The following is a 57,494-nucleotide window of genomic DNA, read 5'->3' on the forward strand; positions in this document are numbered from 1 at the left end:
GCGGAGCGGTGCCCGGCAACCCACCACTCCCGTGCTCCGGCCGCACCGTCCTCTGCCACCAACGCGGCTGCGGTCACCACGAGGCCGTCGAGAATCACCGGGGTGCGCCGATGCGCGGCCTGCGCGAGGAATCCGGCCAACGCCGCGATGTCGGCACCACCCGCGACCCGAAGCAGATCGGTGGGGTTCTTGGCGACCGGACGCGCTCGGCGCATGGCGTCCCGGATTGCCGCGGTCTTCCTGATCCATCCTGCGTCGTCGATTCCGGTGCCGCGCCCGACGGCGGCGACCGGTTCGGTATCGGTGAGCGTGGCGATCAATACGGTTGCGGGAGTTGTGTTTCCGATGCCCATGTCGCCTGCGATGAGGAGATCGGCACCACCGTCGACCTCCTCGTCGGCAATGGCGGCTCCGGCAGCGACGGCTGCTCGAACCTCGTCCTCGCTCAACGCGTCCTCACGGTCGATAGATCCGCTGGAACGTCGAACCTTGAACGCGGACACCGAAGGGTCGGTCTCGGCGTCCACCGCGATATCGACTACGCGCACCGTGGCACCGGCGAGGTCTGCGAGCACGTTGACCGCTGCACCGCCACCGCGAATGTTCTCGACCATCTGGGCTGTCACCTCGGACGGGTACGCAGAGACTCCATGCGCCGCGATCCCGTGATCGCCGGCGAAGACGATGACGCGCACTCGCCCGAGCGAGCGTGGCGGGCAGCTGTCCTGGCACGCGGCGATCCATTCACCGAGCTTCTCCAGTCGCCCGAGGCTGCCGGCGGGCTTGGTGAGCTCACGTTGACGATCCTCGGCGGCCGACCGAGCCGAGTCGGACGGAGCGGTCACCGGACGAAACGGCGATGACTCCGAATCTTCTGCCGAAAAAGTTGTCACACTTCGCCTTTCGCGGTGATGAATTCCGCCGGTGGTTCCTTGAGGGTCAGCGCGAGTCCCGCGACGACCAGCAGAACCCTGTCACACACGGCGGCGAGTCGAGAGTTGAGCAGCCCGAGCTCGTCTCGGAAGAGGCGTCCGGAACGAGACCCGGGAACCACGGATAGACCTACCTCGGGACTGACCAGAACAAGGGTGGACGTGCAGTCCGCAACCGCCTCGACCAGATCGTCGACGGCCGGTGTGATCGTGCCCCGGGGTTGCTCCCACGCACGAGCGTCGTCGAGCATCCCCGTCAGCCACGTTCCGAGGTCGTCGACCAAGGTGGTGCCGTCCCAGGGCTCCGAGATCGATGCGGCCAACGAGGTCACCGTCTCGACGGTGGACCAATGCTGCGGTCTCGACGCCCGATGGAGATCGATGCGACGCTGCCAATCCTCGTCGGTGTGGTCGCGCCTACCGGTAGCGAGATAGCGAACCGGCTCGGTGACGGCACACGACTCGGCGTGCGCGGACTTACCGGATCGGGCACCACCGAGTACGAGGGTTCGAGTCGGTCGACCCACCGACGTCAGACAGCCGCGCCGGCGCTGACTCGCGGCTTGGGTGCGCGCATCTTGCGAATCTGGGACGCGCGGACGAAGGCGTACCACCCGATCTTGAAGCCGCCGTCCGTGGTCTCGGGGAATCGGACTCGGATCTTGTTGTTGATCATCTTGCCGAGGTAGATGCCCTCGCCGACCATGAACAGCATCATCACGAACATGCCGAGAGTGACGTACTGCTGCACAGCGGGCTGAAGGAACAGCGCGAAGATCAAGATCAGTGCGAGCGGCATGAACAGCCCGACGAGATTGCGACGCGCATCGACGATGTCGCGAACGTACGCGCGAACCGGTCCCTTGTCGCGGGGGAGTAGGTACTTGTCGTCACCGGCCAGCATGCGAGCGCGGCGTTCGGCTGCGGCGGCGCGGCGTTCGTTGGACGCGGCCTTGCGGTCTTCCTTGCTGCCCTTGTTCGCCTTGCGGCGCTCGCGCGCCTCTTTGCTCGTCAGGGGAGCCGGAGCAACCGGACCGCGACGACGAGCCTCGGCGTCACGGCGCTTGGGTGTCGGCCGGCCCTTGCCGAGGGACACCGGAGATGCGGCCTCGTTCCCGGACGCAGTCGACTCGGATTCGTTCGAGTTCTGTTCGTCCGAATTGTCGGAGTTTCCACGGCGTAGCAGCTTCACGCATCCAGAGTATGGGATGACGCATCGATATCGAACACCGGCCAGGTCAGCTCGCGGATCAACAGATGCCGTTCGCCTGCTGCGGCCCTAGACTTTCGACGATGCGAGTGATGATTGCGCCGGATTCCTTCGGAGACACCCTGACCGCCGCGGACGCGGCCCACGCCATCGCGAGGGGATGGGCGTCGGTTCGACAGCAGGACGAACTCGAGCTCGCACCTCAATCAGACGGCGGGCCCGGATTCGTCGAGGTGCTGGCCTCACGCATCGGCACGGTGCAGATCGCCGACGTCGACGGACCGCTCGGCACCCCGGTTCGGGCGCGGTGGCTGCTCGACGGCACAGCGGCGTACATCGAATCTGCGCAGGCCTGTGGACTCCATTTGCTCGACGGTCCGCCGAGCCCACTGTCTGCATCGAAAGCCAGCAGTTACGGCGTCGGTCAACTGATCGATGCAGCGATCGGCAGCGGGGCCAGAACGATCTTCGTCGGGCTGGGCGGCAGCAGTTGCACGGACGGCGGTCGTGCACTTGTCCGAGCGCTGGGCGGACTTGGATCGGCGGTCGCTCGATTGTCGGGAATCGACCTCGTCGCAGCATCGGACGTCGAGAATCCACTGTTGGGCGAGTGGGGTGCGGCCCGGGTGTTCGGCCCGCAGAAGGGTGCTGACGCCGAGACGATCGACCGACTGGAGGAGCTGAACACCGACTGGGCCGCCGTCCTGTCTGCAGCGGGCCACGATGTGGCGAACCGGCCGGGCGCAGGAGCAGCCGGCGGTCTCGGTGCCGCCCTGTTCGCACTCGGCGGCACACAGCAGCCCGGGGCCGTCGTGGTGGCCGAGCGAACCGGACAGCAGAAACTGCTCCAGACCGTCGATCTGGTGTTGACCGGTGAGGGGAAGTTCGATTCACAGTCGCTGCGCGGCAAGCTGGTAACCAGAATCGCGGCCGCCAGTGGCGCGACCGGTGTGGACACGATCGTGCTCGCGGGGCAGGTCACGTTGACCGAGGACGAACTGGCGTCGGCCGGTATCGAGGCCGCACACTCGATCAGCGAGTTCGCGGGATCGGTGGAGTTGGCGATGTCCGATGCAGCCAACCAGCTCGAACTGCTCGCCGCACGTATCGCGGGCGAGGTTGAGGACTCGGACGTGAATCCGAGGCGGCGGGCGTGAGGAATAGAGGCACCGAGAGTACGGTTGAGTAGTTCACGGGTTTTGTACGACTGATAGGGAGAGCCCATGACCGTTTCAAGCGAGACCACAACGACCGAAACCACGGCGCACAAGGTCACCATGACCGAGACCGCGTCGGCCAAGGCCAAGGCGTTGCTGGATCAAGAAGGCCGCGACGACCTGGCGCTGCGCATCGCGGTGCAGCCGGGTGGTTGTGCAGGATTGCGTTACCAGCTCTTCTTCGACGATCGAAGCCTCGACGGCGACCTCGCGGTCGACTTCAACGGCGTCACCCTCGCGGTGGACCGGATGAGCGCCCCCTACGTGGAGGGTGCATCCATCGACTTCGTGGACACGATCGAGAAGCAAGGCTTCACGATCGACAACCCGAACGCCACGGGTTCGTGCGCGTGCGGCGACTCGTTCAACTGAGCTGACTCGTTTTCGACTGTGACCGATACACGCATGCGTGTATCGGTCACAGTTGTGTCTGCCTGTCAGCAAACCAGCACCTCCATTCGAAAGGCTCTCCTTCGTGACACTCGCGGTATCAGGCTCGATAGCGACCGACCATCTGATGCGATTCTCCGGACGGTTCGCCGAGCAGATCGTCGCCGACCAGATCTCGAACATCTCGTTGAGCTTTCTGGTCGACGACCTGGTCATCCGCAAAGGAGGAGTAGGCGGCAACATCGCCTACGCGCTCGGAGTCCTCGGCGGCTCACCGCTGCTCGTGGGTGCTGTGGGGCCGGACTTCGCCGAATACCGCGGCTGGCTCGAAGAGCACGGCGTGGACTGCAGTGGCGTAAGCATCTCCGCAACCGCCCATACCGCGCGTTTCGTCTGCACCACGGACGAGGACATGGCGCAGATCGCGTCGTTCTACCCCGGTGCGATGAGCGAGGCCCGTGATATTTCCATCGAGGCACTCGCGGCGCAGCACGAGATGGACCTGGTTCTGATCGGTGCCAACGACCCCGACGCCATGACGGCACACACGGCTCAGTGCCGCGCTGCCGGCATCCCGTTCGCGGCCGACCCGTCGCAGCAGCTCGCCCGGCTCGACTCCGCGCAGGCAACCGACTTGATCGACGGTGCCGCGTACCTGTTCACCAACGAGTACGAATGGGCGCTCCTCAAGCAGAAGACCGGAATGTCCGACGCGGATATCGCCGCGAAGGTGGATCTTCGCGTCACCACCCTGGGCAAGCGTGGGGTAGACATCGTCGCCAAGGGCGGCGAACACACTCACATCGGTGTCGTACCCGAGACGAGCAAGGTCGACCCGACCGGAGTCGGCGACGGCTTCCGAGCAGGCTTCCTCACCGCGCACATGGCCGGAGCCAGCATCGAACGTGCGGCGCAACTCGGCTCGCTCGTCGCCGTTCTGGTTCTCGAAACCACGGGCACACAGGAGTGGAGCCTGAACCGAGACGACGCGATCAAGCGTCTGAGCGCGGCGTACGGTACCGAGGCGGGCGAGGAGATTGGCGCGCTGCTGCCGGCATGAGGCTCGGTCTTCCTCGGCGGGATCAATGCGGCTTTGTTGCAATCTGAGCGACTGAAAGCCACATTGATCCCGTGGGGAGACGGGTGTACCAGTCAGATGTTGACCGGATATTCCGGTTCGGCGATCTGCGGCACGATGCGCTTCTCGACGAAGATCCCATGCCAGACCATGAAGATCAGCAGCGTCCAAAGACGTCGGCTGTGGTCGGATTTTCCGGCTCGATGGTCGTTGAGCATCGCGACTACGGCGGGCTTGTTCAGCAGGTGATCGGTCTGCGAATCGGCGATCTGCTGGTGCGCCCAGTCGAAGAGTTCCGTGCCGCGAAGCCAATGGCGCAGTGGCACAGGGAACCCCAGCTTGGCGCGATGCAGCACGTGACCGGGAACGATTCCCTCGAGCGCCTGACGCAGAGCGTACTTGGTGGTGTTCTTGGTGATTTTCTGCTCGAGCGGTAGCTTCTCGGCGACCCTGTAGACCTCGGAGTCCAGGAATGGGACTCGCAGTTCGAGCGAATTTGCCATGGTGATCTTGTCGGCTTTGACCAGGATGTCGCCGCGCAACCACGTGAACAGGTCCAGATGCTGCATGCGAGCCACCGGATCCCATCCCTGCGACTGCGCGTAGATCGGCGCAGTGACGTCCTGGTGGGTCCATTCCGGTCGGAATTCGCGAAGTACGGACCGCAGTTGCGCGTCGTTGAAGCTACGAGCGTTTCCGTAGTACCGCTCCTCGAGAGTCATCGATCCACGGTTCAGCAGGCTCTTTCCGCGGGTTCCTTCCGGGATCCGCTCGCTCAGCGATCCGGCAGCGCGTCTGAGGAATGCAGGAAGCGACTCGAACGGCTTCAGTGACAGTGGCTCGCGGTAGATGGTGTATCCGCCGAACAACTCGTCCGCGCCCTCGCCGGAGAGCACGACCTTCACGTGTTTGCGCGCCTCTTTTGCGACGAAGTACAGAGGTACTAGGGCTGGATCCGCCACCGGGTCGTCCAGGTACCAGACGATCTCTGGGATCGATGCCGCGAACTCCTCCGGCCCGACGACCTTCACGATGTGGCGGGCACCGATGGCGGCCGCCGACTCCGCGGCGACGTCGACCTCGGAGTAGCCCTCACGCTCGAAACCGGTGGTGAAGGTGATCAGATCAGGATTGTGGCGGATTGCCAGCGCCGCGATGGCCGTCGAATCGATACCTCCGGACAGGAAGGACCCGACTGTCACGTCGGCTCGCATGTGCTTGGCTACCGAATCTTCGAGTGCCTCGGCGATCTCCTGGTAGCGAGCCTTCTCGCTCCCGGGCGTGAAGGGTCGGACCGGAAACGTCGGCGTGAAGTATCGGGTGACCTTCGGCGCGGTACCGGGGGAGAGGGTGGCGTAGCAGCCGGATTCGAGTCGTCGGATCCCCGCGTGGAGGGTCTCGGGCTCGGGTACGTACTGCAGCACGGTGTAGTGCTCGATGGCCCGCTGATCGAGATCGTCGGCGACCCCGACCAGATCCATCAACTCGAGCACGCTCTTCTTCTCGCTACCGAATGCCGTGCCTCCGGGGCCGGTGGCCAGGAACAACGGTTTGATGCCGAAGGGATCGCGTGCGATGAACATCTGGCGGGTCTCGGTGTCCCAGACCGCGAACGCGAACATGCCCCGCAGCCGCTGCACTGCGGCAGGTCCCCAGTAGTGGAATGCGGCGACGATCGATTCGCTGTCACCCTCCGTGGCGAACTCCGCACCATGATCGCGCGCCAACTCCGCGCGCAACTCGAGGTAGTTGTAGATCTCGCCGTTGAAGACGAGCGCGTACCGGTTCGGCGACTCGGGCGGCCCCCATCGCATCGGCTGATGCGAGTGTTCGATGTCGATGAACGACAACCGGTTGAAGCCGTAGACGACGTCGTCGTCGTGCCAGGTGCCGCCGGGCTCGTCCGGGCCTCGGTGGCGCATGCAGTGGGTGGCCGAGCTCACCAGCTCGACTCCGGCGGCGGTCGTTCCGTGGGACGTGAGTACTCCGAGCAGTCCACACACAGCGTCTGCTACCTCTTCTCGCAGTTGGGGACAATGCAGCGGTCCGAGTCTCCGCGAGCGGCGTCAGCGGGACGGCAGATCAGGAACCGAGTATGCCGCAGACACGCACGAGCGTAGGTGACGACCCAAGGATGGCTATCCGTCGGCTTTGGTCTACGCTGCGTAGTACTCGGGCATCTCCATGTGGAAGCCCTTATTCTTCAGTGGTGGGCAATCAGGAAGGCGTGAACGTGGCGCATAGTCGGATCCTTCGGCGAGCGGGGCTGACAGCATTTCTCGGTGTAGCCGCGTTGATGCTGTCGGGCTGTTCCATCAGCAGCGACAACGTACTCAATTTCGGTTTCGCCTCTGGCGTCACTCCTCAGGGGCGACGCATCGGTGACCTGTGGACATGGTCGGTCATCGCCGCCTTGGTCATGGGCATCGTCGTGTGGGTCCTGATCTTCTGGGTGGTGCTCTTCCACCGTAAGAAGAAGAGCTCACCGGAGTTCCCCCGCCAGACGGCGTACAACGTTCCGCTCGAGCTGTTCTACACGGCCGTGCCGTTCGTCATCATCGCCGTCCTGTTCTACTTCACCGTCGTGGTGCAGAACTACGTCGACGAGAAGCAGGCCGACCCCGACGTGCAGGTCGACGTCACTGCATACCAATGGAACTGGAAGTTCGGTTACCGAACCATCGACCTCAAGGACGGTGCTGCCAAGTACGAGGGCACCGACGAAGAGGAGCAGGCGGCTGCCGAAGCCGCCGCTACCCCCGGCGAAGGTGCCGAGGGAAGCGAGGACGGCGAGTTCGTTCCCGGACCGATCAACGGTGCATCCACCCAGGACCTGTCGTACCTGCACTACAACAAGATCGAAACGGTCGGATCCAGCGACGAGATTCCGGTTCTGGTTCTGCCGACCGGCAAGCGCATCGAATTCGTGCTCGCGTCCTCGGACGTCATCCACGGTTTCTGGGTACCGGAGTTCCTGTTCAAGCGTGACGTTCTCCCGAACCCCGAGGAGAACCACTCCGACAACGTGTTCCAGATCAGCGAGATCGAACGTGAAGGATCGTTCGTCGGTCGGTGCACCGAAATGTGTGGCACCTTCCACTCGATGATGAACTTCGAGGTTCGCGCAGTGTCCCCGGACAAGTTCGAGCAGTACATCGAGCTGCGCAAGCCGGTGTCCGAGGGCGGCGAAGCGCTCACCAACGCGCAGGCACTCGAGGCCATCGGTGAGAGCCCGCTCGCAACGAGTACCTCGCCGTTCGAGACCGATCGCACCGTCCGTACCGCCACTGTCGCCGAAGGCAACTGACCAAGGAAGCATGCTGATATGAAAATCGAAGCCAAGATCTTCGAGATCCTCACGGTCTTCTTTCTCCTGGTCGGCATCGTGTACGCGTTGTTCACGGGCCTGAGCCGCACCGGAGTGGAGTGGGCCGGCGTCACCGCGATCTTCCTGTCGGTAGGCCTGACGTTGATCGTCGGGACGTACTTCCGGTTCGTCGCCCGACGCCTCGACACCCGCCCCGAAGACTTCGACGATGCCGAGGTCAGCGACGGCGCAGGAGACCTGGGCTTCTTCAGCCCCGGCAGCTTCTGGCCGATCGTGCTCGCCGGTGCCGCTTCCATCACGGCTCTCGGATTCGCTTTCTTCCAGCCGTGGCTGATCGCTGTGGGCGTCGTGTGCGTCATCGCGTCGGCCGCTGGATTGGTGTTCGAGTACCACGTCGGAGCCGAGCGTCACTGACTGAATACATCAGGAAAGGGCCCCGATCGTTCGCGAGAACGATCGGGGCCCTTTTTCTGTACCGAGATGAGTTCTAGAGCCTCGGCGACGGCACGTGGAGCAATGACGGCACAGAACGGTGCTTCACGTGCGACGAGGAGTGGGCGTCGGCGACGTCAGGAGGCGTCGGCGTCGGAGTGTCTCGCGATCGAGTCCGAGGTCGAGTCGGCCAGGGAGTCCAACGAGATGCTCAGCGCCTCGCACAGGGCCGCGACAGTGAAGAACGCGGGCGTCGGTATACGTCCGGTCTCGATCTTTCTGAGCGTCTCGACCGAGATACCGGCAGCGTCGGCCACATCGGCCATGGTGCGGGTGTCTCGGTAACGACGCAGTGTTGCGCCGAGTCTGGCTCCGCGAGCGAGTTCGCCAGGGGTGAGTGGGATGCGGACCATGTGCCGATAGTAATACCGGTGAGTCGCTCTGTTGCGGCCCGGTGGTATCACTCGCACGAAGATGTCGGCCGAGTATCCGAGCTCGGTGTGGGGGCCGCGAACCGAGACCGGGGGAGGGGAGGGGACCGACAGCCCTGTCCGCCGATGCGACGATCAGCCGTATCCAGGGCAGCAGACGCACAGAAGGGCGGCACCGGTGACGGTGCCGCCCTTCTGTTGTGCTGCGTCAGATATCAGTGATCGCTGTCGCTGTCCTGACGACCCGACGTGATCGCCGCGTCTTGGTGGCCGTTGCCATTTGCGTGGCCGTTGCCGTTCGAATGCCCGTTGCCATTAGAGTGGCCGTTGCCGTTCGAGTGGCCGTTGGACCCGTTGCCGAGAATTCCCGCCTGGTAGTTGCGGAGCATCGCGAGCTGCTCGTGTTCGCCCTTGTGCAGTGCATCTTCGAGAGCCTTGCTCTGAGCAACTGGGTCCGGGGTGAACAACGATCCCGAGCCGGGCTTACCGGCGGAACCGAGCTTGTTCATCTTCTTGGGTACCGGTGCGCCCTGGTAGTCGAGCGGAATCGGATGTCCGTGATCGTCGACCGGTCCGAGCGGCTGGTGGATTTCCACGTACTGGCCGTGCGGGAGACGCTTGATGATTCCGGTTTCGATGCCGTGCTCGAGTACCGCCCGGTCGCTGCGCTGTAGACCGATGCAGAACCGGTAGGCAACGAAGTAGGCGATCGGAGGCAGGATCAGTACACCGATACGACCGATCCAGGTCATGGCGTTCAGCGAGATGTCGAACTTGTACGCGATCAGGTCGTTGACGCAGGAGAGCGTCAGGACGACGTAGAACGCGATGGACATCGCGCCGATGGCCGTACGGACCGGCACGTCGCGGGGACGCTGCAGCAGGTTGTGGTGTGCAGTGTCGCCGGTGAGGCGCTTCTCGATCCACGGGTAGGCGATCATGACCGTGAATACCAGACCCATGATCACTGCGACCCAGAACACTGCCGGGATGGTGTAGCGACCGGCGATGTAGATGTCCCAAGCCGGCCAGAGTCGAGCCAGTCCGTCGGTCCACATCATGTAGAAGTCGGGCTGCGAACCTGCCGACACCTGCGACGGGTTGTACGGACCCAGGTTCCAGATCGGGTTGACCTGAAGCAGACCACCCATCGCTGCCAGAACACCGAACGTCACGGCGAAGAATGCACCGGACTTGACCGCGAAGACCGGGAGAATACGAACGCCGACGACGTTCTTCTCGGTACGTCCCGGTCCGGGGAACTGCGTGTGCTTCTGGTACCAGACCAGCGCCAGGTGGGCTGCAATCAACGCCAGGATGATCGCGGGAAGCAGCAGCACGTGGGCTACGTACAGGCGAGGAATGATGATGGTGCCCGGGAAGTCGCCGTCGAAGATCAGCCAGTGCATCCACGTACCGACGATCGGGATGCTCATCGTGATGCCGGAGAAGGCGGCGCGAAGACCGGTGCCCGAGAGCAGGTCGTCGGGAAGGGAGTATCCGAAGAAGCCCTCGAACATCGCCAGGATCAGCAGCAGGCAGCCGATGACCCAGTTGGCCTCGCGGGGGCGACGGAACGCACCCGTGAAGAAGATGCGAGCCATGTGCACGATGATCGATGCGGCGAACATCAGTGCCGCCCAGTGGTGGATCTGTCGCATGAACAGACCACCGCGGACCTCGAACGAGATGTCGAGGGCAGTGGCGTACGCACGGGACATCGTCACACCGTTGAGCGGGGTGTACGCGCCCTGGTACACGACCTCGCTGAGCGACGGATCGAAGAACAGGGTGAGGAAGACGCCGGAGATCAGCAGGATCACGAAGCTGTACAGCGCGATCTCACCGAGCAGGAACGACCAGTGGGTGGGAAAAACCTTGTTGATCTGACGGCGCAATCCCGGTGCCAGGTGGTAACGACTGTCTACGTCGTCGGCCTGCTTGGCTGCGAGAGTTTGCAGTGAAGGACTCATGAATCACGCTCCGGTCGACGTTCCCAGAAGGCGGGACCCAGTGCTTCGTGGAAATCGGCTTGTGCCACTAGGTATCCCTCCTCGTTGACTGTGATGGGAAGCTGGGGCAGCGCGCGCGCGGCCGGTCCGAAGATCGGCTTGGCGTACTCGAGCGCGTTGAACTGCGACTGATGGCAAGGGCAGAGAATGCGGTTTGTCTGCTGCTCGAACAACGATGTCGGGCAACCCAAGTGCGTGCAGATCTTGGAGTAGGCGTAGTAGTCGCCGTAGTTGTAGCTCTCCTGGCCCTTGCGCTTGACGACAGTGCTCGCGGCGTCGGGGCGTAAGCGGATGAGCATGACGGCGTTGCGAATTCCGCGCAGAGACACGAGAAGTTCGTGCTCGCTCTCGCGGTCCGATTCGCGGAACGGGAATACAGTCTCCATGGCACCAGCGTCCAAGTCCTCGGGCCGAACGAGAACGACATCTTCCGGTCGCCCGGTGTCTCGTCGGAGGTAGATGGTCTCTCCATCGTAGCGAGGAGTCCAGCCTGATACCCACAACGGAGAATCATCGCCCTTGGCCCAGGGGTTCTTGATCAAGCCTCCGAGCGGGAGCAACGCCATGACGCCCAGTGCGCCACCGCCGAAGAACAGTGAACGCTTGATGACCTTGCGACGACCGATGGTCGACGTGTCGAGAGAGTCACCCAGTTCGGCCACCAACGTCTTGCGGTCCGTCTCCGACGAACTTCCGTCGTGGCGGTCCTGAATGGAGACCTCTTCGGGAATGAACTTCTTGGTGAACTGCACGGCACCCACGCCGACGGCGAGGATTGCCAGACCCATCGTGCCGCCGATCAACGGCGTGTACAGCGAGTAGAGGTGGTAGTTCTCGTCACCGATTCCGGCGTACTGCCAGGGCCAGAACAGGTAGACACCGATGAACGCGACGGCCGAAAGGCCGGCGATGGCGAACCAGATCGCCACGCTGCGCTCGGCGCGCTTTTCCGCCCGGGTGCCCTCGACGGCCCAGCGGTTTCTGCGGAAAGCGACGTCGACACCATCGAGGTTGGTACCGAGCTCGACCAGCTGGTCGCGGCTCAGTGAAGCCAATTCCTCGTCGGTGTACTTCTTGTCGGCATCCACACCACTGGTGTTTGCCGCGTCCTTGCGGCCGGAATCGCCGTCGCTCATGACCTAGCTCCGATCCACAATGTTGCGCCGACGACTGCGGCGATTCCGACAACCCAGAGGGCAACCATCTCGGTACCGGGACCGAAGCCCGCTAGACCCCAACCGCCCGCGGCCTTGGTCTCTTGAGCTGACTTGACGTACGCGATGATGTCCGACTTCTCCTCGATCGTCAGCTGACGATCGGAGAACTTGGGCATGTTCTGCGGACCGGTGACCATTGCGGTGTAGATCTCTTGCTCGTTCGCAGGTCCGAGGTCGGGCGCGAACTTGCCGGAGGACAGGGCGCCGCCCTGACCGGTGAAGTTGTGGCAGGACGCGCAGTTCAACCTGAACAGTTCGCTGCCGCGCGCAATGTCGTCGCCGCGCAGAGACTCCTGTGCGATCTCACCGTTCTCGTCGCGGATGACCGTGGGTCCGCCGCCGTTGGCGTTGATGTAGGCACCGAGGGCGTCGATCTGCTTGTCGTTGAACTTCGGCGGCTTGCGCAGGGCCTGTGCCTCGTTACGCACGGCCGGCATGCGGCCACTGGACACCTGGAAGTAGACGGCCGCTTCGCCGACGCCGATGAGGCTGGGTCCGCGGTCCTGAACGCCCTGCAGGTTGGCGCCGTGGCACGTCACGCAGGACGTGTCGTACAGCTGCTTGCCTTCGCGAATGAGCGCAGCCGAGTCGGTGTCGGCGGTAGCGACCTGCGGAGTCGGGGTCAAGGCCGAAGCGAGGAAACCCGCGCTCAGAAGGCCCATCATCAGAACGAGAGCACCTGTGATGCGTCGGCGCGTCTTACGCTGCCGTCGCGTCTTGGCGGCGGCCTTGTCGACGGATGCTGCTGGGGGAGATGTACTCATCTTCTATCCCTTGTCGTGTCGGGACGGACCGAACGTCGGGGGCTGAATCCGTTCGTTCGTTATCTTTGGCGTGCTGACTGTCACTAGCGGATGAAGTAGATCGTCGCGAAGAGGGCAATCCAGACGATGTCGACGAAGTGCCAGTAATACGAGACGACGATGGCGGCGGTGGCCTGCGCGGGAGTGAACTTGCTGACCAGAGTTCGGGTGATCAGGAAGACGAACGCGATGAGTCCGCCGATCACGTGCAGTCCGTGGAAGCCGGTCGTGATGTAGAAGACCGATCCGTACACGCTGCTCGACAACGTCGTGCCCTCGTGCACCAGGTGGTAGTACTCGTACGCCTGGCCGGACACGAAGAACGCGCCCATGGCCAGCGTGATGATGTACCACCGTCGAAGGCCGAAGACGTCCCCGCGCTCAGCGGCGAACACGCCCAGCTGGCACGTGAACGACGACGCGATCAGCACGGCCGTCACCGGTACGGCCAGAGTGAGGTTCAACTCGGTCGGTTCCGGCGGCCAGTTTCCGTTCGCCTGGGCTCGCGCGACGAAGTACATCGCAAACAGCCCGGCGAAGAACATGAGTTCACTCGACAGCCACACGATCGTGCCGACGCTGACCATATTGGGACGGTTCAGCGAGTGCACGCGTTGGGTGATTGCCGATCCTTGAGTCCCTACAGCGCTCGTCACAGAAAGAAGTATGACCCGTCGTAGTACGGAAGGCATATCCGGGTCCGCTCTGGGCGCGTCGCAACACAACGAATCCAAGAGCGCCCTTGTTCCCGTGCTGGTCGGAAGCCCTGTACGGGCCGGTAGGGTCCAGTCGTGCAAGGCTGGCCTCATGGCAAAGAGCACCGAAGGTGGGTGGTTTCGGCGGCTGTTCTCGCGGTCGACCGCAGAACGTCTGGACCCCACGCGCGAGGATCTGGTGATAGTGGCGAGTTGCTTCGACGACGCACAGGCGTGTTCGGCTGTGCTGGACGACGCAGCCCGAAATCCACCGGTGTGGACGGCGGCGTCGGATGTGTTGCTTCGGCATCATCTGCTCCTGCCGGCACACGAAGTAGAGGACGCGGCCGCGGTCGCCGCCCAGGACGACTACGAAGTGGGGCCCGCGGCCGAAGTGTCGGACATCGGTGGATACCGCCCACACGTCGACGACGGCGTTGCGCTGGTTCTGCAGCGTGTGCAGGTGCTCGACGCGCTGCACTGTTCGCAGGAGCGATCTCGAATGGCGGGCCTCGCTCAACGGCGGGGTGGCGCTGTGCTCGGGTGGGATGCGCTGCAGCCGGCACAGGCCGACCCAGCGTCTGGCTAAGCTTCCACCGCACCAAGGCCGCGGCCACGGATCGACGAACGGAACCAGCCATGAACGCACCGACCGCAGACGAGCAGCCACGAACCTGGCGTCGAATTCTCGGCGCGTTGACGACTCGTACCGACCTTTCCAGCGCGGACACCGGCTGGGCGATGGACGAGATCATGGCCGACAACGCGACAGCGGCACAGATCGCAGCGTTCGGAGTGGCCCTCAGGATGAAGGGGCCGACTCCGGCGGAGGTGAGCGGTCTCGCCGAATCCATGCTTTCGCACGCGGTGTTGGTGGACACCGATACCGACGCCGTCGACGTCGTCGGAACCGGCGGTGACGGAGCCGACACCGTCAACATCTCCACCATGGCCGCCATCGTCGTGGCCGCCAGCGGCATACGGGTGGTCAAGCACGGCAACCGCGCGGCGTCGTCCAAGAGCGGCACGACAGACGTACTCGAAGCGCTGGGAGTGCGGGTGACTCTGGGAGCCGACGCGGTCGCGTCGAGCGTCGAGCAGGTCGGTATCGGGTTCTGCTTCGCGCCGATGCACCACCCCGCACTGCGCTTCGCCGCGGCACCGCGCAAGGAGATAGGCATCCCGACGGTCTTCAACGTGCTGGGGCCTCTCACCAATCCGGGTCGCCCGCGCGCAGGTCTGATCGGCTGCGCTTTCGAGAGTTTGGCTCCCGTCATGGCCGACGTGTTCGCCGGCCGTGGCAGCTCGGTACTCGTCGTGCGCGGCGACGACGGACTGGACGAGATCACCCTCTCCACCACGACGACGGTGCATGTGGTGTCCGGTGGCTCGGTGACCGTCGAGACGATCGATCCACGCGACTACGGAATCGACCGGGCACCCATCGAGGCCCTCAGAGGCGGCGATGCGGAGTTCAATGCCGCAGTGGCGCATCGCGTATTCGCCGGCGAACACGGACCGGTCCGTGACGCCGTACTGCTCAATGCCGCCGCAGCCATTGCCGCGCATCGGGGCGTCTCCGGGAACCTACGTGAGCGCATCGTAGCCGGATTAGCAACTGCTGCAACGGTTGTCGACAACGGTTCCGCGTCGCGGCTACTCGCCGACTGGGCACGCTGCACCACCGCATTGGCCGACTGACGAAGTGTGCCCTACTCGCCGATCGAGAACCCTGCATCGACGTCGGCGCTCGAATAAGACTGGAACGCAATGTGAGTCGTGGTGCTCCGAACACCACGCACACGATTGATGTGTTTGGTGACGACATCGGCGATCGAGGCATGGTCGCGCACTTTGACGATGGCGATCAGGTCGACGTCCCCAGCGCACGAATAGACCTCCGTCACACCATCGACATCGGCAACGGCTTGAGCCGCTTCCGGAATCAAATCGGCTTCGGCGTCGATCAAGACGATGGCATTGATCATCGGTCCTCCTCCTGCGTCTCGAGCCCGATGTGCGACGAGCTCCCACCCAACCCTAGTTCCACCGGTCGTTCCGCGGGCTCCACTCCTTGCACCACCGGTCGTTCCGCGGGCTCCACTCCTGCACTACCGGTCGTTCCGCGGGCTCCACTCCTGCCGCGCGGCTTCTCTCGCCGTTCGACACCAGCCTTCCCACGAACCCGCAGAGCGTGCCGGACTGCAGTAACCGCTGGTGGTGCGCACGATGCGAACCCCGTCGGTGCGTAGCCAGGACGCGATGAGACCGACCTCTTCAGGGGGCGCACCTCGAAGCGGCGTCGGATCGGGCAGCACCGTCTCGGCGGACGCGGTGATGGCATCGACGACGGGCATCGGGTGCACTCCGCGGGGAGCGACCGCAGCACCGGCCAGACGCCCGAATCGCACCACGATCAACTCCCATCCTCCGTCCGCGGTCCGCCGAGCGGCCACGAGTTCGGCGATGGCGGCCACAGCCGCCGACCGATGCATCCGGCGGAGCGCGTCCACAGTGATCGCGATCCGGTCGCGCAGGCGCGCGGCAGTCTCGTAGAGCTCTCTGTCCGCGAGTTCGGCGACCCGCCGGCGCATGGAATAGAGGATCGCGTCGTCCTGGCCACACACGAGCGCAAGAAACTGCGCAGGTGCGCCGGAGTACTCGTCGGCCGTCAACGGCCCGGAGAGCGCCGCTGGGCAGCCGCCGACGTCGGTTGCCGGGCAGTCGTCACCGTGCCGAACCGAACGACCCAGACGGCGGGTGCACGTGCGCAGACGACAGAACTCCGCCACGAGCGCCGAAGCCTCTGCCGCGTCACTGCGAACCGAGAACGGGCCGAGACTGTTGGGCGTCGGCGTCCGGACCATCGACAGACGTGGGAACGCCTCGTCGGTGAGGGTGATCCACCAGCCCTTCTTGGGAAACTTCGAGCGGCGGTTGTACGGCGGAATGTGCGCCGAGAGCAGGCGCAGTTCTCTGACACCGGCTTCGAGTGCGTGCGCGCACTCGACGTGGTCGACGCGCGTGGCCAGGGAGACCATTTCCTTCATTCGGCCCCTGGTCTCCGACCCGGTGAAGTAGTTGCGTACTCGGCGCTTGAGGTTGTTCGAGGTGCCGACGTACAGGACTTCGTCGGACGGGCCGCGGAAGAGATAGACGCCGGGCGTGCCCGGCAGGTGCGCGGCCAACCCGCGTTTGGCACGCTGGCCGGCCGACACCGCCGGAAGGTAGTCGACCAATTCGGCATAACTGTGGACACCCTGATTGCCCACTCGTTCGATGAGGCCGTGCAGAACGTCGACAGTTGCACGGGCGTCGTCGAGCGCACGGTGGGTAGGCCGGGTACCGGATCTGAACAGCGTGGACAGCGCGGAGAGTTTGACCGAGGGTGCCTCGTCGCGCGTGAGTACCCGTCGAGCCAGCTTGACGGTGCACAACACCTGAAACCGGGGCCACGCTATGTCGAGACGACTGGCGGCGGCCTTGAGGAACCCGGTGTCGAAGCCCGCGTTGTGGGCCACCAACACCGAGCCGCGGGCGAATTCGAGGAAGCCGGGTAGCACTCGTTCTATCCGAGGCGCGCCGATCAGCATTGCCGACGTGATTCCGGTGAGTTCGACGATGTACGGAGGAATGGATCTGCCCGGATCGACGAGGGTGGCGAATTCGCCGAGAATTTCGCCGCCTCGAACCTTGACCGCTCCGATCTCGGTGATGGCCTCTGTGTCTGCGCTGCCGCCGGTGGTTTCGAGGTCGACGACGACGAACGTGGTCTCGTGCAGTGGGGTGTCCAGTTCGTCGAACGTCAGCTGGATGGGCAGGCTCACCCGGACGACGGTAGGTCCGACCTCCGACAAGAACACGCATGGCGGTGTCGTCGGAGACCGTGTCGTCGCACCCGGACCGTGATGTGTCACGAAACCTGTCGGTGGCGGGCGCTACCTTTCGCTCGATCGGCTGATTCGGCCGCCTGAAACAGCAAAGAGACAAGGATCACAATGATCATCGACTGCAGTGACTGCCTGGTCCGTGACATCGCCTGCGCGGACTGCGTCGTGACGGTGCTTCTGGGGCCGCCGGGAATGCCATCGAGGTCGGACGGCCGGTGGGTCGGACCACCCTCGCCGATAACGCTCGAGCAGGAGGAATTGGGTGCGATGGGGGTGCTCGCGGATGTCGGTCTCGTCCCTGCGCTCAAGCTTGTGACGAACGCGGACGAGACCGCCGAAGTTCCGTCGTTACCGACTCGTGATGCACCCGGAGATCAGCGCGCTGGTTAGCGAAATTCGGGTCGAATTCGGTTGCGTCGGCGCGTTGGGGTCGACACAGGGGTATGCCATTTCGTAACCTTCCTGAGACCTTGCGGAGTCTCGCCAGTCCAAACCGGAGTGGCGTCGCAAGTCACCGCCTAATCGATCACTCGCGAGAGTGTTCGTACCGGGAACCCGATATCTACTGGGGTGAATCCCGCTGAGCCACCCACGGTGGCCGGTGGGTAGGGCTGCTCTTCCCAGCCCGAACCCGTCAGCTAACTCGGTCGGCGGACGATAGGAAGAAACGGAGCACCATCTTTCGTGGCGTCACAACTTTCCAACCGATCATTGCGGCGAGTTCTCGTAGCCGGAGCGCTCACGGCAGGCGTGGTCATTCTTCCCGCTGCACCCGCGATGGCGGCCCCCCTCACCATTCCCGGCGTCGGAACCTTCGAGATTCCCGACATCCCGGGCCTTCCTCCCCTCAACATTCCAGGCCTGCCGGCCCCGGGTGCGCCGCTGGCTCCCCAGGTCACGCCTGCAGCCAAGGCCGTTCAGGCCGCTGAGTCCAAGATCGGCGCTCCGTACGTGTACGGCGCTTCGGGTCCGGATTCGTTCGACTGCTCGGGCCTGATCCAGTGGGCCTACAAGCAGGCCGGCGTCAGCCTGCCCCGTACGAGCTACGACCAGGCAGCCGCGGGCACTCCGGTCTCGCGTGACAGCCTGATGCCCGGCGACGTCGTCTCGTTCTACGGCGGCTCGCACTCGGGTATGTACATCGGCGACGGCAATGTCGTGCACGCGTCCACGTCCGGCGTTCCGGTCAAGGTCGCTCCGCTTGCCTCGATGCCGTTCGACGGTGCTCGTCGTTACTGATTCGAGCAGCAGACGTTCGCTGTGATCGACCGACAGGGTCGAGCCGTACACCGGCTCGACCCTGTTGTCGTTTCCGAACACGGCATGCGACACGCCGGTCTGGTGGACACCGGACGCTCTAGTTCGTAATCTGATCGAGACCTGGTCGATGTTTATTTTGTGACCTGTCACCGGCGAACCCCCATCGATTTCAGACGGTGTTCACCTCCGCGCCCGCAAGAGCATGGGTATGGTTCGTTTCCGGACTGCTAATCCAACCGTCGCCTCGTGAAGGCGACAAATGTAAGGACGGAGAGTCGCTTTCCGTGGCGATATCGAGATCGAACCGAGTGTGGCGGCTGGCCCGTAACTCGGTGGTTGCTGTCGCGTTGGCCGCAAGCATCGCCGTAATGCCGACGCAGACGGCGATCGCTCAACCGGGTTTCGGCTCGGCGTCCGACGCCCAGACCAAGCTTGCCGAGCTCTCCCGCGATTCCGAGCAAACGAACGAATCTCTGCACAACGCTCAGATCGACCTCGATGCCAAGACCGCGCAGCAGCTCGATGCCCAGGCCGCCGTCGATCGGAGCCGCGCGGCTCTCGACGCAGCGCAGGCGCAGTTGACTCAGCTGAAGCCGGCCATGGACAAGGTAGCCAACGTCAACTACCAGGGCGCGCGTACCAACCGCCTCTTCGCTGTGATGGTCAGCGACTCACCTCAGCAACTGCTCGACCAGATGTCGGCTCTCGATGTGATCTCGGCCGAGACCGCCGGCCAGGTCGCCCAATTCCAGCAGGCGAGTTCGGATGCCGCAGCGGCCGAACAGGCGGCAACGACGGCGGCCGACCAAGCTCGTGTCGCAGCCGAGCAGGCCAAGGCGGTCAGTGACGATCTCCAGGCCAAGCAGAGCGAACTACAGGGCCAGATAGCCGAGGTGATGGCCGCATACAGCGCGCTGTCGTCGTCCGAGCAGCTCTCGCTCGCTGGATCGGCCTTGCCCGACGGTTTCGATCCCACGACGATTCTGCAGAATCTGACGCCGGGATCGGGGACCAGCGCGTTGCAAGCCGGTCTGACGCAGATCGGTAAGCCGTACGTCTGGGGTGGAACAGGACCGGACGGCTTCGACTGCTCGGGACTGGTGGTGTGGGCGTACAAGCAGGTGGGAAAGACGTTGCCTCGGTCGAGTCAGGCTCAGGCCGAGGGCGGTACGCCGGTGGACCAGAAAGATCTGCAGCCGGGAGATGTGGTGCTGTTCTATCCGGACGCTTCGCACGTCGGTATCTATGCAGGTAACGGCAACGTGTTGCATGCGTCGACATTCGGAGTTCCCGTCAAGGTGCAGTCGATGGCATCGTTCCCGTACTACGGGGCGCGTCGATACTGAGGTGTGTCTCGACGATCGACGGATGCGCGGATGAGCGGGCCGAACCAGCCCGCGGGGATCCGGCTCTTGGTCCGATCGGCGCGGCTTCGGTGGACTGCACTTGTTCTCGTCGCCGCAGTAGCGCTGTCGGTGGTCGTCTTTCACAACGTCCACAGCACTGACGGTGCATCCCGAGCATCATCGAACGACGCCTCCGTCGCTCAGGCCCCGCCGACCTACGATCAGCAGCGCCGCACCGATGTGACCGTACTTCTCGACCAGTGGGCCGGCGCAGTGCGCGCTGGAGACGTCGACGGTCTGCGGGCACTGATGGATCCGCGGGCCGATCCGAAATTCGTCGAGGCGCAAGTACGTCGGGCCGCGTCGGTGCCGGGCATACCGTTCTCCGAATTCGGCTACGTCCTGGGCGTCGAGCCGGAAACACCGGTTCCTCCGTCGATCGCAGAGCAACTGGACGCCACCGACATCTGGGCACCGCCGGTGTATCTGCGTTACGCCGTGGCGGGGCCGGACGCGTCGCCGACGAGTCGGCCGGTCTCGCTCGTCGTAGCCGAGCGGGACGGTCGATGGCGGCTCGTCGACGATGCGGACCTGCCCGAGTACCGACGCCATACCTGGCGTGGTCCGTGGGATTTCGGATCGTTGACGATTCGTTCGGTTCCGACGGCTTCGGGGACATCGGTGGTCATGGGGCATCCGGATCGGGAGCAGTTCGTCGCGGCCCTGGCAGCCGAGCTCCCGTCGGCAATCGATGCGGTCACCGACTTCTGGGGAGACGACTGGGCGCGAGACGGTCTGGTATTCGTTGCATCCTCCGCAGAGGAGTTCGGTGAGCTGACCGGATCCGATCCGTCGACGGACGTGGCGGCGGTGACGGTGTCCGACGCGGTGGCGGGGGACGGCTCGCGTCCGACCGGCCAGCGGGTGGTGTTCGGTCCCGATGCTGCGGCGCGATTGACGCCGTTCACGGTTCGTTCGGTTCTGCGGCACGAGTTGACCCATGTGGCGGCCAGGGCTCGGACGGCGGACGGTACGGCGTTGTGGGTGGCGGAGGGGTTCGCCGACTACTCCGGGTACCGCAATTCCGGTGCCGATTTCGGGCAGCTCGCTCCTACCCTTGCCGCGATCGTGGCGTCGGGTGGACCGCCGACGGTGCTGCCGAAGGACGAGGATTTCGGTGCCGGAGGGGCACGGTCGAGCGTGGCCTACGAGTCGGCATGGTCGGTGTTCGCGTTCGTGGCCGACCGGTTCGGCGAGCCGACACTGCGGAGGCTGTACGCGGCGTTGGCGGCTGGACCTGTCTCGGACGGCTCCACCGATGCCGCCTTTGCGTCGGTACTGGGATTGGACCGCGCCCAGTTCGTCGCCTCGTGGGGCAACTGGGTGGCTGATCGGGCGCGCTGACGCCGAGCGCTACGGTTGACGCCATGCGTCGTACTCTTCTCGTGACGAACGACTTTCCGCCTCGCCCGGGCGGAATCCAGTCCTACCTACACAGCTTCGCCTCGCAACTACCCGCAGACGAGCTCGTGGTCTATGCACCGCGGTGGCGCGGCGACTCGCACGAGAAGTTCGATGCCGAGCAGCCGTTCGAGGTGATCCGGCATCCGACGACACTGATGCTGCCGACCCCGCTCGTGGCGCGCCGGGCGGCTCGAATCCTGAAGTCGCATCGATGCGACTCGGTGTGGTTCGGTGCGTCGGCTCCGCTGGCCGTGATGTCGTCGCACCTGCGCAAGGCTGGGGCCGAGCGCATCGTGGCCAGTACACACGGTCACGAGGTCGGTTGGTCGATGGTGCCGGGCGGTCGGGCGGCCCTGCGCACGATCGGCGAGAACACCGACGTGGTGACCTACGTCAGCAAGTACACCCGGGGCCGGTTCAGCGCGGCGTTCGGTCGGACCGCAGCCCTCGAGCACCTGCCGCCCGGAGTCGATACGGATCGCTTCGTTCCCAATGACGGGGCGCGAGCGGAACTTCGCGCGCGCTACGGCCTCGGTGACCGACCCACCGTTCTGTGTCTCTCGCGGCTGGTACCCCGAAAGGGACAGGACTTCCTGATCCGAGCGCTCCCGGGAATTCGGCGAGCCGTCGACGGTGCGGTCCTGGTGATCGTCGGAGGAGGGCCGTACGAGAGGACTCTGCGTGAGCTCGTCCGATCCACCGGAATGGAGCAGCACGTGGTGTTCACCGGCACGGTGCCGTCCGCGGAGCTTGCCGCCCACCACACCATCGCCGACGTGTTCGCGATGCCGAGCCGCACGCGTGGCGCTGGTCTGGACGTGGAGGGCCTCGGAATCGTCTACCTGGAAGCATCGTCCTGCGGTGTGCCCGTCATAGCCGGAATGTCCGGGGGTGCGCCGGAAGCTGTGCAGCACAACAAGACCGGGCTCGTGGTCGATGGAACTTCGGTCTCGGGCATCACCGACGCGATCGTGAAGATCCTGTCCGATCGCACGCTCGCCGCCCAGATGGGCAACGCCGGCCGCGCATGGGTGGACGCCGAGTGGCGTTGGGACGTACTGACGGAGAAGTTGCGATCGTTGATCTAGCGTCCGTCGTTCCGGGCCGTACGCCTCACCGGGTGTAGATCGATTCGATCTCGTCGGCGTACGCCTTGGTGATGACGTTGCGCTTGAGCTTCATCGTCGGGGTCAGCTCGCCGCTTTCCTCCGAGAAGTCGTGGGGGAGCAGTCGATATTTCTTGATGGACTCCGCATGCGAGACGGACTTGTTCGCGTCGGCGACGGCAGCATCGATCTCGGCGACGAGATCGGGGTCCTTCTGCAGATCCGACGCCGTGGCGTCGGCGGCCTTGCCGTGCGCGGACTTCCACCGATCGAACGCCTCCGGGTCGAGAGTGATGAGCGCTCCGATGAAGGGCTTCTGATCGCCGACGACAACAGCCTGGCTGATCAGAGCGCCCGCACGAAGTCGGTCCTCCAAACCGGCGGGCGAGACATTCTTGCCGCCGGCCGTGACGATCAACTCCTTCTTGCGACCCGAAATCGTGATGTACCCGTCGTCGTCGACGCTGCCGAGATCTCCAGTGCGAAACCAACCGTCGTCCAGTGACTCGGCGGTTGCTTCCTCGTTGCGCCAATAGCCATCGAACACCACCGGCCCGCGTAGCTGGATTTCCCCGTCATCGGCGATGCGAACGGTGTTGCCGGGCAACGGACGTCCGACACTACCCACGCGTTGGAATCCGATGGTGTTGACGGCGAAGGCAGCGGTGGTTTCGGTCAGGCCGTAGCCCTCGTAGATCGTCACGCCGATGCCGCGGTAGAAGTGGCCGAGCCGGCTACCGAGAGGAGCGCCACCGGAGATCGCCAGTTCGCATTTGCCTCCGAGTGCGGCCCGCAACTTGCCGTACACCAGCTTGTCGAACACGGTGTGCTTGGCGCGCAACATAATTCCTGGCCCGCCCGCGTCCTGCGCCTCGCTCCATGCCACCGCGCATTCGGTGGCAAGGTCGAAGATCTTGCCCTTGCCGTCGGCATGCGCCTTCTGCTTCGCGGTGTTGAAGACCTTCTCGAACACTCGCGGCACCGAGAGGATGAAGTCCGGTTGGAACGTTCCGAACGTCGCGACGAGGTTGGGGATGTCGTTGGTGTGACCGAGCGTGACCCCGGCGTCGAACGACGCGATACTCACTGCCCGTGCGAGGACGTGGGCCAACGGTAGGAACATCAGGGTGCTTCGTCCCTGTGTCAGCAAAGATTTCAGCGACGTCTCGCGAATACCGAGAGACTCCGCGAGCAGGTTGGCGTGGGTCAGCTGGACGCCCTTGGGGCGACCGGTGGTGCCCGAGGTGTAGATCAACGTTGCCGGGTCGGACGAGCTCAGTGCCGAAACCCGTCGGTGCACGGAGTCCTCGGTGACATCTGCGCCCGCGTCGATCAGTGCCTGCACTGCGTCGGTGTCGGCCGACTCGATCACGAACGTCCGGCGCACGGACTGTGCCGCTGCCACAACATCTTTCGTTTCCTGCACGTGTGCGTCGTTCTCGAGAACGAGCAGAACCGGCTCGGCGTCTTCGAGAATCCACTCGACCTGCCCGGCGGAGGATGTCTCGTAGATCGGCACGGTCACCCCGCCCGCGGCCCAGATCGCGTAGTCGACGACAGACCACTCGAACCGCGTCGACGACATCAGCGCAACTCGATCACCCTGTTCGATACCTGCTGCAATCAGTCCACGTGCCACCCCCACGACCAGTCGCTCGAACTCGGCCGCGGTGACGTCGGTCCAGCTGCCGTCGACGAGGCGGCGGAACACGACGGCGTCGGGCGTGTTGCGACCACGGAGGAAGACGGTGTCGACAGCCGAGTCGGTGTCCTCGATGGCGTATTTTGCTGCGGCGGTGAACTCGCGCACGGGATTACCTCCGGATAGAACTGGGAGAACGAAAGTCGATAGCTCGGCTTCACAGCTACTCTAGCCCCGGCGCGAGGACGCTCGAATGCGCCTCGAGTGGAGCCTGCAGGAACGAGCAGAAAAACCTCGAGTGGAGCCTGCAGGAACGAGCAGAAGAACCTCGAGTGGAGCCTGCAGGAACGAGCAGTGAAAGAGGCGACGTGCGCGGCCCGAGACCCGATATGTGAAGCTCTGTCGATGAGCAGTATTCAAGTTGCGGACCAGACATTCGTGGCCGCCCCCGGGGCGCGGGTGGCGCAGGCTTTCGCCTCGCCCGAGCGGTGGCGTCGGTGGTGGCCGGATCTGAACCTGACCATTACCGAGGACCGCGGAGAGAAGGGGATCCGCTGGGCCGTGCGCGGCGGTGTGGTCGGAACGATGGAGCTGTGGCTCGAGCCCGCGCTCGACGGAGTCGTCGTGCATTACTTCCTGCATGCGGAGCCCTCTGGTTCCGGCGAGATCGCTGAGCACCAGCATGCACGTCGGGTGGCGGGCCGCGCCATGACCTTCGAGCTCAAACGTGAGCTCGAGGCAGGTCGGTCTGCAGGTGAGGCACCGAGCCACGTAGCGTCGAGTTCAGCTCGCGATTGAACCGCGCGGTACGGTCGGCCGGTTCGCATTGTGCGTCCGCGGATCGATCGTGTGAGATGGATGTGCGGCCTGTTCGACGGGCGCAACAGCGAACGAATCGATCGAAGTACCCGAGAGGAAGCGGACGAGAAGTCATGGCGGAGAAAACCCAGAGATCGATCGTCGTAGAAGCCCCGCCGAAGCAGGTCATGGACGTCATCGCCGATTTCGACGCGTACCCCACGTGGGTGTCGGCCGCAAAGTCCGTCGAGGTCCTCGACGTAGATGCGGACGGACGCGGTAAGCGCGTGAAGTTCGTGCTGGACGCCGGGATGGTGAAGGACACCTACGAACTCGAGTACGACTGGGCTGCCGACGGCAGCTTCGTGTCGTGGAACCTCGTGTCGGGTGAAATGCAGAAGTCGCAGAAGGGCTCGTACACGCTGCGCGAAACCGGCAGCGGCACCGACGTGACGTACGAGCTCACCGTGGACCTGAACATTCCGATGATCGGCCTGTTCAAGCGCAAGGCAGAGAAGGTCATCACCGACACTGCACTCAAGGAATTGAAGAAGCGGGTCGAAGGCTGAGCGAAGCTCGCACCGAACCTCGCACCACGGTGATGCTGTTCCTCGGCAAAGGTGGTGCGGGGAAAACCACGCTGGCGGCGGCGTCGGGCCTGCGGCTGGCGAAGGCCGGCGAGCGGGTGTTGATTGCGTCGTTGGATCAAGCACCGTCGCTCGCCGATGCGTTCTCGGGCATGCCCGAGAACGCTGTCGATGACGAGTCCGCGGATCCATCCCGAGTCCGACCCGTCACGGCGGGCCTGGACATCGTCGAGATCGACACGCTCAGTCTGCTCGAGGCGCGGTATCGAGGACTCGGTTCCTTGGTGGCGATGGCGTCGGCGGGCCACGAGCACGGGGTGAGCTTCAGCGCGATAGAGCCGGAAGAACTGCTGGGCTTTCCGGGAATCGAAGAGTTGCTGGGGATGCACGAGATCTGTCGTCTGGTCGACGAAGGTCGCTGGGACACAGTGATAGTGGACATGCCTGCATCGGCTGATGCGTTGAGAACTCTGCAGTTGCCGGACACCGTGGCCGCGTACGTGGAGCGAATCTGGCCGCGCCACGATCGCATGGTGGCCGGCACCGGTTCCGACGTGCGCCTCACGCTCGTGGTGGCGATGATCGAGCGAGTGCTCGCCCAGGTCGATTCGGTCCGATCCTTGATCACCGACCCCGCGCGTACCGGCGTAACCGTGGTCGTCACTGCCGAACAGCTCTCGGTCGTCGATGCCGAGCGAACTCTGTCGGCCGCGGCACTGCTCGGAATCGGAATCGATCGGGTTCTCGTCAACAAGATCCTGCCGGACTTGAACTCGTCGTCGATCGGTCTGGTCGGTGCCCACCCGGCTGTGTTCTGGTTCGAGAGCTGGCGGGCCGCGCAGCTCGCCGCCGTCGCCGAGCTGCGCCGACGTATCGCCACGGTGCCCATAGTCGAGGTGGAGCGAGCCCCTGGTGAACCGGTAGGGTTGGGGCCCTTGCAGGACGTGGCAGATCGCCTGGAACCGAGCTTGCTCGAACGGCGTGCGCCGGAGCGGGGTGAGCAGCCCTCCGTAGTACTCGAGTCCGGGCGCGGACTCGAATCCGTGTACGCGATGAGAATGCTGCTGCCGGTAGTTGATTCGACGACCTTGGGTGTGGGGCGAGTGGAGGACGACTTGATAGTCAGTGCCGACGGGAGGCGACGGCGCATCAGGTTGGCGTCGGTGCTTCGTCGGTGCATCGCAGACTCCGCCGAGCTCGACGGGCCGTGCCTGGTGGTGCGTTTCCGCCCGAATCCCGACGTGTGGCCACTGTGACAACACGTATGGCCACTAAGAGAAGTCCGCGCACGATGTTCGGGGTGCAGCGATGACCTCCGGGCATTCCGAGCTGGGGGCCGATCTCCTGGCCTTGGCCGACACTGTGCTGACTCGGCTGGACCCCATCCTGCGCCGGGTTGCGGAGACGCAGCAAGAACGTGACCAACAGGGCTGCAGTTGGTGTCCGGTGTGTGCGCTCGCTGCATTGGTGCGCGGCGAGCGGCACGATCTGATCGAATTGGTGGCCTCGGAGGGCGCGGTGATCATCGCGCTGCTGCGTCAGCTGCTCGCCGACCACACGAACACCGACCACACAAACACCGACCACACGAACACCGACCACACGAACGCCGGAACCGGTCACACCGCCGCCGCGGAACCCTCGCAGTCGGTGCCCGAGCCGAACCCGACGTCGACCGAACCGGTCGACCTCTCGAACGTGTCGGTCGACACGAATATCACGGGCGAACGTCGGGCGGCGTTCGTTCCGATTACCGTTCGAGTGAAGAACTCACGATCGGACACGCAGGATCGTCCGTGACGGGTGCGCGCGCATCGATCGGTCACAGCCGTGTGGGGGACGGCGAGAAAGGCATCAACGAATGAAACGACACCAGCAGCAATTGACGGTCGGCATCGACGTGGGCGGGACCAGCCTGCGCGCCTCGGTCGTCGACGCCGATGGGCAAGTGCTCGACTCGACGGCTGCTCCCACTCCGCACACCGCGCGGGCCCTCGAGCGCGGGCTCGACCGTGCCGTGCAGGAGCTGGCCGGGCGACACGAGATCGCCGCCGTCGGGCTCGCGGTGGCAGGATTCATCGATTCCGAGCGCACGACAGTTCTGTTCGCTCCGCATCTGCCGTGGGTGAACACCCCCGTCGCAACCGAGATGAGCAAGCGCATCGGACTGCCGGTGCTGCTCGAACACGACTCCAACTCGGCGGCGTGGGCCGAATATCGATTCGGAGCCGCATCCGATGGTCGAAACGTGGTGATGGTGGCCATCGGTACCGGAATCGGCGCGGCGCTCCTGATCGACGGCAGGATCTACCGCGGCAGCCACGGTGTGGCACCGGAGCTCGGCCACATTCAGGTGGTTCCGGACGGCCGGGCCTGCCCCTGCGGCAAGCGTGGCTGCTGGGAGCGGTACTGCAGTGGCACTGCGCTGGTGGATACAGCAGTCGAGTTCCTCGCCGCCGACCCGTCGTCGTCGACGACTCTGGCCCGTGAGGTGTTTCTCGATCCAGGTTCGTTGACCGGCCGAAGGATTGCCACTGCCGCGCAGGACGGTGATTCGATCGCCCGACGCACCATGGAGGATTTCGCGCGGTGGCTGGGAGTCGGACTGTCGATGGTCGGTGACGTGTACGACCCCGATCTGATCGTGCTGGCCGGGGGAGTGGCCACGTCGTCGAGTCAATTCCTCGCGCGTGCGACCGACAAGTACGCAGAGCTGGCGACCGGTACGGGCCATCGACCGTTGGCTCGTATCCGAAGTACGCAGCTGGGCGAAGCAGCGGGCATGATCGGGGCCGCCGAGCTGGCACGGGCCCAGTTCGTCACCGGCGTGCGCTGACCGTGTCGGCCCATATCGTGTGAGCTCTGTCCCGGAGTCTCCGATGATGTGGCTGGTGTCATAAACCGTGGGTACAGTTCACTACGCGGCACGGTTCCAGGACGCACGGCCGCAGTCGATTCTCGCTCGCGGGAGCCGGCACCAAATGATTTCCGGACCATCATCAGGGAGCACGTCAATGTGGTACTGGCTGTTCAAATTCGTCATCGTCGGGCCCCTGCTCATCGCCTTGGGTCGGCCCACGATCGAGGGTGCGGAGAACATTCCGACGCACGGTCCGGTCATTCTGGCGAGTAACCACAAAGCCGTTCTCGACTCTTTCTACCTCCCGCTCAAGACGCCTCGCCGCATCACTTTTCTCGCCAAGAGCGAATACTTCACCGGTCCCGGACTCAAGGGTGCCTTTCAGAAGTGGTTCTTCACTGCGGTGGGACAGGTGCCGATCGATCGCACCGGAGCCGACGCGGCACAAGACGCTCTCAACGCCGGTGTTCGCGTGATCGAAGCGGGCAAGGTTCTCGGCATCTACCCCGAGGGCACACGCTCTCCCGACGGCCGGTTGTACAAGGGCAAGACCGGTATGGCGCGTCTGGCGCTGCAGACCGGAGTCCAGGTCGTGCCGGTCGCGATGGTCGGTACCGAGAAGATGAACCCCATCGGTTCACGCGTCTGGCGGCCGGCCAAGGTCACCATCCGCGTCGGGAAGCCCATCGACTTCTCACGTTTCGAGGGAATGGCGGGCAATCGATTCGTCGAGCGCGCCGTCACCGACGAGGTGATGTACGACTTGATGTTGCTGTCCGGTCAGGAATACGTGGACGTGTACGCCGCGTCCCTGAAGAAGGCTGCACCGGTAGAAGATTCGGCTCCCGCTGCGCGGCGCATCCCCGACTCCAAGGCCAGCTGAACCTGCACGAGAACAACCGCGATCACCGAATCGCAGCGGCTTCGTCGGCCGTCTCCGAACGGTTCGCGAAGCCGATCGCCGCAAGGGCGACGATCGACGCCAGAGCCCACCACACGTAGGCGGAGGCCGCGAACTGGTCCAACAACGGCCAGCCGAGCCCGCTCCATCGTCCCTCGCCGAGCTTCCAATGCGGTGGATACACCATCAGCGCCAGTCCGACTGCAACCAGAGTCAGCAGCAGCGCACTGCGGCGGCGATAGCCGAGGACGGCCAGCACTACGGTGAACGGAACTGCCCACACCCAGTGATGCGACCAGGATACCGGTGAGACCAGCAGGCCGAACATGGCGTTGATCGTCAGGGCCAGCGCAATCTGCCCGGCCGCGAACGCTTTTCGCATTGCCACCGCCGCTATGCCGAGTACTACCACCGACAACGCGATCCACAGGATCGACCGCGGCAACTCGTCCAATCCCAGGCGCGCGAGCACGCCGGTGATCGACTGGTTCGGCGGGTAGGCCGGGCCACCGATCCGGTCGGAATCGACGATCGTCTCGGTCCAGTACTTCACCGAGTCCGACCACGTCAGCGCGAAGCCGATTGCGGTGAACACCGCAAAACTCAGAACCGAGACCACTGCAGCGCGAAAGTCCTTGCGCAAGAGAAAGAACAACACGAACACAGCAGGAGTGAGCTTGACGGCGGCCACGAGACCGATCAGGACCCCTCGTGGCCACGGAGTCTTCTTCGGCAGGCAGTCGAGTGCCACGAACGCCATCAGCACGATGTTGATCTGTCCGTAGTTCAGCGTCGAGGTGACCGGCTCCAGTACCAGCACAGACAACGCGAACGCTGCTCCGGCAGACCACCACACGAGTGTGCGAGGGCGAAGTCCGAGCGAGGTGAGGGTAATTACGACGGTCACCAGCAGCAAGAGCATGGACAGCACAGTGACCGCGATCGACGCGGCGTAGAGCGATACCGACGACAGCGGGCTGAAGATCGCCGCGGCGATCGGGGGATAGGTGAACGGCAGGGTCGTGCCGGTCGCGATCGGCGGCAACTGCCCGTAGAGGTCCCCGCCCTCGGCGAACACTTGACCACCGAGTCGATACACGTCGAGATCGAGTCGGTAGTGCTCGCCCAGAGTCCGCAAACCCGGAAAGCCGTTGAGATGGAACAAGACGCCGACAGCGGAGGCGACCAGGACGACGATCCTGCTCGACACGACGGCCCACCGCGGCCATCGAGGTGGCGTCGGCCCGGCCGGCTCCGATGCCTCGGCGATCGGACGGTTGGTGTCGGGCGATGTCACAACGTGGGCCTTTCGGGGCTGTTCGGATTCGGACTACCGGTACGTGGGGTGGTGTCGAGGTACGCGCTAGGGTGAGCCGCGTGCGCTACTTCTACGACACAGAGTTCATCGAGGATGGTCGCACAATCGAGTTGGTCTCGATCGGTGTGGTTTCGGAGGACGGTCGCGAATTCTATGCGGTGTCCTCCGAGTTCGATCCCGAGCGCGCAGGCCGCTGGGTCCGGCGCAACGTGCTGCCCAAGTTGCCACCGTACTCGTCGCCGCTGTGGATGAGCCGGTCTCGAATCCGGGACGAACTCCTCGAGTTCCTGGTGCCGCACTACGGTGCCGATGTCGAATTGTGGGCGTGGGTGGCTGCATACGATCACGTAGCGCTTTGTCAGCTGTGGGGTTCGATGACCGAGTTGCCCCGTTCTCTGCCGCGGTTCACCCGGGAGCTGCGCCAGCACTGGGAGGATCGAGGCAGCCCTGAGCTGCCGTCGGTTCCCGACGACGCTCACGATGCGCTGGCCGATGCGCGGCACAATCTGGCGAAGTTCCAGGCGATCGAGGAGTACTCGCACCGCGGGTGAACACCCGTTGTCCTGCGATGACAGTGGTGCGAATATCCTGTACTCGTGAACTGGACTGTCGACGTACCCATCGATCGCTTGCCCGACCTGCCGCCGTTGTCGCCGACGATGCGTACTCGATTGGACGATGCGTTGGCCAAGCCGGCTGCGCAGCAGCCGCAGTGGGACCCCGAGCACGCAGCGGACATGCGCAAGGTGCTCGAAAGCGTTCCGCCCATCACCGTCGCTGGTGAAGTGGAGGCGTTGTCCGACAAGCTGGCCGCCGTTGCGCGCGGTGAGGCCTTCCTGCTGCAGGGCGGCGACTGCGCCGAGACGTTCGTGGACAACACCGAACCGCACATCAAGGGCAACATCCGCACGCTGCTGCAGATGGCAGTGGTGCTCACGTACGGCGCGAGCATGCCGGTGGTCAAGGTCGCTCGCATCGCCGGCCAGTACGCCAAGCCACGGTCGTCGAACATCGACGCGCTCGGTCTCCAGTCCTACCGCGGCGACATGATCAACTCGCTCGTGGCCGACGAGAGCGTCCGTGGCCACGATCCGTCGCGACTGGTGCGCGCATACGCCAATGCCAGCGCAGCGATGAACCTGGTTCGCGCACTCACCGGCGCAGGCATGGCGGATCTGCACAAGGTGCACGACTGGAACCGTGAGTTCGTCGCCAATTCACCCGCAGGTGCACGATACGAAGCACTAGCGGGAGAGATCGATCGCGGCCTGCGCTTCATGGATGCCTGCGGCGTGAACGACCCCAATCTGCATACCGCACAGATCTACGCGAGCCACGAAGCGCTCGTACTCGACTACGAGCGCGCAATGCTGCGCCTGGACAACACCGACGATCACCCCAAGCTGTACGACCTGTCGGCGCACTTCCTGTGGATCGGCGACCGCACCCGTCAGCTCGACGGAGCACACATTGCCCTGGCAGAGCTGATCTCCAACCCGATCGGTCTCAAGATCGGACCCACGACGACCCCCGAGATGGCCGTCGAGTACGTCGAGCGCCTCGACCCGACCAACAAGCCGGGCCGTCTGACGCTGATCTCGCGCATGGGCAACGGCAAGGTACGCGACATCCTGCCGGCCATCATCGAGAAGGTGCAGGCCACCGGACACCAGGTCATCTGGCAGTGCGACCCCATGCACGGCAACACCCACGAGGCATCGACCGGATACAAGACGCGGCACTTCGATCGCATCGTCGACGAAGTGCAGGGCTTCTTCGAGGTACACAACGGCCTCGGTACGCATCCGGGCGGAATCCATGTCGAGCTGACCGGCGACGACGTCACCGAGTGCCTCGGCGGTGCCCAGGACATCTCCGACCTGGACCTCGCCGGTCGCTACGAAACGGCCTGTGACCCGCGGCTGAACACGCAACAGAGCATCGAGCTGGCCTTCCTCGTAGCCGAAATGCTTCGCGACTGATTCGGTCGCAACATCCGGCTCAGGGGAGCGAGACGACCATCACCTCGGAGCCCGGTTCCACGTGGGAACCGGCTCCGGGGCTCTGGGTGATCACCAACGAGCCGTCCGTATCGACCACCTGACGGACGTCGATCGTCAGGCCGAGGGCTGCGAGCGTCGTGCGAGCCGAACCGACCGAACGCCCGAGCAGTGAAGGCACGGTGACGGCGTTGGACACCTCGAGCACGGCGGTGGTTCCCGATCTGACCGTCTGCCCTGCTTCCGGTGTCGTTCCGATTGCTTTGCCGCCGTCGGTCTCGTCGTCGAACGTCTCCCGAACCTCGGCGACGGTGATTCCCACCGATTCGAGCGTCGTGCGGGCCTGATCGACGCTCTGGCCGCGGACGTCGGGCACCTCGACCGGCGGCGCGCCTTTGCTGCGCAATACCGTCACCGAGCTTCCGGTGGTCAGGACAGTGCCCGGTGGTGGGTCCAGTGCTGCGACCCCGCCGATGGGAGCGCTGGTGCTGAAGGCTTCGCCGCCGTCGACGGGAGTGAACGTCCGGTCTCGCAGTTGCTGTTCCATGTCGGCGACGGACGCGTTCGCGTCGATCGAGGGGACGCTCGGGCTACCGAGTGACACCAGCAGAAACACTGTGTCGCCCTTGGCGATTCGCGATCCGCCGGTGGGGTCGGTGCCGATGAGAAGGTCGGTGTCCACGGAGTCCGAGTAGGTTCCGCGCACCGCAGCCTGCAGCCCGGCGGCCTCGACGGCGCTGGTGGCACCGGTGGTGTCGAGGCCGTCGACCATCGGGACGGCGGTGTAACGACCTGACCCCATCCACCAACCGCCGAAGCCGACGAGCACGGCGAGTAGGGCCACGACGAGGAGCCAGATGACGATCGCTCGACGCGAACGCTGTCGGTCCGCCTCGAAGTCCGGAAAACGGTACTGCCCTCGGCCCGTCGCGGGTGGCTCGGCGGGCGGCGCATCGTCGTCCTCCGGGCCGTACTCGACACCTCGGGAGGTCGGTGACGTCACCACACGGGTGTGCTGCACCCCGTGTTGCGGGGGCGGGGGCGGGGAATCCTGGACCACCTGGGTTCGAGCAGACGGCGCTCGATCACCGGCCACCGTCGTCGGTGCTCCTGCGGCCGCGGAGCTCAGATGCTCGGCCGACCGCTTGGGCGCGGGTACTCGGTAGTCGGGCAGCGCCAGCGCCGACGCGGCCCCGCGCAGCGCGCGCGCCATGTCGTCGGCGTTGCGATACCGGTGTTCCGGGGCACGGACGGTTGCGTGCTGGACCACCTCGTCGAACTGCGGCGGAACGCCCGCAATGAAGGTGGAGGGGAGCGGTACGTCGTTGTCTATGCGCTGATAGGCGATGGACAGCGAGGTGTCGCCGGTGAACGGGGTGCGTCCGGTCAGCAGCTCGAAGAGCACGATCCCGACGCCGTAGACGTCGCTGCTCGCGGACGCCGAGCCGGTGGTGACCTGCTCGGGAGACAGGTACGCGGCGGTGCCCAGAATCACACTGCTCGACGTGACAGTGGAGGCCGCGATGGCACGCACGAGTCCGAAATCGGCGATCTTCACGTCGCCGTCGTCGCTGATCAGAATGTTCTCGGGTTTGATGTCGCGGTGCACCAACCCTGCTCGGTGGGCGACCGCGAGCGCTTCGAGAACCGGCCGCACAACGGCGACCGCCGCGTGCGGTGGCATCGGGCCGCGCTCACGCAGGAGCTCACGTAGAGTTCCGCCCTCGACGAGTTCCATGACCAGGAAGGCGTGTTCGCCGTCCCGGCCGTGGTCGTAGACGGCGACGAGGCCTGGATGGCTGAGCCTGGCCACGGCCCGTGCCTCGAACTCGAATCGCTGGACGAACTGCGGATCCTCGGCGAACTTCGGATCCATGATCTTCACCGCGACCGGGCGATCGAGCCTGGTGTCGAGGCCGCGATAGACCGTCGACATACCGCCCCGTGCGATCGGTCCGTCGATACGGTATCGACGATCGAGCATCGAACCCGGTATCACCGAACCTCCTCTCGTCGTCCACTACGCTGGTTACTGTGCTGTCCGCTTCGGTCCCGGACCTCCGACGCCGATCGTATCGGTGCGTCGGCCGGGCATCGGCGATCGTGTTGCTCTCCCGGCCGGGTCCGCCGTTTTTGAAGTCTGGACGCCGGACCCGTTAACGTTACCTGCGTGAGTGCCATTCCCTATGCCGACGACGTGCTCGATCCGTCGGTGTCTTTGCTGCAGTTCGCCGACGTCGCGAAGATTCTCGACGTTCCCAAGACCCGCGTCGAGCAGCTCGTTCGAGATCGCCAGCTGTTGGCTCTGAAGCGTTCGCGTGTGCCCGGTGTTCCCGAGCAGTTCCTCGACGCGAGGACGGGGACCATCGTCAAGGGCCTGCCCGGCTTGTTGGCCGTGCTGCACGACGGCGGCTACGAGGACGAAGAGATCCTGCGGTGGCTGTTCACCGAGGACGACAGCCTGCCCGGCGCGCCCGTGGCCGCACTGCACGGCGATCTGATGCGCGAAGTGATCAGGCGCGCGCAGGCGATGGCCTTCTAACGAACGGTCGCCCGCTTGAAGCCGGTGACGGCGAACTGTGGAAGTGCGATTCGGGCCCGAGTCCACTGCGGCACCGTCGCCCGCTGGGAGAGCACACGGTAGCCCTGTGACTCGACCTCGTCCAGGATTCGGCCGTACAGAATCGACGCTGTACGCATCGACGGACGTACTCGCGGGTCGAGCATGTCGATGCCGGCATCGGACGTGCGATAGATCGAGCGGGTGACGGCGATCAGATGCGCGAGAGCTCGGGTGACCCGGGCATCGACACTGCCCGTCGTGCGGCACCAGCGCAGCAGTTCCTCGTCGACTCCGAAGGCAGCCAGCTCGTCGGTGGGGAGATAGATTCGATCGCGATCGAGGTCCTCGCCCATGTCCCGGATGAAATTCGTCAGCTGGAACGCCTCGCCCAGGGCTGCGGCAGGAGGCTCGGCCTCGGACCGTTCGACCACGGTTCCCAGGATGGGCAACATCTGCAGTCCGATGACCGCGGCGGAGCCGTACATGTACTCGCGCAGTTGTTCCATGGTCCGATAACGCGAGACGAACACATCGCTGCCCGGGATGTCCATGCGCATCGAGTGCATGAACGCGAAGAAGTAGTCGTGTGGAATGTCGTACCGCACCACGGTGTCGCACAGGGCACTCAGTACCTGGTCGGTCACGCTGTGCGGCAACGGCTTTCCGGCCAAGGCGTCACGCACTCGGGATTCGATCACGTCGAGTTCGACGACGCGGCGAGCGTTGAGCTCGTCCGATCCCACGGCGATATCGGTGCCTTCGAGGTCGACGATGTCGTCGACCATGCGGGCGAATCCGTACAGCGCGTGCACTGCTGCGCGCTTGTCGGTGGGCAGCAGGCGGGTGGCGAGGAAGTAGGTCTTACCGTGCTGGGCGTTGAGCTCGCGACAGATTCGATACGCCTCGTGCAGCGCCGGATCGATGCCGTCCAGTTCCTTCATCGGGAGAGTCTCATGACGTGGACTCGTCTCCGGATGATTCGGATGCGGTGTTCTTGGGAGCATTAGGCACGGCACGGTGTTCCCTGGATCGGTCCGATCGTAAACGCAGTGGATCGACGCGCGTCAACGCGAGAGCGGCAACCACGGCGGCGATGACGGCCAGCGCCACGTGCACGATGTTGTACAGGCCGATGGCACCGTCGGGTTGGAAGACGAGCATGAGCCATGTCGACAGACCGGTCAGGACCATGAGCGTCGTTCGAGACAAGGCGAAGCCGGCGGCGATCGCCAGCGGCCACGAGTAGTACCAGGGCAGGGCAGCGGGGGAGAGAACGACCGTGGCGACGAGGGCGATCAGGATGCCCTTGACGGCGTTTCGCTCGGACTTGCGGCCCCACCACCAGGCTGCCGCGAGAATCACCACCAGGGCGATCGAGCACAGCAGCCGCGTGACGTAGAGAACCGGGTCGAGTCGAACGTCGAGGAACCAGGAGGTACCGACGGTCACCAGGTGCGCAAGAATTGTGGGCAGCGAAAGCCAGTTGATGATTTTGGCCGATCCCGAGAGCGCTGTCAGCCACCCGATTCCGACTCCGGCGACAAGGGAAGAGACCGCGAACACTGCAACGAAGACCGATGCTCCGATACCTGCAGTCTTGGTGAACACCAGTAACGGCGAGGGAGGGGTTCGGCCTTCGGAACGGGCTTTGTCCCGTACGTGCAGCATCCAGATCCAGACCAGAAAGGGCAGTGCCAGGCCGGCGGTTGCCTTGATGGCCACCGCTATCGCCACCAGCGCGATCCCGGCCACGTGTCGATGTTCGAGGACCAACACGATGCCGGCCGTCATCAGACCCACCATGAGCAACTCGTTGTGCACCCCGCCGATCAGGTGGATCAGCACCAAGGGGTTGAGCACTGCGAGCCACACAGCAGTGGTCGCTCGACCGCCGAGGTGCTTGGCGAGCCGCGGAACCGCCCACATCATCAGCGCCAGACCGGGCAGCATGGTCAGGCGCAGGAGCATGGTCCCCGCGATGACGTTGTCACCCGTCAACGTGGTGATACCGCGTCCGAGCAGCAGGAACAGGGGACCGTAGGGGGCTGTCGTCGTGGTCCAGACATTGCTGACGTTGTCGAGCAGAACCCCTGGATTGGCAACGGGGCCAACGCCGTACGGATCGAAACCGTCACGGAGCAGGGCTCCCTGGGCCAGGTAGGAGTAGGCGTCGCGGCTGAACATCGGTACCGACAGCAACAGCGGTGCCGTCCATGCCGGAACGATCCACCTGAGTTCGCCGACCGTGGTGCGTCCGTGCAGGGTAGCGCGCCCGAGTCGAACCCAGGCGGTGATCATCAGCAGTACGCCGACCCAGACGATGATGGTCGACAGCACGAATCCGTGGCCGAATCGCAGCCACGACAGGTGCATCTCCTCGAGCAGCGGATCGCGTCGGCGCACGCTACCTGCGCCGAACCCGCCGAACGTGATGCAGACGGCCCCGACCACACCGAGGATTGCCGCTTTGCCCTCCGGGCTGCGGAGAAAGTTTCCCGTGGCAGTCATGCGCGACGGTCGTGGCGCGTTCGACGACGCGGGGGAGTCGTCCGACGATCGATCCTCGGAGGTGGAGTGCGACGAAATCGAAGACATTGCCGCCTACTCCTCCTCTGCAACGAATGTGTTGTTCGCGATCTACATGTGACGCCGATGTTTTCGCCGGTCGCCGAACGATCATGGTCGCAGCAATGAACGCGACCGGCAAACGATCGCGTTCAGCTTAGTTGGTCGGTGCAGTGAATCGAACGAAGCTACCGCCCCGAGCGTCCAGTCACCCGCTCGGCGGCGAGCTTTCCGGACACCAGAACTGTCGGAACGCCCACGCCCGGCGTCGTGCCGGAGCCGGCGAGAACCACGTTGTCGAGTCCGGCGACCATGTTCTTGCGTCGGAACGGACCGGTCTGCCGGAAAACGTGAGCGGACGAGAACGGCGAACCTTCGATCATGCCCTTCTGCGCCCAGGTCTCGGGTGTGTCGATGTGGTCGACAACGAATGCATCCTGAAGTCCCGTGTACCCGCGGTCCTCCATCGTGGTCAGTATTTCGCGGAGGTAGGGGTGTGCCAATTCCGCCCACGCGAGCGGAGCGCTGTCCAGATTGGGACACGGTGCCAATATCGACACCGGCTCACAGCGGACACCGCCGCGCACCACTTCGAGGTTCGGGTCGCTCACCGAAGGCCTGGTGATGAGCAACGAGGGATCGGCCATCAGCGACCCCTTACCCGCCTTGGCGGTGATCCTTCGGAACGTCTCGGCCCATTCGTCGCCGAAGTCGATGGTGTGATGCGCGCGAGCGGGCCACTTCGCGGTTTGTTCGACGGGAACGGTTCCGTGCGCGACGACCGCCGACGGTGAGACGACGCCGTAGCCGTTGCGTCTGCCCTTCTTCGACACCGCCGCCCGGTCCAGGAGTCGATCCACCACAGGCAGGTCGGCAGTGAGAACGAGTGCGTCGCAGGCGATTCGGTGGCCGGTCGCGGTCAGCACGGAGTCGGCACGGCCGCGGTCGACGGTGATGTCTACGATCTCGGTGCCGAGCTCGAGCGTTCCGCCCGCGGTGACGAACGCGTCGGCCATGGCCCTGGCGATGGCTGCCATGCCGCCGTCGGGGAAGAAGACTCCGAGGGACGTGTCCATGTGTGCGATGGCCCCGTAGACCGCGAGAGCCTTCTGCGGTGCCATGCCTGCGTAGAGCGCTTGAAACGTGAAGACCCGGCGCAGTCGGGTGTCCTTCAGGAACCGGTCGACACGGGGTCCGAGTCTGCCGAAGCCGCCCAGCTTGGTCAGCGTTGCGGTGTCGCGAATGGCAGCCTTCGAGCCCACGAGATCGAGCGGGGAGTCGAAGTTCGAGTCGATGTACCGGTCGAATTCGGCATCGAAGATGTCTGCCAGCCACCGACGCAGGTTGCGGTATCCCTGTGCCTCGGCGGGCCCGCAGGTCCGTTCGACCTCGGCCTCCATCGCCTCCGGGTCCGAGTAGACATCGATCGACGTACCGTCGGCGTACCGCGTGTGATACGACGGCGACAGGGCCGTGAGCCGGATCTGTGGTGTCGTCGACTCGAAATCGGCACCCACCGCGGCCAGGGCCTCGAGCACCAGGTTCGGCATGGTCAACACGCTTGCGCCGTTGTCGATGTCGTACAGATGCGAGCCGTCGGTATCGGACACGGGATACACGCCGACTCGGCCGCCCACGGTCTCGTCTCGTTCGACGATGGTCACCTTCTTGCCTGCTCCGAGCAGATGAAGGCCGGCAGCCAACCCGGCCAATCCGGCTCCCACCACCACGACCCGGTCGGTGGGTCCGGTGACCGTGCGAATCGAAGACATGACGCTCACTTTCAGTACTGCCGCTTGATTGCGGCGGTTGCCATGGCGCGCAGATGCGCGGCTGCGACAGGCTCGATCGAACTGTTGTCGAGGGCCGCGACCGCCCGAGCGCCGAGCTCGTCGATCTGCCGTTCGACGGCGTCGACTGCTCCCAGTTCGACCAGAATCGAACGAATGTCGGCCACTGCATCGGCGTCCAGTTCGGTTCCGAGGCTGGCCCGGATCGTGGCTGCAAGATCGGGCCGGTTCTCGTCGGCTTGCTTCAGCGCCGACGCGATGAGCACGGTGCGCTTGCCCTCGGTGATGTCGTCGCCCGACGGCTTGCCGGTCACCTCGGGATCGCCGAACACTCCGAGCAGGTCGTCGCGCAATTGGAACGCGATCCCGATATCTGCCCCGAAGCTGCGATACGCAGCGATCAGGTCCTCGTCGGCATCCGCCAGAACTGCGCCGAGGTGCAGCGGTCGCTCCACCGTGTACGCGGCGGTCTTGAAGCGATTGACCCGCATCGCAGCCGCCACCCCTTCGTCGGTGCCCGCTTCGGCTTCGATGTCGAGGAGTTGGCCACCCAGGACCTCCGTGCGCATGGCCGACCACACCGGCTGGACCCGCCGCGCCGCGTCGTTGTCGATGCCCGACTCCCGGAGTAGATCGTCGGCCCAGCACAGGGCGAGATCACCGACGAGGATGGCGGCCGACTCGCCGAAGTGGTCCGAAGAGCCGGACCAGCCCGCGTCCCGATGCCGTCGGGCAAACCCGACGTGCACGGTCGGAAAGCCGCGCCGTGTGCTGGACGAATCGATGATGTCGTCGTGGATGAGGGCGCAGGCCTGAATCAGTTCGAGCGCCGAGCAGGCGCGAAGCACTGCGTCGGACCGCGGACCGGTGGGTTCGCCACCGGCACCGAGCCACGCCGTCCAGGCGAACGCGGGGCGCATGCGCTTGCCGCCGCGCAGCACGAAGGCTTCGAGATCTGCCACAGCTGCGGGGTAGCCACCGCCGACGGTGTCGACGACGTCACGGCGCGTGGCGAAGAACTCGGCGAGCTTCGCGTCCACGGCAGCGCGCAGCGCCTCCGGGCCGAGTGCAGCGGTGGGGGTGTCGACGACGGGCGAAGACAAGTCTCCGGACAGGACGATCCTCCAAGGTTTGCGGTGGGTGCGTCGGAATGTGGTTCCCAGACTAGTAGCCGTCCACACCCCCGCGCCGACGTGCGGCGAACACCGACGCCCGGGAGGCCCGACGGGCTGTACCGACGCGCAACCTATGATCTTCGGGTGAGCGAAGAATCCGTCCGGGGGCGGGCGAGCCGAGGGAACGCGTCGGGGACGCCGTCCATCGTCGACCGACTGCGCAGTGAACCGAACGCGAGAATCCCGTTCTCTGTCGAGTTCTCGCCGCCGCGCGATGCTGCGGCCGAGGCCAGGTTGTGGCGCGCAGTTCGCGAGTTCGAGCAGCTTGCGCCCGCCTTCGTGTCGATGACATACGGTGCCGGAGGGTCGACGCGTGATCGGACGGTGCGTGTCACCGGACAGATTGCGGAGGAGACCACGCTGCTGCCCGTGGCGCATCTCACCGCCGTTTCGCACAGTGTCGACGAGTTGCGGTCGATGGTCGGGTCCTACGCAGACCGCGGCATCACCAACATCCTCGTGCTGCGCGGAGACCCGCCGGGAGATCCACTCGGTGACTGGGAGAAGCATCCGGACGGAGTCGAGTACGCAGAGGAACTCGTTCGGTTGGTGCGCGATCTGGGCGACTTCCACGTCGGAGTGGCGTCGTTCCCCGAAGGACACCACCGCGCCGACGACCTCGAACAGGACACCAGGTGCCTGGTCGGCAAGCTCCGTGCCGGGGCCGAGTACTCGATCACCCAGATGTTCTTCGACGTGGACGACTATCTGCGTCTGCGCGATCGCGTGTCTGCGTACGACGCCGAGCAGGGTGCCAAGCCGATCATCCCCGAGATCATGCCCATCACCTCACTCCGGTCGGTTCGCCGGATGCTCGAGCTCTCGGGCACCACGCTGCCGTCGTCCCTGGACGAGAAGTTCACTCGCGCCGCCGGATCCGGGCACGAGGAGGACCGCGCGGCCGTCCGAGAGGTGGGCATCGAACTCGCCACGAACATCGGTGAGCGGCTGATCTCCGAAGGTGCACCCGGACTGCACTTCATCACGTTGAACTTTGCCCGCGCCACCCGTGAGGTGTTGTGCAACCTGGGGCTCGCGCCCGCGCGGGTGTAGCCGCGTCAGCGCTGCGGCGAGGGCGAGGGACGCGACTTCCACGTCAACGATCCGCGTTGCCTGCGGACGTGGGATTCCGCGACGAGTCCGGTGAAAGCGAGAATCGACACCGGATGCAGCGCGGCGTCGATCACATCGTCCACGCCGAACCGCGGTCCCGATTCGCGTCGACGCGCGGCCATTCGAGACACGATGCCCGCGAGATATCCGGCCAAACCGAGGCGACGCACCGATCCCGAGGCCGTGAGCGCTGCTATCGGCGGCAGCAGGTAGATCGCGGCGGACGTCAGTGTTGCGGTGGCCGAACCGACCGGGCCGCCGAACTCGTTCCACAGCCACCGGCTGTACCCGGATCGCAGGTCGGTAGCCGAGTCGTACATCCGGCAGCTGACGAACCCCGCTCCCGACACCACCGCAGTCGACATGCCTCGTCGGCGGAGGGTGCGTGCCAGATCGAGATCTTCGGTTGCGCTGGCCGCGACGCAGCTGTGGCCCCCGATGGCGCGATAGGCAGCGGCGTCGAATGCCATGAACTGACCACAGGCCACCGCCATCGACGGCAGCAGCGTCGAGTTGGCCAACGGCACGGGAAGAGTGGACATCCAGGACCATGCGAGCAGCGGTTGAACGAGTCGCTCGGCGATACTGCCGACCAGCTGTTCGGGCCACGGGCACAAAAGCGCCGCATCGCGGCGTCGCAGAGCCTCGGCAGCGGCTGCCACTGAGTCGGGCGCGAGTCGAACGTCGGCATCGACGAACATGATCAGCGACGCCTGTGCGCCGCCTTCGTCGGCCAGTCTTGCCAGCTCGGCGCACGCGGCGGCCTTTCCGGTCCAGCCGGGCGGGGGAGCGGCATTCGAGGTCACGACGCGAATCCTCGGGTCGCCGGCGGCGGCCGTGCGGGCAGCCGACGCCGTCCCGTCGCTGGAGTCGTCGTCGAGGACGATGACCTGCAAGTCGGCACACGATCGCTGACGGGTGAGATCGCCGATCAGCAATGGCAGTGTCGCTACCTCGTCGCGGGCGGGAATGCAGACGACGATGCGTTCGGTGATGTCACGATCCGGAGTACGCAAGCCGGGCGTGAAGCGCACATTGAGCAGCGACACTGCAGCCGACGCCGTTGCCAGGACGGCAGCGGTCGCCGTCGTTCGTGCGAGGAGTCGGTCGGTCACACCGACGTTCTGTCGGTCGGACTGTCCGCCTCGGGTCCTCCCGGCTGCCGATTACGCAGCGGTGGGTTGCGCGAAACCCAGGCCATGGCTCCGATGATGGCCGCGACGCCGACGGTCACACCACCGACGATGCCCGCCCAGCCGGCGAAGCTCCTGGTGTTGGGATCGGGGTAGTTGACCTCGGCGCGCACCGACGTCACTTCACCTGCAGGCAACTTCCAGGAGATGGAGTTGTCGCTCTCGCGGGTGCCGTTCGTGGTTCCGATGCGGGCAGGGAATGCAATGGTGAACTGAACGTCCGAACCCTGGGCCGGAACCGAGGACAAGTCGGCGTTGCCCGCCAAGGTGACGGTGTCACCCGATCGCTGAAGCTCCAGCTGGAACGATCCGGCGGCGTTCTGGAAGATGGAGCCGAGCGTTTGCACATCGCCGAACGAGAGATCGTCGAAAATGGCCTGCGAGCCGACGTATCCGTCCTGGTTGTACGGCTCGACCCGCACCTTGTCCTCGATCGAGGACGGAACCACCAGCTCCGGGCCGGTATCGGAGTCGGAGGTCGGCACACTGGCTGCCACGATCTGGCCCGCCACCCGATCGTTCGCCGACACCCCCATCGTGACCTGTACCCGAAGGCACCCGGCCAGCAGCGGCGCGACCAGTAGCGCCAGTGCGACCACCGAGAGAATCCTGCGGCGGTGGGTTCGGTGAGATGTTCGCGATGTCGACTGCACAGCGACATCGTGCCAGGGCATCGAGTCGATGTCAGTCGGCAGGGGTTGTCAGCGAGGCGTGTCGGTACCGAGACCGGAGACTGTTGCGCGCGATCGTGGGCGACGCGTGCGGCCACCGATCCACACCAGCGGTAGCCCGACCGCGCCCATCACCAGGAACCCGTACACCGCCGAGAATCGAAGTTCCGGACCGTCGAGGAAAACGGCATGCGCGAGTGCCGACCCGAGCCACGTCCACAGGAACAGCCCGATCGGTACCGCATCGTCGAACGGTTGCGGCCGGGTGTCGGACGGGCGAGGGGATCCGATGGCACGGTCGAGCGACTCCACGACCGCCGCCATCAGCGTGGCCACCACGAGCCAGCCGAGGTAGTTGGTCAGCGGAATGGACGGCACTCCTGGCAGGCCGACGGCTCCGGATGTCCATGTCCATTGGCCGTCGGTGACCATCTGCGGATCGAGATAGAGGTCCCAGCCGACCATGCCCACCGCTACTGCGGCGATCCGGAGGCCGGCGGCGCGGACCTGTGTCGTACCGAGGCGGCGAACGACGTAGGTCACCGCGCACCAAATCGGGTAGAAACCGGCCGTCCAGGCCAGCGGGACCACCACGGGTACCTCGAACAGGCTGGGACCCAAGCGATTCTGTGCGTAGAAGTATTCGCCGAACGGGATGCCGGTGGCGGTTCCCACCAGTTCGGATGCAAACCCGGTGCCTGCCGTGACGAGGACCAGAACGGTGGCCCACACCGCTCCTCGGTGCAGCACGGCATGCAGGATCGACGCGAGTGCGAGCAACGCGACCACAGCAACCGTCACTGCGTCTCGAGTCGACCCCGACACCAATGGGTAGACGATCTGGCAGCCGACAGCCGCAACCGCCACGACGATCGGTGAAACCCTCATGCTCGCCTCCTCCGGAAGAACTCGCGACGGCGTCCGGCGCGGGCGTCGGCAATCGCGATTCGCGCAGCAGACCGACCGCTGGCCGCGGTGACCCCGCCACCGGGGTGGGTGGATGCGCCGGTGAGATACAGGCCGTCCGCCCCCGGGACTCGATGACCGGCCAGTTGCGGGTGCGGCCGCCACATCATCATCTGGTCCAGCGACATGTCCAGGTGCATGATGTTGCCTCCGATCAGCCCGAGCTCACGCTCGATGTCGGGCGGAGACTGGACGTGCCGATCCAGCACCGCACCGGCGAACCCGGGTGCGTACCTATCCATCTCGGCCACGATCCGGTCCGCCTCGAACTCGGCCAACGAGCGTTCGCCCGGAACGTCCGAACGCCATCGTCTGCCGTCGGCGAGAGTGTGCGGATGCCACTGAGACCACAGCGAGATCTGATGCTGTCCCGGTGGCGCGATGGTGGGGTCGATGGCACTGAACGACATTCCCAGCACGGCCGGAGTCGGTGGCAGATCACCGGCGAGTGCATGGCCGTGTGCCAGGCGCAGCTGGCTGCGGTCTCGTACCAGCAGCGCAAGGCCGTGGGTGCCGTCCTCGATTCGGTCGGCACTCGGATATACCGGAAGGGCGTCGGTGGCCAGCCGGACCGCGGTACCGAGTCCCGGTCCTACTCGAATCGTGCTGCGCCACCGTCCGATCTGCGCCGCGTCGTGCCCACCGTCGGCGAGCAGGTCGAGCGTGGTCAGGATATGACAACCGGCAACGACCACACGGCTGTCGATCTCCCGACCCGACGCGGTCCTTGTGGTCCAGCCGTGCGGGCGGCGTACGAGCGAGGTCACGGCGTCGCCGAGGGTGAGTTCAACCCCGTCTCTCTGCAACCGGGCGATCATCGCCTCGGTCAGCGCACCACTGCCGCCGACGGCGCGGCCGGGCGGAAGTGTGTGCATGAGTGCGGCGAATCCGACCATCGGTGCGGTACCCGGCTCGGACATCGGCGGCCCCGATTGCGCACCGAACCACGCCAGTGCGGCCTTGAGGCGTTCGCTCGAGAACATCTCGTCCAACAACGAATCACCGGTGGCGAGGAATTCGCGGGAGAGCATGCTGCCCCCGTCCGGAGCCCCGAGGCCCCAGAAGGAGCGGAGCAGCTTCGCCCCGGTGGGCGGCCCGCCGAACGCGCGCATGGTTCGTTCACTACGGGGACCCCAGACCGAGACGAACGCGCGATAGGCGCGGGCGTCCGCGGCCCCGCATGCGGCGGCGATGGAGTCGCAGGTGCGATCGAGACTGCGATGGAAGACGAGGGCGCGCTCGTCGGTGTCGACGGCCCCCGGTGCGAATGCCCAGGGATCGCAGTCGATGTAGCGCAGGCCGAACTGTGCGAGATCGAGCTCCTCGATGATGCCGGTGTGGCGAATCATGATGTGAGCCGACGAACCGCGGTCCACACGATGTCCGGGAAAGCGCTCCACTGTGGATACTGCCCCACCGGCCACGGTGTCGCGTTCGAGAACCTCGACAGACCACCCGGCATCGGTCAGGTAGCAGGCGGAGGTCAGGGCATTGTGGCCGGAGCCCACCACCACAGCGTCGATCACATCTTTCAGGCTACTGGCCCGTCGAGCGGTAACCGGCGACCCAGGACGGCGAAGGGCCGTCGATCGCCCGCGAACTTGAAGTCCCGCAGCACGTCCGCAAAGCCCAGCCGCCGATAGAGCCGCCAGGCTCGATTGTCCTCTCGCGCCACCTCGGGTGTGGACAACATCACGTTGTCCGCGCTCACACCGTCGAGCAACCGACGGCACAGTTGCAAGCCGAGGCCATACCCCTGAGCGCTCGGGAGGACGTGGAGCTCGGTCAGCTCGAAGTAGTTCCCCAACGCGTTCTCGACACTGTGCGGAGGGTGCCCCGAGCGGCGCAATCCGTCGCGAACCTGCTGATGCCACCACTGATGTGGTGCACCGTGGTAGCCGTAGGCAACTGCGACCAGTGAATCCGGCTGGTCAGGATCCGAGTTCGGGAGCAGCGCTCCGACCGCTCGCCAGCCAGGACGATGCAGATGTTCCCTCCACATCGGCGCCCGGCTCTGCTCGGTTCCGCGTGGGTAACCCATGGCTTCGACGTAGATCGACAGTGCTTCGAGCAGCCGCAGGCGAAATTCCGGGGGCGTCAGATCGACCAGGTACGGCGTTGTCCGCGCATCGGTGACGACTGTCCTCAACCTTTCTTCGGAAACTTGTCGGTGGGCACAGCTATATTGAAAAGCGTCGAACGGGTGTTCGATGATCGGGGCCGAGTGCGCCGGTGGCTTCGACTCGGAACAGGGGGTCGAATACTCCGGAGTTCGACTGTAAGGCTTCGTCACGGTTCCGGGCGCGTCAGGTACGCACCGGAGATTCGAACTGGAGGTGTTCGAGTATGACGATCACGAAGGCATTCGATGCCGGCGTGCGGTCGCCGGTGCCGCGTCAGGCCCGGGTTCTGCTCGGTCGGGCCGACGCTCTGCTGTCAGAGTCCATCGGTGAGAGCGACGCGGGTGACCGGTTTCTCGGGAGCTACGCCGCGGCGCTCAAAGGAGCGGCGGCAGTACTGGCGTCGCTGCCGAACTCGATCGGTGCGCGCCCGCGCTCGCGCAACGCGTGGGTGTTGATGGCGAAGGCGGCACCCGAACTCGCCGTCTGGTCGGACTACTTCGCATCTTTCTCGGCCACTCGCGCCGCGGTCGAAGCGGGCGCGTCGAGCACGGTGGCCGATGTCGATGCCGACGATTTCTATCGCCACGTGAGTCGTTTCTTGAACTCGGTCGACGATCGACTCGGCGGTCAGTCGCGGTTCGCCTCCGTCGATCCGATGGCCACACCATTGTCGGCATAGCTCATCGAGCTGGTCGACGGGCGTGAACGGCCACGTCACACGGTGTCAGGCGGCAGTTTCCGGGACGCCCGTCTCGAAAACTTCGGCGTTTCTCAGGAACACATAGTCCGAGTAGGTGGTAAGCAGTGGATTCAGCTCGTATCATCGACACTAGGTAGCCGCCAAGGTCAGCTTCCCGTCGTTTCGCAACCGAAACGACCTTCAATATCAGTGCAGGGGGAGGTACCGTGCCACTCTCCGAGCACGAGCAGCGCATGCTCGATCAGATCGAGAGCGCTCTCTACGCCGAGGATCCCAAGTTCGCGTCTCATGTGAGAGGCGGTCGCGTTCGCGCGGCGTCGAGCAGGAGGCGCTTTCAGGCTGCCGCGCTGTTCGTCGTGGGACTCGTGTTGCTCGTCGCCGGTGTTGCTTTGTCGACGAACAGCTTGGCTTTTCTCGTCGTCAGTCTCATCGGCTTTTTGTTCATGTTCGGTGCCGGGGCACTGTTCTTGTTCGGCGGCTCCAAGAAGGGAGCCGCAGCGACACCGGACGAAGGTGGCACAACCAACAGTGCTGCCGAAGCCTCGGGTCGTGGTGCCGGACAGAAATCGAAGGGTGGCCGCAAAGGCGGTAGCTTCACCTCTCGCATGGAAGATCGGTTCCGTAAGAGGTTCGAGCAGGACTGAGTCGACCGGGTTCCGAACAACCCGCCCGATATCGGTTCGCTCCCACAACTTCACGCGTCACGCACAGCAGCACCTCACCTTCGGGTGGGGTGCTGCTGTCGTTTCTGTCGGGATCGGACCACGTGCTGCGGGTGCCTCTCCCGAGCCGACGTCCCCCGCCCGGTGTGAATGGTCGTAGCTGTGCGCTTTCGGGCCGCCTCCCCACTTCGCCCCACGATCAGCGAAAGTCCCCACTTCTCCCCACTCGAGCCCCACTGAGCCCCTTCGAGGGGCTGCCGCTCCGCCGTCGATGGTGTGAAAGGCCTGGTCGTACCGCCGTACCGGGGGAGTTCGAGTGATCTTTGTCCGATGGGGGCGGCTTTCCATGTGCGGGTGCTGACCGTCAATTCGAGCAGTCTTACTGTCGCTGAGCTGCGGAGATGTGGAATCGCCCAAAGTTTTCACGCTGCGAATGGTTCGAAGTGGGGGAGAGTGGGGTAAAGTGGTCCGCAGCGGAGAGTCGAGGCTGGAGGTGGCGAGTGTTTCTCGGTACCTACACGCCGAAGCTCGACGACAAGGGTCGACTGACGTTGCCGGCCAAGTTTCGGGACGCGCTTGCAGGAGGTGTCATGGTGAGCAAGGGGCAGGATTTCAGCCTCGCGGTCTACACCGCGGCAGACTTCGAGGAGCGGTCTCGGAAGCTGACGGCGGCGTCTCGTTCCAACCCGAAAGCCCGCGCCTATGTACGTCAGTTCTTCTCGGGAACCGATGAGCAACGGCCGGACGGACAGGGACGTATCACCATCAGCCCAGAGCACCGTCGCTACGCGGGACTCGAACGTAACTGTGTGGTGATCGGTTCGATGGATTTCATCGAAATCTGGAACGACGAGGCATGGGCCCGCTACTCCGCTGAAAACGAGCAGGACTTCTCCGACGCTTTCGACGAATCCCTCGGAGGGATCTTGTAACCCGCCCAGGTCGCCTGCGAGTGCAGCGAGGCCTCTGCCCGATCAGAACCCTGACGTTCTTCCCCAACGCCAGGTTTCGCAGATCAGGACCCTGACGTTCTTCCCCAACGCCAGGTTCCCTATCGGACAGGGACCTCGAAGCATTCGCACCGGCGTCCGTGGGCAACCCGCACGGCCCGGACCCGGGCGAGACGTACGCACGCACGACCGGGAGGAATCATGACGGAGGGTGACGGGCGGGACGAGAGCGCATCGTCCGCCGACGGACCCGATCGTCGATCCACAGGTCCGCTGCACGTACCGGTTCGACTCGACCGCGCGGACGAATTGCTGGGACCCGCACTCGATTCCGCAGACGGCACCCGCGTCATGATCGACGCGACGCTTGGACTCGGTGGTCACGCCGAACACTTCCTCCGAACCTATCCGCACCTGCACCTCATCGGACTCGATCGCGATCCCGACGCACTCCGACTCGCCGGATCCCGGCTGGCCCCGTTCTCCGATCGAATCACGTTGGTGCACACAACGTACGACGGGATCGCAGAGGCACTCGACGAAGCCGGTCTGCCGGCACTCGAATCCGTGCACGCCATCCTGTTCGACCTCGGAGTGTCGTCGATGCAGCTGGACGAGTCCGATCGCGGATTCGCCTACTCCGTCGATGCGCCGCTGGACATGCGGATGAATCCGACGGTGGGCATCACCGCTGCCGACGTGCTCAATACCTACTCGCACGGTGACATCGCGCGGGTGCTCAGCACCTACGGCGAGGAGCGGTTCGCCGGCAAGATCGCCTCCGCTGTTCTGCGACGACGTGAGCACACGCCGTTCACCACGAGCGGACCGTTGGTCGAGCTGCTCTACGCCGCAATCCCGGCCGCGACGCGGCGCACCGGTGGACACCCAGCCAAGCGCACCTTTCAAGCCCTGCGCATCGAGGTCAACGGCGAGCTGGATTCGCTGAAGTCTGCGGTGCCTGCCGGGCTCGAGGCCTTGGCTGTAGGTGGCCGGGTGGTCTTCATGTCGTATCAGTCGCTCGAAGACCGAGTCGTCAAGCAGGAGTTGGCCCCTCGGATCAAGTCCCGTAGCCCGGAGGGGCTGCCGGTCGAGCTTCCCGGAATGGGTCCGGAGTTTCGGCTCCTGACCAGAGGTGCCGAGCGCGCCTCGGATGAAGAAATCGACGTCAACCCACGTTCGGCTCCGGTGAGATTGCGCGCCGCCGAACGGATTGCAAGGAGAGCGGAATGACGGTTCCAGGCACAACCGTTGGAACACAACGCAATCGGGTTCCCCTGGTACGCCCTGAACGTACAGGTAAGGGCAGCGGACGATCCGGCGCCGCTCTTCGTGCGTACGAGCGCAGGCAGCAGCGCGCCTCGATTCACACGTCGGACTCGGCTCGTGGTTCGGGCTCTCGGCGGTCGATCGACGGAGGGGCTATCGCTGCGCGAATTCCGTTCGTCGCCTTGATCATCGGCTTGCTCGCCCTCGGGCTCGGCCTGACGTTGTTGCTGACCACACGGTCTGCCGGCGACTCCTACGACCTCAGTGCCGCCAAGGCCGTCAACACCGAACTGGCACAGCAACGGGCGTCCCTGCAGAAGGACGTCGAGTTGGCGGAATCCGCGCCCGAGTTGGCCCGCAAAGCCGCTGGTCTCGGTATGGTTCCGGTCAAGAACTCCACGCGCCTGATAGTTGCGCCGGACGGCGGTGTTCAGGTCGTGGGCACCCCGGCTCCGGCCGACGGTGCGCCGGTTGCTCCGCTCGATCCGGTAGCTCCCGCCGGTGCAGGCGAGAGCACCGTCCCCAATGCGGGAGCACAGTCGCAGCAACTGACGCCGCGCAGCGCATCGCAGCCCAACCGGACGTCGGGGACGGTCGATACCCGTGCCGCCACGCCGAGTGCAAGCAATGGCGCTGGAAACGCAGCTCTTCCTGAACAATTCATTCCCATGAGCATCCCCTCGCTCGAGACACCGTCGACCGAAGCCCCGTCGACCGCTACCCCTGCGACTCCGGCCACCGAAGAAGCCGCGGGTGACGGGCAGTGACCAGGCCTACGCCTGCTCCGAGTCGACGGCCACCGAGCCGAAAGCGTCTCGACTCGTCCACTTTTCGGTTCCGTCACGGAACCGGCAGAATTCTGATGTACGTGGCGCTGGCCGTCGCGGCAGCTCAATTGCTGTGGATCCAGGGTTTCGACGGTCCGAGACTGTCGGCCGAGTCGGCGTCGCAGCGCACCACCACCCTTGTCGATCCCGCCATGCGCGGGTCGATTCTCGATCGCAACGGCAATCCGATCGCCTTCACGATGGAGGCGAAAGCGCTGACGTTCCAGCCGGTTCGGGTTCGTAAGGAACTCGACGAGGCCAGGGCGAAGAATCCCAGTGCTCCGGAGACCGAGCAGTACCTCGAGGATATCGCCGCGCGCATCCACAACGATCTCGGCGATGTGATCAGCGAGAAGGATCTGCTCGCGAAACTGAAGAGCAACGACGAATTCACCTATCTGGCACGGGGTGTGGACGCCACCGTGGCGTCGAAGATCAGTGCGGATTTCAAGCAGGTCGGGCTCGAGCGTCAGGACATTCGGGAGTATCCGGGCGGATCTCTGGCCGCCAACATCGTCGGTGCCACTGGTTGGGACGGACACGGTCTGCTCGGCCTGGAGGATTCGCTCGACGCGACTTTGGCCGGAACCGACGGTTCGCAGACCTACGACCGCGGTTCCGACGGTGCCGTCATTCCCGGCAGCTGGCGTGACAAGCAGCCCGCGGTCAACGGTTCCAGCGTCGAACTGACCATCGATGCAGACCTTCAGTACTACGTACAGCAGCAGGTGCAGTTGGCGAAGGACCTGTCCGGAGCGAAGAACGCGTCTGCCTACGTGCAGGATTCGCGGACCGGTGAAGTGCTGGCGATGTCGAACGACAACACCTTCAACGCCGGTATCGGTGTCGGTAACAACGAGCGCACCAAGGAGATGGGCAATCTGCCCGTCACCACTCCGTTCGAGCCCGGTTCGGTGAACAAGATCATCACGGCGGCTGCGGCCATCGAATACGGACTCACCACACCGGACGAGGTGTTGCAGGTGCCGGGCAGCATCTTCATGTCCGGAGTGTCGGTCAGGGATGCGTGGGAACACGGTGTCGCGCCGTACACCACGACCGGCGTGTTCGGTAAGTCCTCGAACGTCGGCACGTTGATGCTGGCCCAACGCGTCGGCGAGGACCGATACGCAGACATGCTCAGCAGGTTCGGCCTCGGCCAGCGCAGTGATGTCGGTCTGCCCAACGAGAGCGCTGGAAGCGTGCCCAGTCGGGATCAGTGGTCGGGCGGCACGTTTGCCAACCTTCCCATCGGTCAGGGCCTGTCGATGACGCTGCTGCAGATGACCGGGATGTACCAGGCGATCGCCAACAACGGCGTGCGTATTCCTCCGCGCATCGTCGAGGCGACGGTGGACGCCAACGGTCAGCGGACCGAGACCCAGCGGCCGGACGGGGTGTACGTGGTCAGTCCGGATACCGCGAAGACGGTTCGCAACATGTTCCGTTCCGTCACCCAGGACGACACGGGCAACCAGCGCGGCACGGGAGTGGCCGCCGGTGTCGAGGGCTACCAGATCAGTGGCAAGACCGGTACGGCTCAGCAGGTCGATCCGGAATGCAAGTGCTATTCCAATTCGAACTACTGGATCACCTTCGCGGGTATCGCGCCCGCCGACGATCCTCGCTACGTGATCGGCATCATGCTCGACGCCCCTACCCGCAGCGCCGACGGCTCGGGCGGTCAGTCGGCAGCCCCTCTGTTCCACAACATCGCCAGCTGGATGCTGCAGCGGGACAGTGTGCCCATGTCGGCAGACCCCGGACCCAAGCTGGTTCTGCAGGCGGACTGAGTTCCGAACCCGCCGGTCCTTCGAGTCGGGGCGGCAACATCGCGATCCCGGTCGCCGGTAATCTGACACATCGGTTCGGGCGCGTTCGTTCGGCCGCCGCCGCGGCGTGATCGAGCCGGGCAGGCGCGCGCCCTGCAGTAGAGAGGAAGGGAGCAGGAGTGACTGTCTCAGCGGATTCACAACCGGCTCCGGGTTCACGTCCGGCGCACCCACCGCACACCGAGGTGTCCGAGGTGGCGTCCGCGGCCGGAGCCACGATCGGTGCCGGAGACCCCGCAGGCGTGCGCGTGACCGGCATCGATCTGCGAGCACAGTCCGTCCTGTCCGGTGATCTCTTCGCGGCGTTGCCCGGTTCGTCTCGCCACGGAGCCGAATTCGCGGCGGACGCGGTCGGTCGCGGTGCCGTGGCCGTTCTCACCGACCCCGCCGGACTCGAGATCGTGGTGCGCGCCCTCGCCGGCGTCGACCGACAGGTTCCGGTGCTCGTGCACGATCGTCCGCGGCAGGTGTTGGGTGCGGTGTCCGCGTTGATCTACGGCAATCCCTCGTCGAAGATGACCGTCGTCGGGATCACCGGAACTTCGGGGAAGACGACGACGTCGTATCTGGTCGAGGCAGGCCTGACGGCCGCCGGTCGTCGGTGCGGGTTGATCGGCACCATCGAGACACGCGTCGCAGGTCGGTACGTACCGAGCGCACTCACCACGCCCGAGGCACCGCAGTTGCACGCGCTCTTCGCCGTGATGGTGGAAGAGGGGGTCGACACAGTGGTGATGGAAGTGTCCTCGCACGCGTTGTCTCTGGGCCGAGTCGACGGAACCCGCTTCGCGGTCGGAGCGTTCACCAATCTTTCTCAGGACCATCTCGACTTTCACGACTCGCTCGAGGATTACTTCCTGGCGAAGAGTCGGCTTTTCGCGGCCGACTCCGCTGTACGCGCCGACACCGCGGTCGTCTGTGTCGACGATGCGTGGGGTGTGCGGATGGCAGACATCGCTCGCGCGGCCGGGTCGACGGTGGTGACCGCATCCACCGGTGACGACTCGCAATGGACGGTGTCGGACTGGGCCAAGCACGACGACGGCACGCAGTCGTTCGTCGTCGCCGATCCGAACGGCCTCTCGCTGCCGGTTTCGGTCCGACTCCCGGGTCGCTACAACGTGGCGAATGCCGTGCTGGCGCTGGCGACCTGCGCGGCGGCCGGTGTCGACGTGCCGACGGCGGCGGCGGGGCTCGCGACGGTCGACGTGCCCGGACGCGTACAGCGCATCGATCGAGGTCAGAACTTCCTGGCCGTTGTGGACTACGCGCACAAGCCCGCGGCCGTCGAGGCCGTACTGGCGACGTTGCGCGAATCCTCCCGTGGACGGATTGCGGTCGTGCTCGGAGCAGGCGGAGACCGCGACACCGCCAAGCGTCCGCTGATGGGTGCAGCCGGGGCGCGGGGAGCCGATCTCCTCGTGGTGACCGACGACAACCCGCGCAGCGAGGACCCGGCCGTCATCAGGCAGGCCGTGGAAGACGGAGCGCTGTCCGTGCCGGACGATGTTCGTGGTGAAGTCAGAAATGTGGCAGGCCGCGCGGCGGCGATCGAACAGGCCGTGGTGTGGGCGCGCGAAGGGGACGTTGTGTTGATCGCAGGAAAAGGGCACGAGACCGGCCAGGAGATCGCAGGGGTGAAGCACCCGTTCGACGACAGAGTGGTACTCGCCTCGGCTATCGACGCGCGGTTGGTCGGCACGAGCGCGGGCGTCCGGTGATACCGCTGACGATGGGCCGTATCGCCGAGATCGTCGGAGGCACACTGCACGACGTGTCTGACCCGACGGTTGTGGTGCCAGGACCGGTGGAGTTCGATTCCCGCAAGGTGACCCCCGGCAGCATCTTTCTCGCCCTTCCCGGAGCCAAGGCGGACGGTCACGACCACGCCGCCGACGCGGTTGCCGCAGGTGCGGCGTTGGTACTGGCCGCGCGTCCGGTCGGCGTACCGGCCGTGGTCGTCCATCCGGTCCCGCACGACAGTCGTGCAATGGCGCTCGAGAACGATCCGGACGGTTCCGGTTCGGCGGTTTTGACCGCACTCGGAGCTCTGGCCCGGGCCTCGGTGCTCGAGTTGACCGCAGAGCACGGCCTGACCGTCGTCGGTGTGACGGGATCGTCGGGAAAGACCTCCACCAAGGATCTGATCTCCGCGGTACTCGAACCGCTCGGCTCGGTGGTGGCCCCGCCCGGATCGTTCAACAACGAACTCGGCCACCCGTGGACGGCTCTGCGGGCAGACGCCGATACCGACTTCCTGTGTCTCGAGCTGTCGGCCAGGGGAATCGGCCACATCGCCGAACTTGCCGAGCTCGCGCCTCCGCGGATCGGGGTAGTGCTCAACGTGGGCACGGCGCACCTGGGCGAGTTCGGGTCGCGTGCGGCCATCGCGTTGGCCAAGGGTGAACTCGTCGAGGCTCTGCCGAGTGCCGCCGACGGGGGAGTGGCGATCCTCAACATCGACGATCGTCTGGTTGCCGAGATGGCGACGCGGACAACGGCATCGGTCGTCATGGTGGGACGCAGCGCCGATGCGGACGTCAGAGCGGTCGACGTGCAGGTCGATACCGACGCTCGCGCGTCGTTCACGCTCGAATGCGCGGCCGGCACCGCAGCGATCACGCTGGCGGTGCACGGTGAGCACCAGGTCGGCAACGCGCTCGCGGCAGCGGCCGTCGCGCTCGAATGCGGAGCAACGGTGGCGCAGGTGGCCGACGCATTGTCGACTGCTGCTCCGACGTCCATCAGGCGGATGGACGTGCGTACTCGCGCCGACGGGGTCACCGTCGTCAACGATTCCTACAACGCCAACCCAGATTCGATGCGCGCCGCACTCAAGGCCCTGGTTTCGATGTCGCGCCGTGACGACGGGCCCAAGCGTCGCAGCTGGGCGGTTCTGGGAGAGATGGGCGAACTGGGTGCCGACTCGGTGGTCGAGCACGACGCGATCGGCCGACTGGCCGTGCGACTCGACGTCGATCGGTTGATCATCGTCGACTCGGGACGTCCCACCCGGGCGCTTCATCAAGGGGCGGTCATGGAAGGTTCGTGGGGCGAGGAGTCGATGCTCGTACCCGACCGCGAGTCGGCGATCGCGGTGCTCCTCGACGAGGTGCGTCCCGGCGACATCGTTCTGGTGAAAGCATCGCAGTCCGGCGCCATGTGGACAGTCGCCGACGCCGTCCTGGCCGAGTCGAGCGTCTTCGCGGAGGGCGAGCAGTGAGGCAGATCCTGTTCGCCGGCGGCATCGCGCTCGCCGTCGCAATTCTGCTGACCCCGATACTGATCAAGACCTTCTCGAAACAAGGCTTCGGTCAAGAGATTCGAGTGGAAGGTCCGGCGAGTCACCAGTCCAAGCGTGGTACGCCCACGATGGGCGGCGTGGCCATTCTGGTCGGAATCTGGGCCGGTTACTGGGGCTCTCACCTTATCGGGATCGGGTACGACGCCGACGGTCCGTCGGCCTCTGCTCTGCTGGTCCTCGGACTGACGACGGTGCTCGGGCTCGTCGGTTTCCTCGACGACTTCATCAAGATCCGCAAGCAGCGCAACCTGGGCCTGAACGCCACCGGCAAGTACGTCGGTCAGATAACGGCGGCGGTGCTGTTCGCAATTCTGGTACTGCAGTTCCGCAGCGACAGCGGGCTCACTCCCGGCAGTACTCAGCTCTCCTACGTTCGCGACATCGCCACTTGGTCGATGTCGGCTGTCGTGTTCGTGTTCTTCGTCTGCCTCCTGGTGATCGCGTGGTCCAATTCGGTCAACCTCACCGACGGCCTCGACGGCCTTGCCGCCGGGTCGATGACGTTGGTGCTCGGTGCCTACACCGTCATCACGTTCTGGCAGTACCGACAAGCCTGCGCCGGCCCCGCCGGGCCTGCCCCGGGATGCTACGACGTTCGAGACCCTCTCGACCTGGCTCTGGTCTGCGCCTCCGCTGCGGGCGCATGCATCGGTTTCCTGTGGTGGAACGCGGCCCCGGCCAAGATCTTCATGGGCGATACCGGGTCTCTCGCCCTCGGCGGCCTGATCGCAGGTCTGTCGGTGGTCACCAAGACCGAACTGATCATGGTCGTCATCGGTGCGCTGTTCGTCGCCGAGGCTGCGTCGGTCGTCATTCAGGTCGCGGTGTTCCGCTCCAGTCGCCGACGCGTGTTCCGCATGGCCCCGTTCCATCA

At 65.0% G+C, this 57,494-nt stretch carries 55 protein-coding genes and 1 riboswitch (2 of these 56 only partly in view); of the genes, 32 read left to right on the forward strand and 23 right to left on the reverse strand.

Annotated elements, in window-relative coordinates:
* The 3 genes in view from cobT to O4220_RS11895 are tightly spaced (at most 5 nt apart) and all read right to left on the reverse strand, a layout consistent with a single transcriptional unit that may run on beyond the window.
* A protein-coding gene (gene cobT, locus O4220_RS11885; protein WP_420030376.1) for a nicotinate-nucleotide--dimethylbenzimidazole phosphoribosyltransferase crosses the window boundary here: on the reverse strand, nt 1–893 show its 5' portion. 190 nt of this gene lie to the left of the window's left edge; only the first 893 of its 1,083 coding nucleotides appear in the window; the start codon lies at nt 891–893; its stop codon lies beyond the left edge, outside the window.
* Nucleotides 890–1,459 (reverse strand): bifunctional adenosylcobinamide kinase/adenosylcobinamide-phosphate guanylyltransferase, encoded by a 570-nt coding sequence (cobU, locus tag O4220_RS11890; protein ID WP_269604365.1) that lies wholly within the window; start codon nt 1,457–1,459, stop codon nt 890–892. The genes cobT and cobU overlap by 4 nt, the downstream gene beginning before the upstream one ends.
* A gap of 5 nt (nt 1,460–1,464) precedes the next feature.
* Nucleotides 1,465–2,124: a DUF3043 domain-containing protein gene (locus O4220_RS11895; protein ID WP_269604368.1), complete on the reverse strand. Its 660-nt coding sequence runs from the start codon at nt 2,122–2,124 to the stop codon at nt 1,465–1,467.
* A 101-nt stretch (nt 2,125–2,225) separates the two neighbouring features.
* On the opposite strand from O4220_RS11895, the gene O4220_RS11900 reads away from it, so the two are divergent.
* The 3 genes from O4220_RS11900 (at nt 2,226) to O4220_RS11910 (ending at nt 4,809) form a co-directional block, all read left to right on the forward strand.
* Nucleotides 2,226–3,299: a glycerate kinase gene (locus O4220_RS11900; protein WP_269604370.1), complete on the forward strand. Its 1,074-nt coding sequence runs from the start codon at nt 2,226–2,228 to the stop codon at nt 3,297–3,299.
* 66 nt (nt 3,300–3,365) lie between these two features.
* Nucleotides 3,366–3,731: a HesB/IscA family protein gene (locus tag O4220_RS11905; RefSeq protein ID WP_032379078.1), complete on the forward strand. Its 366-nt coding sequence runs from the start codon at nt 3,366–3,368 to the stop codon at nt 3,729–3,731.
* 103 nt (nt 3,732–3,834) lie between these two features.
* Nucleotides 3,835–4,809, forward strand: a complete 975-nt coding sequence (locus O4220_RS11910; RefSeq protein WP_269604373.1) for a carbohydrate kinase family protein — start codon at nt 3,835–3,837, stop codon at nt 4,807–4,809.
* 92 nt (nt 4,810–4,901) lie between these two features.
* On the opposite strand, the gene asnB is transcribed toward O4220_RS11910, so the two are convergent.
* A complete protein-coding gene (asnB, locus tag O4220_RS11915; RefSeq protein WP_269604402.1) occupies nt 4,902–6,830 on the reverse strand; it encodes an asparagine synthase (glutamine-hydrolyzing) in 1,929 nt (642 codons plus the stop codon).
* Between the two features lie 224 nt (nt 6,831–7,054).
* Between asnB and O4220_RS11920 the strand changes: the two genes are divergently transcribed.
* Together O4220_RS11920 and O4220_RS11925 are read left to right on the forward strand one after the other, a co-directional pair.
* Nucleotides 7,055–8,134: a cytochrome c oxidase subunit II gene (locus O4220_RS11920; protein ID WP_269604607.1), complete on the forward strand. Its 1,080-nt coding sequence runs from the start codon at nt 7,055–7,057 to the stop codon at nt 8,132–8,134.
* Between the two features lie 18 nt (nt 8,135–8,152).
* Entirely contained in the window at nt 8,153–8,569 is a 417-nt protein-coding gene (locus tag O4220_RS11925) for a cytochrome c oxidase subunit 4 (RefSeq protein WP_094738907.1), read from the forward strand.
* Between the two features lie 155 nt (nt 8,570–8,724).
* Here O4220_RS11925 and O4220_RS11930 read toward each other — a convergent pair whose 3' ends face one another.
* From O4220_RS11930 to O4220_RS11950, 5 genes are all read right to left on the reverse strand, one after another.
* Nucleotides 8,725–9,000: a helix-turn-helix domain-containing protein gene (locus O4220_RS11930; RefSeq protein ID WP_269604404.1), complete on the reverse strand. Its 276-nt coding sequence runs from the start codon at nt 8,998–9,000 to the stop codon at nt 8,725–8,727.
* 233 nt (nt 9,001–9,233) lie between these two features.
* On the reverse strand, nt 9,234–10,991 hold the full coding sequence (locus O4220_RS11935; RefSeq protein ID WP_269604405.1) for a cytochrome b: 1,758 nt from the start codon (nt 10,989–10,991) through the stop codon (nt 9,234–9,236).
* Nucleotides 10,988–12,166: a ubiquinol-cytochrome c reductase iron-sulfur subunit gene (locus O4220_RS11940; protein ID WP_269604406.1), complete on the reverse strand. Its 1,179-nt coding sequence runs from the start codon at nt 12,164–12,166 to the stop codon at nt 10,988–10,990. Before O4220_RS11940 ends, O4220_RS11935 begins: the two co-directional genes overlap by 4 nt.
* Nucleotides 12,163–13,011 (reverse strand): c-type cytochrome, encoded by an 849-nt coding sequence (locus tag O4220_RS11945; RefSeq protein ID WP_269604408.1) that lies wholly within the window; start codon nt 13,009–13,011, stop codon nt 12,163–12,165. The genes O4220_RS11940 and O4220_RS11945 overlap by 4 nt, the downstream gene beginning before the upstream one ends.
* A gap of 83 nt (nt 13,012–13,094) precedes the next feature.
* Nucleotides 13,095–13,706: a cytochrome c oxidase subunit 3 gene (locus tag O4220_RS11950; protein WP_032379071.1), complete on the reverse strand. Its 612-nt coding sequence runs from the start codon at nt 13,704–13,706 to the stop codon at nt 13,095–13,097.
* 151 nt (nt 13,707–13,857) lie between these two features.
* Between O4220_RS11950 and O4220_RS11955 the strand changes: the two genes are divergently transcribed.
* Together O4220_RS11955 and trpD are read left to right on the forward strand one after the other, a co-directional pair.
* Nucleotides 13,858–14,334, forward strand: a complete 477-nt coding sequence (locus O4220_RS11955; protein ID WP_269604409.1) for a hypothetical protein — start codon at nt 13,858–13,860, stop codon at nt 14,332–14,334.
* 50 nt (nt 14,335–14,384) lie between these two features.
* Nucleotides 14,385–15,446 (forward strand): anthranilate phosphoribosyltransferase, encoded by a 1,062-nt coding sequence (trpD, locus tag O4220_RS11960; RefSeq protein WP_269604410.1) that lies wholly within the window; start codon nt 14,385–14,387, stop codon nt 15,444–15,446.
* A gap of 11 nt (nt 15,447–15,457) precedes the next feature.
* On the opposite strand, the gene O4220_RS11965 is transcribed toward trpD, so the two are convergent.
* Together O4220_RS11965 and O4220_RS11970 are read right to left on the reverse strand one after the other, a co-directional pair.
* Nucleotides 15,458–15,733, reverse strand: a complete 276-nt coding sequence (locus O4220_RS11965; protein ID WP_037177439.1) for an Lrp/AsnC family transcriptional regulator — start codon at nt 15,731–15,733, stop codon at nt 15,458–15,460.
* Between the two features lie 123 nt (nt 15,734–15,856).
* A complete protein-coding gene (locus O4220_RS11970; protein WP_269604412.1) occupies nt 15,857–17,572 on the reverse strand; it encodes a DEDD exonuclease domain-containing protein in 1,716 nt (571 codons plus the stop codon).
* A gap of 171 nt (nt 17,573–17,743) precedes the next feature.
* Here O4220_RS11970 and O4220_RS11975 point away from each other — a divergent pair, with 171 nt between their 5' ends.
* The 5 genes from O4220_RS11975 (at nt 17,744) to O4220_RS11995 (ending at nt 22,793) form a co-directional block, all read left to right on the forward strand.
* On the forward strand, nt 17,744–18,025 hold the full coding sequence (locus tag O4220_RS11975; protein WP_269604414.1) for a hypothetical protein: 282 nt from the start codon (nt 17,744–17,746) through the stop codon (nt 18,023–18,025).
* Between the two features lie 115 nt (nt 18,026–18,140).
* A riboswitch (cyclic di-AMP (ydaO/yuaA leader) is annotated at nt 18,141–18,301 on the forward strand.
* Between the two features lie 18 nt (nt 18,302–18,319).
* Entirely contained in the window at nt 18,320–18,874 is a 555-nt protein-coding gene (locus O4220_RS11980) for a C40 family peptidase (RefSeq protein ID WP_269604416.1), read from the forward strand.
* Between the two features lie 389 nt (nt 18,875–19,263).
* Nucleotides 19,264–20,241, forward strand: coding sequence for an NlpC/P60 family protein (locus tag O4220_RS11985; protein WP_269604609.1), 978 nt, complete (start codon nt 19,264–19,266; stop codon nt 20,239–20,241).
* Between the two features lie 30 nt (nt 20,242–20,271).
* A complete protein-coding gene (locus O4220_RS11990; RefSeq protein WP_269604418.1) occupies nt 20,272–21,645 on the forward strand; it encodes a hypothetical protein in 1,374 nt (457 codons plus the stop codon).
* A gap of 23 nt (nt 21,646–21,668) precedes the next feature.
* Complete coding sequence (locus tag O4220_RS11995; RefSeq protein ID WP_269604420.1) at nt 21,669–22,793, forward strand: glycosyltransferase family 4 protein; 1,125 nt, start codon at nt 21,669–21,671, stop codon at nt 22,791–22,793.
* Between the two features lie 25 nt (nt 22,794–22,818).
* Here O4220_RS11995 and O4220_RS12000 read toward each other — a convergent pair whose 3' ends face one another.
* On the reverse strand, nt 22,819–24,621 hold the full coding sequence (locus tag O4220_RS12000) for an AMP-dependent synthetase/ligase (RefSeq protein WP_269604422.1): 1,803 nt from the start codon (nt 24,619–24,621) through the stop codon (nt 22,819–22,821).
* A gap of 237 nt (nt 24,622–24,858) precedes the next feature.
* On the opposite strand from O4220_RS12000, the gene O4220_RS12005 reads away from it, so the two are divergent.
* The 6 genes from O4220_RS12005 to O4220_RS12030 all read left to right on the forward strand — a co-directional run bounded on the left by O4220_RS12005 (nt 24,859) and on the right by O4220_RS12030 (nt 29,581).
* A complete protein-coding gene (locus O4220_RS12005) occupies nt 24,859–25,251 on the forward strand; it encodes a polyketide cyclase / dehydrase and lipid transport (RefSeq protein WP_269604424.1) in 393 nt (130 codons plus the stop codon).
* A 134-nt stretch (nt 25,252–25,385) separates the two neighbouring features.
* Nucleotides 25,386–25,820 (forward strand): SRPBCC family protein, encoded by a 435-nt coding sequence (locus tag O4220_RS12010; RefSeq protein WP_269604426.1) that lies wholly within the window; start codon nt 25,386–25,388, stop codon nt 25,818–25,820.
* Between the two features lie 32 nt (nt 25,821–25,852).
* The gene (locus O4220_RS12015; RefSeq protein WP_269604611.1) at nt 25,853–27,094 is read left to right on the forward strand and encodes an ArsA family ATPase; all 1,242 of its coding nucleotides are present in this window, start codon (nt 25,853–25,855) and stop codon (nt 27,092–27,094) included.
* A gap of 52 nt (nt 27,095–27,146) precedes the next feature.
* A complete protein-coding gene (locus tag O4220_RS12020) occupies nt 27,147–27,638 on the forward strand; it encodes a hypothetical protein (protein ID WP_269604428.1) in 492 nt (163 codons plus the stop codon).
* Nucleotides 27,639–27,699: 61 nt separating this feature from the next.
* Nucleotides 27,700–28,674, forward strand: a complete 975-nt coding sequence (locus tag O4220_RS12025; protein WP_269604429.1) for an ROK family protein — start codon at nt 27,700–27,702, stop codon at nt 28,672–28,674.
* 178 nt (nt 28,675–28,852) lie between these two features.
* Nucleotides 28,853–29,581, forward strand: coding sequence for a lysophospholipid acyltransferase family protein (locus tag O4220_RS12030; protein ID WP_032379058.1), 729 nt, complete (start codon nt 28,853–28,855; stop codon nt 29,579–29,581).
* Nucleotides 29,582–29,603: 22 nt separating this feature from the next.
* On the opposite strand, the gene O4220_RS12035 is transcribed toward O4220_RS12030, so the two are convergent.
* On the reverse strand, nt 29,604–30,896 hold the full coding sequence (locus tag O4220_RS12035; RefSeq protein ID WP_420030377.1) for a glycosyltransferase 87 family protein: 1,293 nt from the start codon (nt 30,894–30,896) through the stop codon (nt 29,604–29,606).
* 80 nt (nt 30,897–30,976) lie between these two features.
* Between O4220_RS12035 and O4220_RS12040 the strand changes: the two genes are divergently transcribed.
* Together O4220_RS12040 and O4220_RS12045 are read left to right on the forward strand one after the other, a co-directional pair.
* Nucleotides 30,977–31,468 carry a polyadenylate-specific 3'-exoribonuclease AS gene (locus O4220_RS12040; RefSeq protein WP_269604615.1) on the forward strand — a complete coding sequence of 164 codons (492 nt, stop codon included), beginning with the start codon at nt 30,977–30,979 and terminating at the stop codon, nt 31,466–31,468.
* A gap of 45 nt (nt 31,469–31,513) precedes the next feature.
* On the forward strand, nt 31,514–32,899 hold the full coding sequence (locus O4220_RS12045) for a class II 3-deoxy-7-phosphoheptulonate synthase (protein ID WP_057476104.1): 1,386 nt from the start codon (nt 31,514–31,516) through the stop codon (nt 32,897–32,899).
* Between the two features lie 19 nt (nt 32,900–32,918).
* On the opposite strand, the gene pknB is transcribed toward O4220_RS12045, so the two are convergent.
* A complete protein-coding gene (gene pknB, locus O4220_RS12050; RefSeq protein ID WP_269604616.1) occupies nt 32,919–34,901 on the reverse strand; it encodes a Stk1 family PASTA domain-containing Ser/Thr kinase in 1,983 nt (660 codons plus the stop codon).
* Nucleotides 34,902–35,087: 186 nt separating this feature from the next.
* On the opposite strand from pknB, the gene O4220_RS12055 reads away from it, so the two are divergent.
* Nucleotides 35,088–35,459, forward strand: a complete 372-nt coding sequence (locus tag O4220_RS12055) for an Rv2175c family DNA-binding protein (RefSeq protein WP_269604433.1) — start codon at nt 35,088–35,090, stop codon at nt 35,457–35,459.
* Here the strand turns inward: O4220_RS12055 and O4220_RS12060 are convergent.
* Together O4220_RS12060 and O4220_RS12065 are read right to left on the reverse strand one after the other, a co-directional pair.
* Nucleotides 35,456–36,421 (reverse strand): phytoene/squalene synthase family protein, encoded by a 966-nt coding sequence (locus O4220_RS12060; RefSeq protein ID WP_269604435.1) that lies wholly within the window; start codon nt 36,419–36,421, stop codon nt 35,456–35,458. The genes O4220_RS12055 and O4220_RS12060 overlap by 4 nt on opposite strands.
* A gap of 10 nt (nt 36,422–36,431) precedes the next feature.
* On the reverse strand, nt 36,432–37,988 hold the full coding sequence (locus O4220_RS12065) for an alpha-(1->6)-mannopyranosyltransferase A (protein ID WP_269604437.1): 1,557 nt from the start codon (nt 37,986–37,988) through the stop codon (nt 36,432–36,434).
* Here O4220_RS12065 and O4220_RS12070 point away from each other — a divergent pair.
* Nucleotides 37,987–38,127: a hypothetical protein gene (locus O4220_RS12070; protein ID WP_269604440.1), complete on the forward strand. Its 141-nt coding sequence runs from the start codon at nt 37,987–37,989 to the stop codon at nt 38,125–38,127. The genes O4220_RS12065 and O4220_RS12070 overlap by 2 nt on opposite strands.
* Before the next feature lie 106 nt (nt 38,128–38,233).
* Here O4220_RS12070 and crtI read toward each other — a convergent pair whose 3' ends face one another.
* Nucleotides 38,234–39,817: a phytoene desaturase family protein gene (gene crtI, locus O4220_RS12075; protein WP_269604443.1), complete on the reverse strand. Its 1,584-nt coding sequence runs from the start codon at nt 39,815–39,817 to the stop codon at nt 38,234–38,236.
* 11 nt (nt 39,818–39,828) lie between these two features.
* Nucleotides 39,829–40,938: a polyprenyl synthetase family protein gene (locus tag O4220_RS12080; RefSeq protein ID WP_269604445.1), complete on the reverse strand. Its 1,110-nt coding sequence runs from the start codon at nt 40,936–40,938 to the stop codon at nt 39,829–39,831.
* A 156-nt stretch (nt 40,939–41,094) separates the two neighbouring features.
* Between O4220_RS12080 and metF the strand changes: the two genes are divergently transcribed.
* Nucleotides 41,095–42,063, forward strand: a complete 969-nt coding sequence (metF, locus tag O4220_RS12085; protein ID WP_269604447.1) for a methylenetetrahydrofolate reductase [NAD(P)H] — start codon at nt 41,095–41,097, stop codon at nt 42,061–42,063.
* A 5-nt stretch (nt 42,064–42,068) separates the two neighbouring features.
* On the opposite strand, the gene O4220_RS12090 is transcribed toward metF, so the two are convergent.
* Genes O4220_RS12090 through O4220_RS12110 form a run of 5 tightly spaced genes read right to left on the reverse strand, consistent with a single transcriptional unit; the run spans nt 42,069 to nt 47,102 of the window.
* A complete protein-coding gene (locus O4220_RS12090; protein ID WP_269604449.1) occupies nt 42,069–43,238 on the reverse strand; it encodes a glycosyltransferase in 1,170 nt (389 codons plus the stop codon).
* Nucleotides 43,235–43,990, reverse strand: a complete 756-nt coding sequence (locus tag O4220_RS12095; protein ID WP_269604451.1) for an LppM family (lipo)protein — start codon at nt 43,988–43,990, stop codon at nt 43,235–43,237. Before O4220_RS12095 ends, O4220_RS12090 begins: the two co-directional genes overlap by 4 nt.
* A gap of 27 nt (nt 43,991–44,017) precedes the next feature.
* Nucleotides 44,018–44,875, reverse strand: a complete 858-nt coding sequence (locus O4220_RS12100) for a carotenoid biosynthesis protein (RefSeq protein WP_269604453.1) — start codon at nt 44,873–44,875, stop codon at nt 44,018–44,020.
* Nucleotides 44,872–46,479 (reverse strand): phytoene desaturase family protein, encoded by a 1,608-nt coding sequence (locus O4220_RS12105; RefSeq protein ID WP_269604455.1) that lies wholly within the window; start codon nt 46,477–46,479, stop codon nt 44,872–44,874. The genes O4220_RS12100 and O4220_RS12105 overlap by 4 nt, the downstream gene beginning before the upstream one ends.
* 5 nt (nt 46,480–46,484) lie before the next feature.
* Nucleotides 46,485–47,102, reverse strand: coding sequence for a GNAT family N-acetyltransferase (locus tag O4220_RS12110; RefSeq protein WP_269604457.1), 618 nt, complete (start codon nt 47,100–47,102; stop codon nt 46,485–46,487).
* A gap of 197 nt (nt 47,103–47,299) precedes the next feature.
* On the opposite strand from O4220_RS12110, the gene O4220_RS12115 reads away from it, so the two are divergent.
* From O4220_RS12115 to mraY, 9 genes are all read left to right on the forward strand, one after another.
* A complete protein-coding gene (locus O4220_RS12115; protein WP_269604459.1) occupies nt 47,300–47,755 on the forward strand; it encodes an SAV_6107 family HEPN domain-containing protein in 456 nt (151 codons plus the stop codon).
* Nucleotides 47,756–47,982: 227 nt separating this feature from the next.
* Nucleotides 47,983–48,420 (forward strand): DUF3040 domain-containing protein, encoded by a 438-nt coding sequence (locus O4220_RS12120; RefSeq protein WP_269604461.1) that lies wholly within the window; start codon nt 47,983–47,985, stop codon nt 48,418–48,420.
* 518 nt (nt 48,421–48,938) lie between these two features.
* Nucleotides 48,939–49,370 carry a division/cell wall cluster transcriptional repressor MraZ gene (gene mraZ, locus O4220_RS12125; protein ID WP_008715745.1) on the forward strand — a complete coding sequence of 144 codons (432 nt, stop codon included), beginning with the start codon at nt 48,939–48,941 and terminating at the stop codon, nt 49,368–49,370.
* Between the two features lie 219 nt (nt 49,371–49,589).
* Nucleotides 49,590–50,621 (forward strand): 16S rRNA (cytosine(1402)-N(4))-methyltransferase RsmH, encoded by a 1,032-nt coding sequence (gene rsmH, locus O4220_RS12130; protein ID WP_269604465.1) that lies wholly within the window; start codon nt 49,590–49,592, stop codon nt 50,619–50,621.
* Nucleotides 50,618–51,424 (forward strand): hypothetical protein, encoded by an 807-nt coding sequence (locus O4220_RS12135; RefSeq protein WP_269604467.1) that lies wholly within the window; start codon nt 50,618–50,620, stop codon nt 51,422–51,424. The genes rsmH and O4220_RS12135 overlap by 4 nt, the downstream gene beginning before the upstream one ends.
* Nucleotides 51,421–53,277: a peptidoglycan D,D-transpeptidase FtsI family protein gene (locus tag O4220_RS12140; RefSeq protein WP_269604469.1), complete on the forward strand. Its 1,857-nt coding sequence runs from the start codon at nt 51,421–51,423 to the stop codon at nt 53,275–53,277. The genes O4220_RS12135 and O4220_RS12140 overlap by 4 nt, the downstream gene beginning before the upstream one ends.
* Before the next feature lie 158 nt (nt 53,278–53,435).
* On the forward strand, nt 53,436–55,037 hold the full coding sequence (locus O4220_RS12145; protein ID WP_269604471.1) for a UDP-N-acetylmuramoyl-L-alanyl-D-glutamate--2,6-diaminopimelate ligase: 1,602 nt from the start codon (nt 53,436–53,438) through the stop codon (nt 55,035–55,037).
* Nucleotides 55,034–56,539, forward strand: coding sequence for a UDP-N-acetylmuramoyl-tripeptide--D-alanyl-D-alanine ligase (locus O4220_RS12150; RefSeq protein WP_269604473.1), 1,506 nt, complete (start codon nt 55,034–55,036; stop codon nt 56,537–56,539). The genes O4220_RS12145 and O4220_RS12150 overlap by 4 nt, the downstream gene beginning before the upstream one ends.
* On the forward strand, nt 56,536–57,494 hold the 5' portion of the coding sequence (gene mraY, locus O4220_RS12155) for a phospho-N-acetylmuramoyl-pentapeptide-transferase (RefSeq protein WP_032379042.1). It continues 127 nt past the right edge of the window; the window shows 959 of its 1,086 coding nt (coding positions 1–959); it begins with the start codon at nt 56,536–56,538; its stop codon lies off the right edge, out of view. Before O4220_RS12150 ends, mraY begins: the two co-directional genes overlap by 4 nt.

The organism is Rhodococcus ruber (genome assembly GCF_027270735.1).
Classification (GTDB): domain Bacteria; phylum Actinomycetota; class Actinomycetes; order Mycobacteriales; family Mycobacteriaceae; genus Rhodococcoides; species Rhodococcoides rubrum_A.

Excerpts from the sequence above, each read along its gene's own strand:
- O4220_RS11900 (WP_269604370.1), top strand. The coding sequence starts at position 2,226 with ATGCGAGTGATGATTGCGCCGGATTCCTTCGGAGACACCCTGACCGCC.
- O4220_RS11905 (WP_032379078.1), top strand. The coding sequence starts at position 3,366 with ATGACCGTTTCAAGCGAGACCACAACGACCGAAACCACGGCGCACAAG.
- O4220_RS11925 (WP_094738907.1), top strand. The coding sequence starts at position 8,153 with ATGAAAATCGAAGCCAAGATCTTCGAGATCCTCACGGTCTTCTTTCTC.
- O4220_RS11930 (WP_269604404.1), bottom strand. The coding sequence starts at position 9,000 with ATGGTCCGCATCCCACTCACCCCTGGCGAACTCGCTCGCGGAGCCAGA.
- O4220_RS11935 (WP_269604405.1), bottom strand. The coding sequence starts at position 10,991 with ATGAGTCCTTCACTGCAAACTCTCGCAGCCAAGCAGGCCGACGACGTA.
- O4220_RS11940 (WP_269604406.1), bottom strand. The coding sequence starts at position 12,166 with ATGAGCGACGGCGATTCCGGCCGCAAGGACGCGGCAAACACCAGTGGT.
- O4220_RS11945 (WP_269604408.1), bottom strand. The coding sequence starts at position 13,011 with ATGAGTACATCTCCCCCAGCAGCATCCGTCGACAAGGCCGCCGCCAAG.
- O4220_RS11955 (WP_269604409.1), top strand. The coding sequence starts at position 13,858 with ATGGCAAAGAGCACCGAAGGTGGGTGGTTTCGGCGGCTGTTCTCGCGG.
- trpD (WP_269604410.1), top strand. The coding sequence starts at position 14,385 with ATGAACGCACCGACCGCAGACGAGCAGCCACGAACCTGGCGTCGAATT.
- O4220_RS11965 (WP_037177439.1), bottom strand. The coding sequence starts at position 15,733 with ATGATCAATGCCATCGTCTTGATCGACGCCGAAGCCGATTTGATTCCG.
- O4220_RS11975 (WP_269604414.1), top strand. The coding sequence starts at position 17,744 with ATGATCATCGACTGCAGTGACTGCCTGGTCCGTGACATCGCCTGCGCG.
- O4220_RS11985 (WP_269604609.1), top strand. The coding sequence starts at position 19,264 with ATGCCGACGCAGACGGCGATCGCTCAACCGGGTTTCGGCTCGGCGTCC.
- O4220_RS11990 (WP_269604418.1), top strand. The coding sequence starts at position 20,272 with ATGAGCGGGCCGAACCAGCCCGCGGGGATCCGGCTCTTGGTCCGATCG.
- O4220_RS11995 (WP_269604420.1), top strand. The coding sequence starts at position 21,669 with ATGCGTCGTACTCTTCTCGTGACGAACGACTTTCCGCCTCGCCCGGGC.
- O4220_RS12005 (WP_269604424.1), top strand. The coding sequence starts at position 24,859 with ATGAGCAGTATTCAAGTTGCGGACCAGACATTCGTGGCCGCCCCCGGG.
- O4220_RS12010 (WP_269604426.1), top strand. The coding sequence starts at position 25,386 with ATGGCGGAGAAAACCCAGAGATCGATCGTCGTAGAAGCCCCGCCGAAG.
- O4220_RS12015 (WP_269604611.1), top strand. The coding sequence starts at position 25,853 with ATGCTGTTCCTCGGCAAAGGTGGTGCGGGGAAAACCACGCTGGCGGCG.
- O4220_RS12020 (WP_269604428.1), top strand. The coding sequence starts at position 27,147 with ATGACCTCCGGGCATTCCGAGCTGGGGGCCGATCTCCTGGCCTTGGCC.
- O4220_RS12025 (WP_269604429.1), top strand. The coding sequence starts at position 27,700 with ATGAAACGACACCAGCAGCAATTGACGGTCGGCATCGACGTGGGCGGG.
- O4220_RS12030 (WP_032379058.1), top strand. The coding sequence starts at position 28,853 with ATGTGGTACTGGCTGTTCAAATTCGTCATCGTCGGGCCCCTGCTCATC.
- pknB (WP_269604616.1), bottom strand. The coding sequence starts at position 34,901 with ATGCTCGATCGTCGATACCGTATCGACGGACCGATCGCACGGGGCGGT.
- O4220_RS12060 (WP_269604435.1), bottom strand. The coding sequence starts at position 36,421 with ATGAAGGAACTGGACGGCATCGATCCGGCGCTGCACGAGGCGTATCGA.
- O4220_RS12070 (WP_269604440.1), top strand. The coding sequence starts at position 37,987 with ATGCGCGACGGTCGTGGCGCGTTCGACGACGCGGGGGAGTCGTCCGAC.
- O4220_RS12065 (WP_269604437.1), bottom strand. The coding sequence starts at position 37,988 with ATGACTGCCACGGGAAACTTTCTCCGCAGCCCGGAGGGCAAAGCGGCA.
- crtI (WP_269604443.1), bottom strand. The coding sequence starts at position 39,817 with ATGTCTTCGATTCGCACGGTCACCGGACCCACCGACCGGGTCGTGGTG.
- O4220_RS12095 (WP_269604451.1), bottom strand. The coding sequence starts at position 43,990 with ATGCCCTGGCACGATGTCGCTGTGCAGTCGACATCGCGAACATCTCAC.
- O4220_RS12100 (WP_269604453.1), bottom strand. The coding sequence starts at position 44,875 with ATGAGGGTTTCACCGATCGTCGTGGCGGTTGCGGCTGTCGGCTGCCAG.
- O4220_RS12115 (WP_269604459.1), top strand. The coding sequence starts at position 47,300 with ATGACGATCACGAAGGCATTCGATGCCGGCGTGCGGTCGCCGGTGCCG.
- rsmH (WP_269604465.1), top strand. The coding sequence starts at position 49,590 with ATGACGGAGGGTGACGGGCGGGACGAGAGCGCATCGTCCGCCGACGGA.
- O4220_RS12135 (WP_269604467.1), top strand. The coding sequence starts at position 50,618 with ATGACGGTTCCAGGCACAACCGTTGGAACACAACGCAATCGGGTTCCC.